Genomic DNA, 55403 nt, shown 5'->3' with positions numbered 1-55403 from the left:
GCGAGCATTGTCGACCGTATCCGCGGCTTTTTTGAACCGTCCAGCATTCTGGTCTCCACGCTGGTGCTGACCCTGCGCCCGACCGGGCTGCTGCCGCTGGTCACCGACAGTCTGCCGGTGCGTCTGCTGCCGACCGAGCTGCTCTCCGGTACGCCGATCCGCAGCCGGGATATCACCCTCGGCGACGATCCAGGGATTAACGGCCAGCTATGGGATCCGCAGCGTATTGATATTACGGCGCAGCAGGGGACCTGGGAGCGCTGGACAGTGCGCGCCGACCGCCCGCAGTCGTTCCATATTGAAGGGGTAATGTTCCAGATCCGTAACGTCAACGGTTCGACCCCTTTCCCGGAAGACCGCGGCTGGAAGGACACCGTGTGGGTCGACGGGCAGGTCGAACTGCTGGTCTACTACGCCCAGCCGTCGTGGCCGCACTTCCCGTTCCAGTATCTGAGCCAGACGCTGGAGCTGGCCGACCGCGGTTCGATTGGCCAGATGCTGGTGAATCCTGCGCCATAATCTCTTCGACCCTGGCCGGCATACGGTCAGGGTTTGAGAAAATCCTCCTTCATTTCCACTATCATTCCGGCTTATAATCCACGCCCTTTTGGTTATTTTTTTATCATTTTCCCCGGAAGCAATATGAGCGCAATATCCCTGATCCAACCGGATCGTGACCTTTTTTCCTGGCCGCAATACTGGGCTGCCTGTTTCGGCCCTGCGCCATTTTTACCGATGTCGCGTGAAGAGATGGATCAACTTGGCTGGGATAGCTGCGACATTATTCTGGTGACCGGCGACGCCTACGTCGACCACCCGAGCTTCGGGATGGCCATCTGCGGCCGTATGCTGGAAGCGCAGGGGTTCCGCGTGGGCATCATCTCCCAGCCGGACTGGAACACCAAAGACGACTTCATGCGTCTGGGCAAACCGAACCTGTTCTTCGGCGTGACCGCCGGCAACATGGACTCGATGATCAACCGCTACACCGCCGACCGTAAGCTGCGTCATGATGACGCTTACACCGCCGGCAACGTGGCGGGCAAGCGTCCGGACCGCGCCACCCTGGTCTACACCCAGCGCTGTAAAGAGGCGTGGAAAGATGTGCCCGTGATCCTCGGCGGCATCGAAGCCAGCCTGCGCCGTACCGCCCACTATGATTACTGGTCCGATACCGTGCGCCGCTCGGTGCTGGTGGACTCCAAGGCCGATATGCTGATGTTCGGCAACGGCGAGCGTCCGCTGGTGGAAGTGGCTCATCGCCTGGCGATGGGCGAAACCATCGATCAGATCCGCGATGTGCGCAATACCGCCATCATGGTGAAAGAGGCCCTCCCGGGCTGGAGCGGCGTTGACTCCACCCGTCTGGATACCCCGGGCAAAATCGACCCCATCCCGCACCCGTATGGTGAAGATCTGCCGTGTGCAGACAACAAACCGGTGGCCCCGAAAAAAGCCGAGGCTAAAGCCGTTGTCGTGCAGCCGCCGCGGCCAAAACCGTGGGAAAAGACCTATGTGCTGCTGCCCTCCTTCGAGAAGGTGAAAGGCGATAAGGTCCTGTACGCTCACGCCTCGCGCATTCTGCACCATGAAACCAACCCCGGCTGCGCCCGGGCGCTGATGCAAAAGCACGGCGAGCGCTACATCTGGATCAACCCGCCGGCAATCCCGCTCTCCACCGAAGAGATGGACAGCGTTTTCGCGCTGCCCTACAAGCGCGTGCCGCATCCTTCCTATGGCGATGCGCGCATCCCGGCGTATGAGATGATCCGCTTCTCTATCAACATCATGCGCGGCTGCTTCGGCGGCTGTTCGTTCTGCTCGATCACCGAGCACGAAGGACGCATTATCCAGAGCCGTTCTGAGGATTCGATCATCAATGAGATCGAAGCCATTCGCGACACGGTGCCGGGCTTTACCGGCGTGATCTCCGATCTCGGCGGACCCACCGCCAACATGTATATGCTGCGCTGCAAATCGCCACGAGCCGAGCAGACCTGTCGCCGTCTCTCCTGCGTCTACCCGGATATCTGCCCGCACATGGATACCAACCATGAGCCGACGATCAACCTTTACCGTCGCGCCCGCGAGCTGAAGGGCATCAAGAAGATCCTTATCGCCTCCGGGGTACGCTATGACATCGCGGTCGAAGATCCGCGCTATATTAAAGAGCTGGCGACCCACCACGTCGGCGGCTATCTGAAGATCGCGCCGGAGCATACCGAAGAGGGCCCGCTGTCGAAGATGATGAAGCCGGGAATGGGCAGCTACGACCGCTTTAAAGAGCTGTTCGACACCTATTCGAAGCAGGCGGGTAAAGAGCAGTATCTGATCCCGTACTTTATCTCCGCCCACCCGGGGACCCGTGATGAAGACATGGTGAACCTGGCGCTGTGGCTGAAGAAGCACCGCTTCCGTCTCGACCAGGTGCAGAACTTCTATCCGTCGCCGCTGGCGAACTCGACCACCATGTATTACACCGGCAAAAACCCGCTGGGCAAGATCGGCTATAAGAGTGAAGAGGTGGTGGTGCCGAAGGGTGATAAACAGCGCCGTCTGCACAAAGCGCTGCTGCGCTACCACGATCCGGCCAACTGGCCGCTGATCCGTCAGGCGCTGGAGACGATGGGCAAGAAACACCTGATTGGCTCTCGTCGCGACTGCCTGGTGCCGGCGCCGACCCTGGATGAGATGCGCGAAGCGCGTCGCCAGAACCGTCATACCCGCCCGGCGCTGACCAAGCACACGCCGATTGCGCATCAGCGTTCTAACGGTGGCGCAACGGCGAAAAAGCCCGTCAAACGGGGTAAAGTCGCCGGGCGTTAAGCCTGACTTTGCGCCCGGCTGCGTTTCGCTGGCCGGGTGGTTTCTCAAGCCGGGCACGCATCAGCGCAGCCCGGCTTTTTTACCTGTTATCCGCCGAACTGATCCGGGTCAGGACCCAGACGCTTGCCCTGATCCAGCTTCGCAATCTCACCCAGCTCCTCTTTATCCAGGCGGAAATCCCAGACGTTAAAGTTTTCAGCGATGCGCGACGGCGTGACGGATTTCGGGATCACCACCAGACCGCTGTCGAGATGCCAGCGGATGACAATCTGCGCCGGCGTTTTACCATATTTATCAGCCAGCTGATGGATGACTTTCTGATCGAAGACGCCCTTACCGCCCTGGGCCAGCGGGCTCCAGGATTCGGTCTGGATCTTGTGGGTGGCGTTCCAGGCGTGCAGCTGCCGCTGCTGAAGCAGCGGATGCAGCTCTATCTGGTTGATCACCGGCGCGACGCCGGTTTCATCAATCAGCTTCTGCAGATGCGGCACCTGGAAATTACACACGCCGATGCTCTTCGCCAGCCCCTGCTGCTGCAGCTCAATCAGCGCCTGCCAGGCCTCGACGTAATGGCCGATAGCCGGCACCGGCCAGTGGATTAAATAGAGATCCACATAGTCCAGTTTCAGCTTGCTGAGACTCTCTTTCAGCGCCTCGTGCGGCCGTTTTTGATCGTCGTTCCATAGCTTGGTGGTGATGAACAGCTCATCGCGATTGACGCCAGCGCTTTGCAGCGCGTTGCCGACGCCAGCCTCATTTTGGTACGCGGCGGCGGTGTCAAAAGAGCGATAACCGACTTCCAGCGCCTTATGAATGGCGGAGACGACTTCCTCGTTGCCAGCTTTCCACACGCCGAGACCCAGCTGCGGCATCAGGTTGCCGTCGTGTAGTTTTATAACGGTTGGATGTGTCATGCCTTCCTCCTGTTAATGAACTCGGCGAAGCAGGATCCGCCGAGGGGTAGCATTAAGTCTGGACGAAATAGCTAAAAACGGTAGTAAAAACACCCCTCCCCGACGTTTGTTTAACGTAAGGAGAGGTGAATCAGGCGGGGTAACTTAGCGGGCAGCCTCGTAGATACGGCGGCTGACCTCCAGGGTGATATCCTGATGCTCGCCCAGTTTGGTCATGCCGTGCTCTTCCAGTTTCGCCAGCAGCGCCGGGATGGAGCTCCCGTCGAGACCGTAATCGGAAAGGCGGGTCGGCACGCCCATCTGCTCGAAGAACTGGCGCGTCGCGGCGATGGCGGCATCGATACGCTGGTCGTCGGAGCCCTCGGTGATATGCCACACGCGCTCAGCATATTGCAGCAGCTTGTCGCGCTTGGTATCGCGCTTCTCATTCCACAGCGCCGGCAGAACGATAGCCAGCGTCTGGGCGTGATCGAGACCATGCATCGCCGTCAGTTCGTGGCCAAGCATATGCGTTGCCCAGTCCTGCGGCACGCCAGCGCCGATCAGGCCGTTCAGCGCCTGGGTCGCGGCCCACATAATGTTGGCGCGCACGTTATAATTTTCCGGCTCCTGCAGCGCTTTCGGGCCATCCTCGATCAGGGTCAGGAGAATGCCTTCGGCGAAGCGGTCCTGAATTTTGCCGTCAACCGGGTAGGTGACGTACTGTTCGACGGTATGGACGAAAGCGTCAACCACGCCGTTGGCGACCTGGCGCGGCGGCAGGGTATAGGTGTAGACCGGGTCGAGGATCGCGAACTGCGGCTGAACGTGCGAAGACATAAACGCGCGTTTGTCGCCGGTAGTTTTCCGCGAAATCACCGCCCCTTTGTTTGATTCAGAACCGGTCGCCGGCAGAGTGAGAACCGAGCCCATTGGAATGGCGCTGGCGATCTTACTGCCATAGGTTTCCAGAATTTCCCACGGATCAATGTTGGCGTCATAGTGGGCTGCTGCCGCGATAAATTTAGTGCCATCCAGCACCGAACCGCCGCCGACCGCCAGCAGGAAAGTGACCTTCTCTTCGCGGGCGAGCTTCACCGCATTCATCAGGGTTTCGTAAGACGGGTTCGGCTCGATGCCGCCAAATTCAAGGACGTCCAGGCCATTCAGGGCGGTCAGTACCTGATCCAGGACGCCCGTTTTTTTCACGCTGCCGCCGCCGTAGGTGATCAGTACGCGAGCTTCCGCCGGGATCTGTTCACGCAGCTTTTCAATCGCGCCTTTGCCAAACAGAATGCGGGTTGGGGTATGCAGGTCAAAATTATTCATTGCTTGGGTCCTCCAAAGAGTAAAACTACCGACAGGGACGATACCGCTGCCCGATGACGGTTATTGTGGTCCTCGCGCCGTTGCCCCTCAATGCACATTTCTGCCTATGTCTTGCCTATTTCTCCATATGGCTGGAGAATCCGCGGCGACCTGCGCACAATATATAGGTGAAGAAACATCGGGAGAGACGGTGGCAATGCAACACGCAGAGATATGTCGGACACTGACAGAGAAGGTTAACCAGCTGAAAGATAAGCAAGAAATGTTAAGTTCGCTGCTACCTGACGTTCGGCTGCTGTACGGGACGCAGCCGGGACCGCGGATGCCGGTGATGTACCAGCCGGGGATCGTTTTTCTCTTTTCTGGCCATAAAATTGGTTATATCAATGAGCGGACGTTTCGCTACGATACAAACGAATATCTACTGCTGACCGTACCGCTGCCCTTCGAGTGCGAAACCTTTGCCACCCCGGAGGTGCCCCTGGCCGGGATGCGCCTGAACGTCGATATCCTGCAGCTGCAGGAGCTGCTGATGGACATTGGCGAGGATCCGCTGTTTCAGCCCGCCGTTGCCTCCAGCGGGATAAACTCCGCAGTGCTTTCGGAGGACATCTTGTGCGCTGCTGAACGGCTGCTCGACGTGATGGAGCGGCCGTTGGACGCGCGGATCCTTGGCAAGCAGATCGTCCGTGAAATCCTCTACTATGTGCTGACGGGACCCTGCGGCGGCGCGCTGCTGGCGCTGGTCAGCCGGCAGACCCACTTCAGCCTGATTAGCCGCGTGCTCAAGCATATCGAGAGTCAGTACACCGAAAACCTCAGCGTCGATCGGCTGGCGGCCGAAGCGAATATGAGCGTGTCGGCGTTTCACCATAATTTTAAAGCGGTGACCAGCACTTCGCCGCTGCAGTATCTGAAAACCTACCGTTTGCACAAGGCGCGCATGCTGATGATCCATGACGGCATGAAGGCCAGTGCGGCGGCGATACAGGTGGGCTATGAAAGTCCTTCCCAGTTCAGCCGCGAGTTTAAGCGCTACTTCGGGATGACGCCCGGGGAAGACGCCGCGCGTATTCGTATGATGCAGGGGATGTAAGACCGGGGGAGGGAGCAGGCCGGGCGGGCGCAGCCCCCCCGGCAGTCAACGTCAGGCGCTGCAGTATTTCTTTTTGATCACCACGAACAGCGTGCCGAGCAGGCCAGCCAGCAGTAGGGCAATTGGCAGGATCATCAGGCAGGTCATCACCTGATCTTCATGACGTTTCACGAACGGGATCATGCTCAGCGCATAGCCGAGGCCTGTGACCACGCCGACCCACAGCAGGGCGCTCAGCCAGTTGAAGAACTGGAAGCGGCGGTTCGGCAGACCGGAAATCCCCGCCATGGTTGGCAGCAGGGTACGGACAAAGGCCAGAAAGCGGCCCGCGAGCAGCGCCAGCAGACCGTGGCGGTCAAACATGCAGGTGGCGCGCTGATGGTACTTATGCGGCAGGTGCGCCAGCCAGCCTTTCACCGTTTGCGTATTGCCCAGCCAGCGCCCCTGTACATAGCTCAGCCAGCAGCCGAGGCTGGCGGCGGCGGTCAGAATGGCGATAGTGGGCACAAAGTCCATGACGCCTTTAGCAATCAGCGCGCCGGCGAGCAGCAGCAGGCTGTCTCCAGGTAAAAAGGAGGCAGGCAGCAGCCCGTTTTCCAGAAACAGGGTCGCGAACATAACCAGATATACAACGCCCACAACATGAGGGTTCGCCAGTGCGGCAAAATCATGTTGCCACAGCGCGGCGACAATCTCTTGAATGACAACCATGGACTTTCCTAAGTGGTACCGTATTGTTGACTAGTGTACTCCTGAAGAGACCCGAGCACCTTGATCCCGGGCGCAACAAAAGCGGCCGCTCCGATAAAAAGCGTCCGCTATTGTTGCCACTGACTGTCACTTTACACGATACGCGCGAAGCCCGCTGCTAAATCCGCCTGCAGATCGTCAACATTTTCGAGACCAATGTGCAAACGGATCAGCGTGCCGCTGAAGTCGACTTCCGCATCCGGTCGGATGTGAGCGATTTGCTCCGGCTGATTGGCCAGAATCAGCGATTCAAAGCCGCCCCACGAGTAGGCCATGCTGAACAGGCTGAAGTTGTCGAGATACTCTGCCAGCTCAGCGTCGTTGAGACGCTTGTTGAGCACAAACGAGAACAGCCCGCTGCTGCCGGTAAAATCGCGTTTCCAGAACTCATGGCCTTTACTGCCGGGCAGGGCGGGGTGGTTGACCCGCGCCACCTGCGGATGCTGCGCCAGCCACTCGGCGATGCGCAGGCTGCTTTCATGATGCTGACGCAGGCGGACGCCCAGCGTGCGCAGGCCGCGGCTGGTCATATAGGCGGTATCGGCGTCCAGCATTTGCCCCATCAGATAGGCATTCTCACGCAGCTGCGGCCAGCAGCGCGCGTTCGCCACCGCGGTGCCGACCATGGCGTCGGAGTGGCCGATCAGGTATTTGGTGCCTGCCTGGATGGAAATATCAATGCCAAAATCCAGCGCTTTGAACAGGATCCCCGCCGCCCAGGTGTTATCGATCATGATAATCGCTTCCGGCGCGACCTGACGCACGGCGGCGACAATCGCTGGCACATCATGCACTTCCATGGTGATGGATCCGGGCGATTCCAGGAACACCACGCGGGTCTCCGGCCGAATAAGTTGGGCAATATCAGCGCCGATTAAGGGATCGAACCAGCTGGTGGTGACGCCGAGTTTAGCGAGAATTTTGGTACAAAAGTCCTGGCTTGGCTCATAGGCGGTATTGGTCATCAGCACATGGTCGCCCTGCTCGACAAACGCCAGGATAGTGTTGGCTACCGCGGCGGCGCCGCAGGGGAAGAGGGCGCAGCCGGCGCCGCCTTCCAGCTCGCACATCGCTTCCTGCAGCGAGAAGTGGGTCAGGGTGCCGCGACGCCCGTAAAACAGCTCGCCGTTGGCCCGATTGCGAGTGGCGTGCTTTTTGGCCTCTACGGTGTCGAAAACCAGCGATGACGCGCGCTGGATCACGCTGTTCACTGAGCCCTGGGTGTACTTTTTGCTCCGCCCGGCGTTGACCAGCGCGGTATCAAGATGTTTATCAGCCATGTTGATGAACCTGTTTTTATACGTCTGGACGTCTAAACTAGCATGATTCTTCTTTTCTGTACCAGCGCGCTGCCGATACAGGCGAAAATTTTACCAGGCCCGCGGTTAGCCACTTTTTTACTGCGTAAGCGCAAGGAAAATAAACGTGATTTGCTGCACAGTGTAAATACTAATGAGAACCACTATCAATTCGATGTCGTTTTGATATTATTGAGGGCAGATTTTGTGATTATCGTCGTGGAGATAGAGCGTGGGTAATAATTTGATGCAGGCGGATCTCTCCGTTTGGGGTATGTATCATCATGCTGATATTGTCGTTAAGGTGGTGATGATTGGCCTGATTCTGGCGTCAGTCGTCACCTGGGCCATCTTCTTCGGCAAAGGGGCGGAAATCCTCGCCAGTAAGCGTCGCCTCAAACGCGAACAGCAGCAGCTGGCGGAAGCCCGCTCTCTCGATCAGGCCAGCGATATCGCCAGCGCCTTTGAGGCGAAAAGCCTCACCACCCAGCTTATCAATGAAGCGCAGAACGAACTCGAACTCTCCGCCGGCGCCGAAGACAATGAAGGCATCAAGGAACGAACCGGTTTCCGCCTTGAGCGCCGCGTCGCGGCCGTCGGTCGCCATATGGGGCGCGGCAACGGCTACCTGGCCACCATCGGCGCCATTTCGCCGTTCGTTGGCCTGTTCGGGACCGTCTGGGGCATCATGAACAGCTTTATCGGCATCGCTCAGACCCAGACCACCAACCTTGCGGTGGTGGCGCCGGGCATCGCGGAAGCGCTGCTGGCGACGGCCATCGGCCTGTTCGCCGCCATCCCGGCGGTGGTCATCTATAACATCTTCGCCCGCATGATCGGCAGCTATAAGGCCTCACTCGGTGACGTCGCCGCTCAGGTACTCCTGCTGCAAAGCCGCGACCTGGACCTCAGCGCCAGCGGCGTGAAGCCGGTGCGCAGCGCGCAGAAATTACGGGTAGGTTGATCGGCTATGGCGATGCGTCTTAATGAAAATCTGGACGATAACGGCGAAATGCATGAGATCAACGTGACGCCGTTTATCGACGTCATGCTGGTTCTGCTGATTATCTTTATGGTGGCCGCGCCGCTGGCGACGGTCGACGTGAAGGTGAATCTGCCGGCCTCCTCCAGCCAGCCGCAACCGCGACCGGAAAAACCTATCTACCTGTCGGTGAAGGCGGATAAGAGCATGTTCCTCGGCAACGACCCGGTGACCGAAGCGAATATGATTAACGCCCTGGATAGCCTGACCGCCGGCAAAAAAGATACCACCGTCTTCTTCCGCGCGGATAAAACCGTCGATTACGAGACGATGATGAAAGTGATGGATACCCTGCATCAGGCGGGATATCTCAAGATCGGGCTGGTGGGCGAAGAGACCGTCAAAGCCAAATAACCCGATGCTTTTCCTGAAAAGGCTGGCCGCGCGCCGGCCTTTTTTATTGTCGTCTGCCAGCGAAGTGTTGGCCTGGCGTTGCCATCACGTTATCTGTCTGGGATATAATGTCGCTTCTTTTTGTTAACTGACAGGATCTTATGGAACGCTTTCTGGAAAATGCTATGTACGCCTCGCGCTGGCTGCTGGCGCCGGTTTATTTTGGCCTCTCGCTCGGTCTGATTGCGCTGACCATCAAATTTTTTCAGGAGATCTTCCACATACTGCCGCATATTTTTAGCGTCAGTGAGTCGGATATGATTCTGACCCTGCTGTCGCTGGTGGATATGACCCTGGTGGGCGGTTTGCTGGTGATGGTGATGTTCTCTGGATATGAAAATTTTGTCTCGCAGCTGGATATTAACGAAGGTAAAGAAAAACTCAGTTGGCTGGGCAAAATGGACGCGACTTCGCTGAAAAATAAGGTTGCCGCCTCCATCGTGGCGATCTCCTCTATTCACCTGCTGCGGGTGTTTATGGATGCGAAAAACGTCCCGGACAATAAGCTGATGTGGTACGTGATTATCCACCTGACCTTCGTGCTGTCGGCCTTTGTGATGGGCTACCTCGATCGTCTGACCAAAGTGAAACACTAATCCCTTCTCTCCCGGCGGTGGCAGCTGCCGGGCTTTTTTCTCCCCGTTTCTGCTTTACTGCGCTGGCGTATGTCCGGGCTTCTGCTTTGCTTAAAAGGCGATAAACAATGGAGGCAGGGTGATGACGCGATTAACGGCCAAAGATTTCCCGCAGCAGCTGCTCGAGTATTATGACTACTATGCCCACGGTAAAATCAGCAAACGCGAGTTTCTCCAGCTGGCGGGGAAATATGCCGTCGGCGGGATGACCGCGCTGGCGCTGTTTAATCTGCTGAAGCCCGACTATGCCCTGGCAGAGCAGGTACCGTTCACCGACCCGGATATCCGCCCGGAGTATATTCATTATCCCTCTCCTGACGGCCACGGCGAAGTGCGGGCTTACCTGGTGACGCCGACGAAAATAGCCGATAAAGCGCCCGCCGTTGTGGTGGTACATGAGAACCGCGGCCTGAATCCCTATATTGAAGACGTCGCCCGGCGGGTAGCGAAAGCGGGGTATATCGCGCTGGCGCCGGATGGCCTGAGCTCCGTCGGCGGCTATCCGGGGAATGATGATGAAGGCCGCGCGCTCCAGCAGAAAGTCGATCCCGTGAAGCTGATGAATGATTTTTTTGCGGCGGTCGCGTTTATGGCGAAGCATCCGCAGGCGACGGGGAAGGTCGGTATCACCGGTTTTTGTTACGGCGGTGGCGTCAGCAACGCGGCGGCGGTCGCCATTCCGGAGCTGGCCTGCGCGGTGCCATTTTACGGCCGCCAGCCGCCGCTGAAGGAGGTCGATAAAATTAAAGCGCCGCTGCTGTTGCACTATGCCGGCCTCGATAGCGGCATTAATGAAGGCTGGCCTGCCTATGAACAGGCGTTGAAGGAACACCATAAAGTCTACGAGGCCTATATCTATCAGGGCGTGAATCACGGCTTTCATAATGATTCTACGCCGCGCTACGATCGGGCTGCGGCGGATCTGGCCTGGCAACGCACGCTGGCATGGTTTGATAAGTATTTACGCTAACGCAAACGTCATAAATAGCACTACCGCTCGCTCAAAAAAACGCTATATAATTTATTATATAACGATTGGGAGAGCTTGATGGAAAATCATTTTGGCAAAGGCTTAATGGCGGGGCTACAGGCATCCTATGCTGATACCGCCGCGCATGCGGCGAATTTTTGCGCCGACTATAAACGCGGGTTTGTGCTTGGTTACTCGCATCGCATGTTTGAAAAAACCGGCGACCGCCAGCTCAGCGCGTGGGAGGCGGGGATCCTGACCCGTCGCTACGGCCTTGACAGAAATATGGTGATGGACTTCTTCAAAGAGAGTGGTTCCTCGACCGCGATGCGCTACTTTATGGCGGGCTATCGGCTGGAAAGCTAACAACCGGAGGCGGTTGCCTCCGGTGGGTCAGAGCGTTACGCCTGGCGCTTATCTTCCGTTTGGGTGTCAAAGTCGCGGGCGTCGTGGCGCTCATGCAGCTGCTCATTGAGCGGGCCGTTGGTGCGGTTCACGATGCGTCCCCGCTTGACCGCCGGGCGGTTGCCCACATCCTGCGCCCAGCGCAGCACGTTTTTATAGCTCCCGGCGTCGAGAAACTCCGCTGCGTTATAGACATTGCCCAGCACGACGTTGCCGTACCACGGCCAGACAGCCATATCGGCGATGGTGTACTCCTCGCCGGCTACATAGCGACCGCGGGCGAGCTGTTTGTCCAGCACGTCGAGCTGGCGTTTGGCTTCCATCGTAAAGCGGTCGATCGCGTACTCGATCTTCACTGGCGCATAGTTATAGAAGTGGCCGAAGCCGCCGCCGAGGAACGGCGCCGCGCCCTGCAGCCAGAACAGCCAGTTAAGGGTTTCAGTGCGACCGGCAGGATCTTTCGGCAGGAAGAAACCAAATTTTTCCGCCAGATAGAGAAGAATGTTGCCGGACTCAAATACCCGGGTCGGCGGCGTGGTGGAATGGTCGCTGAGGGCCGGGATCTTCGAGTTCGGGTTGATCTCGACAAAGCCGCTGGAAAACTGATCCCCTTCGCCAATGCGTATCAGCCAGGCGTCGTACTCCGCGCCGCTGACGCCTAACGCCAGCAGCTCCTCCAGCATGATCGTCACCTTCTGGCCGTTGGGCGTGCCGAGTGAGTATAGCTGGAGCGGATGGGTTCCCACCGGCAGGACGCGTTCATGAGTCGCGCCGGAAACGGGACGGTTGATGTTGGCGAACGCGCCGCCGCTGTTTTGCTTCCATTCCCACACTTTTGGTGGCTGGTAGTTTTGCTCTGACATGCTGGTTTGCCTTTTTCGTGGATGTACAAAAAGTGTAGCAGGTGACCTCAGGCCATAATCCGCGCGGCCCACACGCTGACATCATCGCCGCTGCCCAGATCCGGCTGCACCAGGCCATTGACCATAAAGGTCGGCGAGACATGGATGCCGTTCTGGCGGGCATATTTACTGTGCCATTTGATCACGTCCTGCAGCTCCGGGCGGGCAAAGGCGGCCCCCAGCAGCACGTGACTGTAGCGCTCAATGCGTTCAATGATTTGCTGCGGGGTGGCGTTCATGTTCGGCCCGCTGCAGTGATCGGTAAACTCAAACTCTTCCCGATGGTCTGCCACGGCCTGCATCACCTTATGCGCCTGCTCTCTGCCATGCGGCAGGGTGGACGCGGCGAGGATGCAGCGGACAATCACCCCGGAGAACAGATGCCACGGCTGCGATTGCAGCCGTATCTTGATGGTGACGTTATCGGCGCCGACCTCATCGAGCAGATCGTCGAGTTTATTAAACGCGCGGACAGAGTAGGGGCAGGTGGGCTCAAGGAACACCTCAAACGTCCGCGGGCCGTGTCCCCAGACCAGCGGTTGGGCATTCAGATGCGAGGGTGTGCTCATTGTCGACTCCTGATGTTGCGTTGTTTTTTGTTATATCACCGATAACGATATCACTTCTGCTTCCGGCTGCAGGGTTATTTTCCTTAACGGCACGATTAGCGAAACGAATGAGTGGTATCATCGTTACACCTCTGTCTGGTAAGTGCCTGCGGCAGGATAAGAAGAGGGAGTTTTGTTTCGCCAACTGCCCGGGCTGCATTAATTTGAGGTCAGGCTAAATGAGCAAAGGATCGACAAGCAGTGACGCCCCGTTTGGGACATTGTTAGGCTACGCGCCCGGCGGCGTAGCGATTTATTCATCGAATTACAGTAGCTTAAATCCACAGGATTATCCGGATGACGCGACGTTTCGCAGCTACATCGGCAATGAGTATATGGGGCATAAATGGCAGTGCGTGGAGTTTGCGCGCCGCTTTCTGTTCCTGACCTACGGGTTTGTCTTTACCGATGTGGGGATGGCCTATGAAATCTTCTCCCTGCGCTTTCTGCGCGAAGTGGTCAATGACAACATTCTCCCGCTTCAGGCCTTCGCCAACGGCTCCCGTCGTCCGCCGATCGCTGGTTCGCTGCTGATCTGGCAGAAGGGCGGCGAGTTCAAGCACACCGGCCATGTCGCGGTGATCACCCAGCTTGTCGGCAATAAGGTGCGTATCGCCGAGCAGAACGTCATTCACTCGCCGCTGCCGCAGGGCCAGCAGTGGACCCGCGAGCTGACCCTCGAGGTCAACGCCGGCCGGTACACCATCAAAGATACCTTTGCCGATACCGAAATTTTAGGCTGGATGATCCAGACCGCCGATACCGAACACAGCTTGCCGCAGCCGGTACTGCCGGGTGAGGCGATGGCGATCAAGGGCGCGCGGCTGCCGAACAACGGCCAGTTCCGCGGCAAATGGCTGAACGAGAAAGATCCGCTGCAGAAAGCCTACGTGGCGGCCAACGGCCATTTTATCAATCAGGATCCTTATCAGTATTTCACTATCAGCGAAAGCGCCGAACAGGAGCTGATTAAAGCCACCAACGAGCTGCACCTGATGTATCTGCACGCCACCGATAAGGTGATGAAGGATGATAACCTGCTGGCGCTGTTCGATATCCCGAAAATCCTCTGGCCGCGTTTGCGTCTCTCCTGGCAGCGCCGGCGTCATCATATGATCACCGGGCGCATGGATTTTTGCATGGACGAGCGCGGGCTGAAGGTATACGAGTACAATGCCGACTCCGCCTCCTGCCATACCGAAGGCGGGCTGATCCTCGAGCAGTGGTTGAAGCAGGGCTACTATGGCACTGGTCACAATCCGGCGGAAGGTCTGCTCGATGAGCTGGCGGGAGCGTGGAAACACAGCCGGGCGCGGCCTTTCGTGCACATCATGCAGGACAAGGATCTGGAAGAGAATTACCACGCGAAGTTTATCCAGCGTTCGCTGACCCAGGCCGGTTTCGAGAGCAAAATTCTCTTTGGCCTCGATGAACTGCGCTGGGATGCGGCCGGCCAGCTGATCGACGCCGACGGGCGGCTGGTCAACTGCGTCTGGAAAACCTGGGCATGGGAAACCGCCATTGAGCAGGTGCGCGAAGTCAGCGCCGAGGAGTACGCGGCGGTACCGATTCGTACCGGGCATCCACAGAATGAGGTGCGACTGATTGACGTCCTGCTGCGTCCTGAAGTATTGGTATTCGAACCCCTGTGGACGGTGATCCCGGGCAACAAAGCGATCCTGCCGGTGCTGTGGTCGCTGTTCCCGCATCATCGCTATCTGCTGGATACCGATTTTGTGGTTAACGACGAGCTGGCGAAAACCGGCTATGCCGTGAAGCCCATTTCCGGGCGCTGCGGGAACAATATCGACCTGATCGGCCCTCAGGATGAGGTTCTGGATAAGACCAGCGGCCAGTTTGTCGATCGCAAGAATATCTACCAGCAGCTGTGGTGCCTGCCGAAAGTGGATGGCAAGTATATCCAGGTGTGCACCTTTACCGTCGGCGGTAACTACGGCGGTACCTGCCTGCGCGGCGATTCGTCGCTGGTGGTGAAAAAAGAGAGCGACATAGAGCCGCTGATCGTATTGAAAGACAAAGCGTGACGTGCTGACCCCGGATAGCGGCTCCTGCCCTGTCCGGGGAGAGCGCAGAGACACGAACAAGGATAGCCCGGACTGGTAAGCGCCGCCGGGGAACACCTGCAACAAAGCCAAGATAATTAACACAACAACAAGACAGAAAAGGAAAATAGTATGCACGATCGGCGTCTCGCCGCCCGCGCGGGTGAACTCAAGCCCTCCGCCGTCCGCGAACTTCTCAAGCACAGTAAACTGCCGGGCGTGATCTCGCTTGGCGGCGGCATTCCGGCCCCGGAACTGTTTGATACCGAAGGCCTGGAGCTGGCGGTGCAGAAGGTGATGAGCGAGCGTTTTCATGACGCATTTCAGTACGGTCTGACGGAAGGCTACCCGCCGCTGCGTCAGGCGGTGAGTGAAATCTGCCACTCCCGTGGCGTGACCTGTTCAGCCGCTCAGGTCTATATCACCTCCGGCTCCCAGCAATCGCTGGATATCGTTGCCCGCACGCTGCTCGATCCAGGCGATACTATCGTCGTTGAGCGACCCACCTATCTGGCGGCGCTGCAGGTGTTTCAGCTGGCGCAGGCCAATATTCTCAGCGTCGATACCGATGATGACGGGATGCTGGTGGAGCAGCTGGCTGACCTGCTGGAGACCACCCGCGTCAAAGCTGTTTACCTGGTGCCGACGTTCGGCAACCCCGGCGGTAAAACGCTGAGCGAGGCGCGTCGTCGCCGGCTGGTCGAGCTGGCGAAAAAATATGACTTCGTCATTCTGGAAGACGATCCCTACGGTGAAATTAGCTTTACAGACGCCGTGCGACGCCCGCTCTATCAGCACGCTGTTGAGCTGGGCTGTGAAGATCAAGTGGTTTACACCTCGACGTTTTCAAAGATCCTCGCGCCGGGGATGCGTATCGGCTGGATCGTCATGCCGGACTGGCTGGCGCAGCAGACGGTGATCGTGAAGCAGGCGGCGGATCTGCATACCAATATGCTGTCGCAGGTGATCACCGCGGAATACCTCAGCCTGAACCGGCTGGATAACCAGATTGCGTTGATTCGCGAAGACTATCGCAAGAAGTGCGTGGCGCTGGCCGATGCGCTGGAAAGCCGCCTTGGCGAGCACCTGGAATTCAGCCGCCCGCAGGGGGGGATGTTCCTGTGGGCGCGTTTCCGCTATCCGTTCGATACCATGGAATGGATGAAGAAAACGCTGGAAAACGGCGTGGTATACGTTCCGGGGGAAGCGTTTTATCACGATAATCCGGATACCCGTACCCTGCGTCTTTCCTACTCAACGGTGTCGGAAGCCGGGCTGCTGACCGCCGTTGAGCGGCTGGCGGCCTCCCTGTAACGGTCCTGCTGTGCGCCGCTTAGCGGCGGCGCATCCTCTTCGCTTCAATAGCGAGAGGGAGTGACGCTAGCGTTCAGCGCTGGGGTCACTCCGTATCGACGATGCGATCATCCAGCCAGACCAACATCAGCGCTGCGAGAAAAGCCACCGCAAAGGTACCAATAAACAACCACATAGATGTCCCTTACGGGTTAATTATTTTGCTGATTTTACCGGAGAACGATCGTTTCGGTCGGAGATGGAGATTTTTGTCCCAGCCGAATGGCTGGCGAGAGAGAAAAAGTCATCGGCATCAATATCGAAGTTAAGAATAATTTCCCTGTATTCCCCACCGTTAATTAACGCTTTGGCTTCTTTAACACTACTGGCAATAATGACAGGCATCAGTTTTATCTCATTTTGAAAACTGAGAAGCAAAATAAGAGTTAGTTCGTACCAGATCAACTACTTTTTATCGTATACGACTGCAGAAAAAAACGTCCTCCTGTGGCTCGGTGATAGAGGAGGATTTTGTGACAGCGATCGGCTCGTCAACAGCGGGATCTTATCGGGCGCTGTGACGGGCTGCGGTTTCGCCAGCCCGCCGGGATTATTTACCCTGCTGTTTTGCTCGTAATATCTCGCCACAGCGCTGCTGGTCCTGACGCAGCGCCTGCTGTTCCTGCGGGCTGAGCTGATGCCAGGTGTCCAGCATCCGCTGCCCCAGCGCCGGCAGGTAATGTGCTTTATGCAGCGCGTAGTCAGAATTCCCCCCCTCGACGATATTCTGCATATCGTGGAGGAACTGGCGGCTGTCGTCATGATCGATCACGCAAAATACCGCCCGGTAGTAAGCTTCGTCTTCCTCGGTGTAATGCGGAGTGAACCACCAGACCAGCAGCACGGTAAGCGCCAGCAGCGGGATAATAAAGAGTAATTTTTTCAACATCAGTTTTTCGGCCGGAGACAATCAGCCGTCAGTGTACCTGCAACAACGTCAGGATGTAAGCGCCGGCCCCGGCGGGCCGGCACTGGCTAGTAGCCGACCGGGTAGATGCGGCCGGTTTGCACCCCTTCAATGCTGCGGCGATAGGCCTGTGCTACGGCGGCGGCGGGAACGCTGGCAAAGCCCGGGAAAAAGTCGCCGTAGGCCGCCAGCGACTCGCTGAGCACGGTGGGGCTGATGAGATTGATGCGGATCCCGCGCGGTAGTTCGCAGGCGGCGGCGCGGACAAAGCCTTCCAGACCGGCGTTGACCGTCGTGGCATTGACCCCCTGAGCAATGGGTTCCTGCGCGACAATACCGCTGACCAGAGTAATCGACCCCCCGTCGCCCAGGAAATGCTGGCCGACCAGCGCCAGGCGAATTTGCCCCAGCAGTTTGTCCTGCAGACCGAGGTTGAACTGGCTGTCGGTCATGGTGCTTAACGGCCCAAAGTGTAGATTACCGGTGGTGGAGACGATGGCGTCTACTTCGCCGGTCTGCGCAAACAGCGCCTCGACGCTCTCCTGCGAGGTGATATCCACCTGATAATCCCCCCGGGTGCGGCCGACGCGGATAACGTCATGTCTCTGGCTCAGTTCTTCGCTGACCGCGCGACCAATGGTGCCGCTGGCACCGATAACGATAATTTTCATGGCAGACTCCTGATGAGGTGAGAGGCTATTCTTTAATAAAACGGATATCGGATAAACTGGCTAAAAGTTAGAACATTACTAACCAGAGGTTAGCAATATGGATAAGCTGCGAGGGATGGAGACGTTTATTGCCGTGGTGGAGTGCGGCAGCTTTACCGGGGCGGCGTCGCGCCTGGGGCTGTCGGCGGTGATGGTCGGGAAATATATCGCCCAGCTGGAAACCCAGCTGGCGACGCGCCTGCTGGAGCGTAACACCCGACGCCAGAGCCTCACCGACGCCGGGCGGGTCTATTTTGACGAAGCGAAACGGGTGATGGAGCAGGTCTCCATCGCCGAAAGCGCCGTTGAGCGGCTGCGGCTGGCGCCGGCCGGCACCCTGCGGGTGAGCGCGCCCACCTCGTTCGGCGCCAGCGTGATCGCGCCCCTGACCGCCACCTTTCTGCAGGCCTGGCCAGCGGTCCGGGTGGAACTGGATCTGACCAACCGGATGGTCGATCTGGTGGATGAGGGGTTCGACCTGGCGATCCGCATTGGCGAGATCCATCAGGAGGATCTGGTGGCTCGCTACCTGGCGCCGTATCGGATGGTGATCTGCGCCGCGCCGGCTTATCTGGCGCGTTACGGAACGCCCGGGAGGCCGGAAGATCTCGCCGATCATCTCTGCCTGTCCCATACGGTCTGGACCGCCCGCAACGAGTGGCGGCTGCCGGGCATGGAAGGGGAAGTGCGCTGGAAGCGCGATGCGGTTTTGCGCTGTAACGATGGCTATGCGCTGCGCCAGGCGGCGATCGCCGGGGCTGGGCTGCTGATGCAGCCGGAGGTGCTGCTGGCCGATGCGCTGGCCAGCGGCAGCCTGGTGCGGGTGCTGGAGGCGTGGACCCCACAGCCGAGGCCCGTGCATCTGCTCTGGCGCCAGGATCGCCGGCCCCTGCCGAAGTTGACGCAGTTTATCGCCCACCTTCAGCAGGGAATGCCTGACGCGCTGGCGACGACCCGCGCGTCGGAATAATCACTCCTCCCGAAGCGCCTGCTGCCAGTCGGCAATCAGATCGTGAGGATCTTCGATCCCGACCGACAGGCGGATCAGCTGCGGCGTGATGCCGTTCGCCAGGCGCTTCTCCAGCGGGATCGAGGCATGGGTCATGCTGAAGGGCTGGCTCACCAGGCTCTCGACGCCGCCCAGACTCTCCGCAAGGGTGAACCAGCGCAGCTTGCTGATGATGCGTTCGGCGTAACCGTCATCGCCTTTCACCACTACCGAAATCATGCCGCCGGGCAGGGCCATTTGCCGGCGCGCCAGCTGATGGTGCGGGTGCGAGGCCAGCCAGGGGAACCAGACTCGCTCTACCTCCGGCTGCTGTTCCAGCCATTCGGCGAGCTGCAGCGCGTTCGCGCTGTGGCGCTCCATCCGCAGCGCCAGGGTGCGGATGCCGCGTAGCGTCAGGAAGCTGCTGAACGGGTCGAGTACGCCGCCTACCGCATTCTGCAGGTAGCCAAGCTTCTCCGCGAGCGCGGCGTTATCGCCGACCACCGCCAGGCCGGCGACGACATCGGAATGGCCATTGAGGTACTTAGTCGCGGAGTGGACCACAATATCAAACCCGTGCTCCAGCGGGCGATGGATCGCCGGCGAGGCGAAAGTGTTATCGGCGACGCTGATCAGGTTATGGCGGCGCGCGATAGCGGCGATAGCGCTGAGATCCGCCAGCTTCAGCAGCGGGTTGGTGGGCGTTTCCACCCAGATCATGCGCGTATCGGGGCGGATCGCCGCTTCAATTCCCGCCAGGTCGTCGGGTTTCACCCAGCTCACCTGCAGACCAGCGCTACGGCGGCGTACGTTTTCCAGCAGGCGGTAAGTGCCGCCATACACATCATCGACCGCCACCAGGTGACTGTCCTTATCCAGCAGCTCCAGCACGGTGGCGATGGCGGCCAGCCCGGAGGCGAACGCGTAGCCGCGCGTACCGTTTTCCAGGTCGGCGATCGCCGTCTCCAGCGCATGGCGGGTAGGATTCCCGCTGCGGGAATATTCATAGCCGGTATGCTGCCCCGGCGCCGGCTGAGCGAAAGTGGAGGTGGCATAAATAGGCGGCATCACTGCGCCGTGGCTGTCGGTGAAGGTTCCGCTATGTACGCTCAGGGTGTGGATAGATGACATAAAAAATTCCTTATTGTGCTACTCGGTTACGCCAGGCGGTCAGTACATCGCTGCGGGTGACCAGGCCAAGAAAACGCGCGTTGTCAGCGATCACCGCCACCAGACCGCGATCGAGAATGGCCTGCAGTTCGCTCTCTGGCGCACGCTTATCGAGAGTTTCAACATGGCGGCTCATCGCTTCGCTGACCGGCAGGGAGAAGCGTTGGCGATCGCCCTGTACGTGGCGGATCAAATCCCACTCATCGACGATGCCGACCACGCGGCCATCCTCCAGAACCGGCAGCTGGGAGATGTCATACAGCCGCATGCGGGTAAAGACCGCGGCCAGGGTGTCGTCCGGCGCGGCCGTGACGGTAGCGCCTTCGTCATGGCGCAGGGCGATAAAATCACTGAGATCGCCCTGTTCGGGGCGGGCGATCAGCCCTTGCTGGCGCATCCAGTCGTCGTTGAACATTTTTGACAGGTATTTATTGCCGCTGTCGCAGGCGAAGGTCACCACCCGCTTCGGACGGCTTTGCGCCCGGCAGTAGCGCAGTGCGGCGCTGAGCAGGGTGCCGGTGGAGGATCCGGCCAGCACACCCTCGACCTGCAGCAGCTGGCGCGCGGTGTGGAACGCTTCGCGGTCGCTGACGCGATAGGCGGTATGCACCCCCTCCAGCCTGGCCAGCGGCGGGATGAAATCTTCTCCAATCCCTTCGACCAGCCAGGATCCCGTTTCGCCGTAGCGTCCGGTATCAACCTGATCGGCAAGGATCGAGCCCGCCGGATCGGCGAGGATAAATTCCGTTTTCGGCGAGTGTTCTGCAAACCAGGCCTGAAGCCCGCCCAGCGTGCCGCCAGAGCCAACGCCGACGACGATGGCGTCGATGTCGCCCTCCAGCTGCTGGAAAAGTTCCGGCGCGGTGGAGGTCGCGTGCGCCAGCGGATTAGCGTCGTTGTTAAACTGGTCGATATAAAAAGCCCCCGGCGTTTCATCGGCAAGGCGGCGGGCATAATCCTGGTAATAGGCCGGATGACCTTTATTGACGTCGGAACGGGTGAGCAGCACCGTCGCGCCCAGCGCCCGCAGGTGAAAGATTTTCTCGCGGCTCATTTTGTCCGGCACCACCAGGATCAGGCGGTAATTTTTCTGCGCCGCGATCAGCGCCAGGCCGAGGCCGGTATTGCCGGCAGTGGCTTCGATAATTGTCCCGCCGGGCGCCAGTTTACCCTGACGCTCGGCTTCGTTAATCATCGACAGCGCAACCCGATCTTTAATTGATCCGCCCGGGTTCTGATTTTCCAGTTTTAAAAACAGACTGCAGGGCCCGGTATCCAGTTTGTGCAACTGGAGCAGGGGAGTATGACCGATCAGGTCGCTCACGGAATGAAACAGTGACATAACCATTTACCCACTCGTTTAAGAAATTTTTGCATGGTAGGTCTGTGAAATCGGTAATTTAAAGAACATTTCTCTGTCATTTAGCGCAAAATGGAATATAAGATGCTGTTCAGCCATCCGGAGGGAAAGCAGGGTAGCCGCCTGGGCGGATCGATTGCCAGAAAAGGGCGTTTTTAGCCGCTTTTAACGACAGAATGGCGATTTGAATCAGCGGGTTATCTGATATTTGAAAATGTATTTGCGAAAAGATTCTATGGGGAGAGGCGGTCTGCGCTGGCCGTTAAGTGGCAGCTGGCTCACCAGGAGAAAAGTGCAGCAGAGAATCACGGGTTAGCGATGTTCGATGAAGAGTCCGGCTACAGAAAAGCAAAAACCCGCCTTGTGGGCGGGTTCTTTAAATAGTGGTGCCCGGACTCGGAATCGAACCAAGGACACGGGGATTTTCAATCCCCTGCTCTACCGACTGAGCTATCCGGGCAACGGGGCGCATTAAACCGTAATCGCCGCGCCTCGTCAACGAAATTTATCTGTTTTGCAGCAGACTGAACAATCTATCACCACATTGCGCTAAAAGCACGCGTCTTCAGGCAAAAAACAGCGTCCAGACCGCTGAGATCGGCATCGCCAGCACCAGCGCAGGCAGCATATTCACCACGGCAAACATTTTTATTCCGCAGATGCGCAGCCCGGTGGCCACCAGCAGCATACCGCCGACGGCGCTGAAATCCGCCAGCATCATCGGCGTGGTGAGCGGCATAATGATCGCCGCGCAGGCCGCGAGAGTCAGCTGGATAAGTAGCATAGGTACGCTGATGGCGGCGACGGCAATGCCCAGGGTACAAGCGAAAATGGTGGCGGTGAAAAAATCGAGAAACGCTTTGGCAATCAGAATGCTGGCGTCGCCGGTCATCCCTTCGCGCATGGCGCCGAAGACGCCGGTGCCGCTGGCGCAGAACAGGACGATAATCGCCACATAGCTCTGAATATAGGAGTCATGAGCCGAGGCTTTTTTCTTACCCTTCGGCGTCAGCAACTGCTGGAGCTGACTGACCAGCGTATTAATCCCTTTTTCCATATTACAAATTTCGCCGAGCAGCGTTCCCACCAGGGTCGACAGCACCATCACCGGCAGATTGGCGCATTTGATCACCAGTAAAATGCCGATGCCTAATGACGCCAGACCAAAAATTGAGGTCATGGATGTGCGGATCCGTTCCGGCAACCGCTGGCTGAGTAAGGCGCCTAACACGCCGCCGACCAGCACCGCGCTGGCATTAATAAAAGGTCCTGTAACCACGCTGACTCCTGTTAAATATCCCTGATAACCGAATGATTATGACGTTAACCCGCCGTGAAAGCTTGTGTATCCGTGATATAAGTGCATACGGTTTTCATCTTGCGCCTGTCGGGGAAAGGTGCCATGATTGCGCGAATTTTCTCCTCCCTGATATGAGGCCGCCGATGACGACACTGCCATTACCTCGCCAGCGACGCCGCGCACAGATGCGTGGGCTGCCTCATCTTGCTACGCTTACCCCTCTGTTCACCATGCGGTGAAGGACACGTATGCTCACTGTAGGGCAACAGTAAGATCGGACGCGTCTGCTTTTACTGATGTCCGGCGGTCGGAGCTGAATCCGTCAGACCCGGACACATCGTTGGGCAAGGTTTCCCTTGCCTGAGATTTTTACACTCCCGATACGGGCATTTGCGCTTATGAAATCCATGCACATTGCCGCCAGCTGCGAGCTGGTCACCCGCTTGTCCACCCACCGTCGCGTTGTGGCGCTGGACAGTACCGATTTTACCGATGTGGCGGCAGTCGTCATCACCGCGGCGGACAGTCGCAGCGGCATCCTCGCCCTCCTCAGGCGTAGCGGATTTAACCTGCCGGTCTACCTGCTGAGCGAGACGGCGGTCGATAAGCCGGAGGGGGTACAGGCGGTGATCGCCGGTAAAGATCAGGAGTGGCTGGAGCTGGAAGCGGCGGCCTGCGATTATGAAGCGCGTCTGCTGCCACCGTTTTTCAATACGCTGACCCAGTACGTCGAAATGGATAACAGCACCTTTGCCTGTCCGGGACACCAGCACGGGGCCTTTTTCAAAAAGCATCCCGCAGGCCGCCAGTTCTATGACTTTTTTGGCGAAAACGTCTTTCGCGCCGATATGTGTAACGCCGACGTAAAATTAGGCGATCTGCTGATCCACGAAGGGTCGGCCAAGCACGCGCAGAAGTTCGCCGCGAAGGTCTTTAATGCGGATAAAACCTACTTCGTCCTTAACGGCACCTCGGCGGCCAACAAAGTCGTGACCAACGCGCTGTTGACCCGCGGCGATCTGGTGCTGTTCGATCGCAACAACCACAAGTCAAACCATCACGGGGCGCTGATTCAGGCTGGAGCGACGCCTGTCTATCTTGAAGCCGCGCGCAATCCGTTCGGCTTTATCGGCGGTATTGACGAGCGCTGCTTTGATGAGCGCTACCTGCGGGATCTCATCCGTGAAGCGGCGCCAGAGAAAGCCACGGCCTCTCGCCCGTTTCGTCTGGCGGTGATCCAGCTCGGAACCTATGACGGCACGGTCTATAACGCCCGCCAGGTGGTCGATAAAATCGGCCACCTCTGCGATTACATCCTGTTCGACTCGGCGTGGGTGGGCTATGAGCAGTTTATCCCGATGATGGCCGACTGTTCGCCGCTGCTGCTGGAGCTGACCCCGGACGATCCGGGCATTTTTGTCACCCAGTCCGTTCACAAGCAGCAGGCCGGTTTCTCGCAGACGTCGCAGATCCATAAAAAGGATAACCATCTGCGCGGCCAGGCGCGCTTCTGTCCGCACAAGCGGCTGAATAACGCCTTTATGCTGCATGCCTCTACCAGCCCGTTTTATCCGCTGTTCGCCGCACTGGACGTCAACGCCAAAATCCACGAAGGCGAGAGCGGCCGCCGCCTGTGGGCCGAATGCGTGGCGCTGGGCATCGAGGCGCGCAAAGCGATCATCGCCAATTGCAAGATGATCCAGCCTTTTATTCCGCCGATAGTGGCGGGGCGCCCGTGGCAGGATCACCCGACTGAGGCGATCGCCCGGGAGCGCCGTTTCTTCAGCTTCGAACCGGGCGCGCGCTGGCATGGCTTCGAGGGCTATGCCGACGACCAGTATTTTGTCGACCCGTGCAAGCTGTTGTTGACCACCCCGGGCATCGACGCGGAGAGTGGGGAGTACAGTGAGTTCGGCATCCCGGCGACCATTCTGGCGCATTACCTGCGGGAAAACGGCATCGTGCCGGAGAAGTGCGATCTCAACTCGATTCTGTTCCTGCTGACGCCGGCGGAAAGCGCCGAAAAAATGGCGCAGCTGGTGGCGATGCTGGGGCAGTTTGAACAGCATATTGAAGCGGATACGCCGCTGGCCGATGTGTTGCCGACCATCTATAACAAATACCCGGTGCGTTATCGCGACTATACCCTGCGCGAACTGTGCCAGGAGATGCACGATCTGTACGTCAGCTTTGACGTGAAGAGCCTGCAAAAAGAGATGTTCCGTAAACGGAGCTTCCCGCGGGTGGTGATGAATCCCCAGGATGCCAACCGCGAATTTATCCGCGGCGACGTGGAGCTGGTGCGTCTGAGCGAGGCGGAGGGCCGCGTCGCGGCGGAAGGGGCGCTGCCGTATCCGCCGGGGGTATTATGCGTGGTGCCCGGTGAGGTCTGGGGTGGCGCTGTACTGCGCTATTTCCTTGCGCTGGAAGAGGGGGTTAATATGCTGCCGGGTTTCTCGCCGGAGCTGCAGGGGGTATATAGTGAGACGGATTCGGACGGCATTAAGCGGCTGTATGGCTACGTGCTGAAGGGATAAAAAACGCCCCGCTGAACCGGCGGGGCGTTTTGCTTTTGACGATCACGCGCTCTGCTGCGCGGCGGTCGGTTGTCTGACGTGTTTGTATTTGAACAGCGCCACGAAGGCAAAAGCCAGCACTAGCGAATAGCCGGCGAAAATCAGCCACACGCTCTGCCAGTTAGTGATCCCTTCGACGGTAAAGTGCTCCACCACTTTGCCGCTCACCATGCCACCGAGAATACAGCCGAAGCCGTTGGTCATCATCAGGAACATGCCCTGGGCGCTGGCGCGGATTTCCGGACGCACCTCTTTCTCCACGAACACTGAACCAGAGATGTTGAAGAAGTCGAAAGCGCAGCCGTAGACGATCATCGATAGCACCAGCAGCACGGTGCCGAACGGTGTCGGATCGCCGAAGGCGAACAGGCCGAAGCGCAGCATCCACGCCACGATACTGATAAGCATCACGTTCTTAATGCCGTAGCGGCTGAGGAAGAACGGAATGGTCAGGATAAACAGCGTCTCGGAGATCTGCGAGATCGACATCAGCACCGAGGCGTGTTCGACGATAAAGCTGCCGGCAAACAGCGGATCTTTATCGAAGCTGTGCAGGAAGGTATTACCGAACATGTTGGTGATTTGCAGCTCGGCGCCTAGCATCATCGAGAAGATAAAGAAGATTGCCATGCGCTTGTTTTTAAACAGCGCAAAAGCGTTAAGCCCCAGCATCTCCGTCCAGCTTTGATTACGCTGGGCGTTAGCCACCGGGATCGTCGGCAGCGTCAGGGTGAACAGCGTCAGCAGGACCGACAGCGTCGCGCCAATGTACAGCTGCATATGGCTCAGTTCGAAGCCGGAGAAGCTGACGCCCCACATGGCGAAGATAAAGCCGATGGTGCCCCAGATCCGGATCGGCGGGAAATCGGTGACGATATCCAGCCCCGCCGACTGCAGGCGGTAGTAAGAGATGGTGTTAATCAGCCCCAGCGTCGGCATATAGGCCAGCGAGTTGAGGAGGATCACAAGGAACATCTCGCCCGGCGTGGTGACCTGCGCCGCCAGATACAGCGTCAGCGCGCCCACCAGGTGGCAAGTGGCATACACCCATTTGGCGCTGATCCACTTATCGGCGACGATGCCGAGCAGCGTCGGCATCAACACCGCGGCGATACCGAGCGAGCTATATACTGCGCCGATAGCCGCGCCATCAAACTTCAGCGTGACAAACATGTATGAGCCAAGCGTGGTGAGCCAGCTCCCCCAAAGGCAGAACTGCAGGAACGACAGTATTTTGAGCTGCAGCTTAAGATTCATGTAGTTATCCTCACGAATGTGGGCTTGTTATGTTTTTAAAATAACATTAATCCCGTTATTTTGATGCGATTCTATCATTCACCAGCTGAAGGCTTCTGTTAACTGCCGCAGAAAACCGAAAGATATTCCACAGTATGGCGCAGAAAAAAAGCGGCCTCAGCGCGTGGCTGAGGCCGGTGTCAGGAGGGGGTTATTTACGGCGGTAGCTTTTCTGCGCCGTGTTAACTTTATACAGATAGCGGCGCGATTCCGCCGACGGATGACGGGTGGTCAGCGTCTGGTAGACGTCACCTGGCGCCATGCTGTTGATGATATTGGCCGCCTGGACTTTATCGCTGGAGAAGACCCGCAGCACGCTGCCGGCGCCGCCGTTATAGGCGGTGATCACCGCGTAGCGACGCGAGGTAGGGTTATCGATGCCAGCAAGGTAGACATTGTTCAGCATCGCCAGGTAGGCAGTACCGGTGTCAATGTTATTCGCCGGGTCGAACAGATAGCTGCGGCTTGGCAGGCCCGATTTACCCTGGGAACGGAAGACGTCTCTGCCGGCGCTGTGCTGGACTACCTGCATTAGCCCCATGGCGTCGGCATGGCTGACCGCATAAGGGTTAAAGGAGGATTCGGTCTGCATAATCGCGAGGATCAGCGACTCATCCACCCCATACTTACGCGAGGCCTGACGCACCATGCCGAGGTATTTATGCGCACGTTTGTCGAGGTGGTTCGGCACCAGGTTGATGGTGATGCTGTAGACCACGCGCAGGCCGTTGTTGCGGCTCTTCAGGCGGGTTTGCAGCAGATAGTCGGCAAAGCGCGCGGCGCGCCACTCCCAACGAATCGATGCCCCGGTGTTATCCACCACCTGGCCATAGAGGAACGGCTCTTTGGAGATCTGAATGTCATCGACATCGGAATAGAGGTCGATGGAGTTGGGATCATCGCCCATCAGCAGGGTTTTGACGATCGCCTGGCGCAGTCGTCCGCGCGGATCGGTGCCGGCGATGGTCTCGACGGTGATCGTCCCTTCATCAAAGTTGATGTGGCTGCGGGTTTGATACTGGTCGGTGTATTTGACGTAGTCCTTCGGCCCGGCGAGCAGGACTTCGTTGTACCCCCAAATGTTCTCGATGTTGTGGGCAAACTGGCCCATCAGGATATCAAAACCGTTGGTATCCTTGACCCAGGCCTCGTTGTATTCGGCGCCTTTTTTATTGGAGCTGGAACACGAAACGAGCAACGGCGCAATCAGCGCGAGCGCTAAGTATTTTTTCATCATTCCGGGCGTGCGTGTTGTGTTTGTTTTTAAAAGGCCGCAGGGCCCTTACTGTTTTTCCGGCGGCGTATAGCCTTCGATGTGCACATCTTTCCCTTCAAACAGGAACTGCACCATTTCCTGCTCCAGCAGCTTGCGGTGCTCCGGGTTCATCATGCTGAGCTTTTTCTCGTTGATCAGCATGGTCTGCTTGTGCTGCCACTGCGCCCAGGCTTCTTTGGAGATTTCGTTGTAAATGCGCTTCCCGAGTTCGCCCGGATACAGCTGAAAATCCTGGCCGTCCGCTTCACGCTGCAGGAAGGTACAAAAAATGGTTCTGCTCATAATCAATCCTCTTTGATAGCCGAAAATTTATACCGGCGTTCCGGCTTTTAACTGTTGCAACAAGCGCTCCACGGGAGCCGCCAGACCGACCGACGGCGGCTGCGCTAAGTTATACCAGAGTGCGTTGCCTTCATCCATGCATGCGCCAGATGAGTGCACTGTAAGCCACATCGGCACAATATCCAGGTGGAAATGGCTGAAAGTGTGGCGAAAAGCGGTGAGCTGCGTCAGATTATCGGCCTTAATCTGGCGCTGTGCCAGCCACTCGCGCAGGCCCGCTTCGTCGGCAAACTGCGGAAAACAGAACAATCCGCCCCACAGACCCACCGGCGGACGTTGGGCGAGAAACACCTCGTCACCGTGCTGCATCAGAAGAAAATAGCCGGTGCGTTCCGGAATGGTCTGCTTCGGTTTTTTGCCCGGATATTCTGCCCATGAATGATTGGCGTAGGCCACGCAGCCGTTGCTCAGCGGGCACAGTTCGCACTTCGGCTTCGAGCGGGTGCAAACCATCGCCCCGAGATCCATCATCGCCTGGTTAAAACGCTCCACGCCCTTCGCCGGCGTGACCGCTTCGCTAATCTCCCACAGCCGTTTTTCCACCTCTTTTTTCCCCGGCCAGCCGCTGACAGCATAGCAGCGGGCGAGCACGCGCTTCACGTTGCCGTCGAGAATCGGATAATGCTGACCGAGCGAAAGCGATAAAATGGCCCCCGCCGTTGAGCGCCCGACGCCGGGAAGCGCCGCCACTTCGTCAAAGGTCTGCGGGAATTCGCCGCCGTGCTGCGTCGCCACCTGCTGCGCCGCTTTGTGTAAGTTGCGCGCCCGCGCGTAATAACCCAGTCCGGTCCACAGATGCAGCACTTCATCCAGCGGCGCGTTGGCGAGATCGACCACCGTAGGGAAACGCGCCATAAAGCGTTCAAAATAGGGGATAACCGTGGTCACCTGGGTTTGTTGCAACATCACTTCGGAGAGCCATACTTTGTAGGGCGTCTTGGCGATTTGCCAGGGCAGGGTTTTACGCCCGTATTTGTCGTACCAGTCCAGGACCTGGGCTGAAAATTGCGTGGCGAGAAAAGTCAAAGCTACGGCTCCGGGATCGCGATTACAGGGGGGCAGATTGCAGCATAAGGGCGAGTGGCTGTAAACCCTTGCATCCGCCGGGTAACTTTGGATAATGCCCGTTTTCCGAACACATTCACAAGCAGACCAAACTTTTATGAAAAACGACGTCATTTCTCCGGAATTCGATGAAAACGGTCGCCCGCTGCGCCGTATTCGTAGCTTCGTCCGTCGCCAGGGCCGCCTGACGAAAGGGCAGCAGCATGCGCTGGATAACATTTGGCCGGTGATGGGCGTTGAATTCAACGATGCGCCGCTCGATTTCGCCGCCCTGTTTGGCCGCGAAGCGCCGGTCACCCTCGAAATTGGCTTCGGGATGGGCGCATCGCTGGTGGCGATGGCAAAAGCCAAACCGGAACAGAATTTCCTCGGCATCGAAGTGCACTCCCCGGGCGTTGGCGCCTGTCTGGCCTCGGCCGAAGAAGAAGGTGTGCAAAACCTGCGCGTGATGTGTCACGATGCGGTGGAAGTGCTGCACACTATGATTCCGGATAACTCGCTGAATATGGTGCAGCTGTTTTTCCCTGACCCGTGGCATAAAGCGCGCCATAATAAACGTCGTATCGTACAGCCGCCTTTCGCCGAGCTGGTGAAAAGTAAACTGAAGCTCGGCGGCGTCTTCCATATGGCGACCGACTGGGAAGCCTATGCCGTCCATATGCTGGAAGTGATGTCCTCGCTGGAAGGGTATCGTAACCAGTCGGCAAGCAACGATTACGTACCGCGCCCGGAATCGCGCCCGGTAACCAAATTTGAACAGCGTGGCCATCGTCTCGGCCACGGCGTATGGGACTTAATGTTCGAGAGGGTGAAATAATGGCCAAGAATCGTAGCCGTCGTCTGCGTAAAAAAATGCATATCGACGAGTTTCAGGAGTTAGGCTTCTCGGTCGCCTGGCGTTTCCCGGAAGGGACCAGTGAAGAGCAGATCGACCAGACGGTCAACGATCTGATCGAAGAGGTGATTGAGCCGAACAAGCTGGCCTTTGACGGCAGCGGCTATCTCTCCTGGGAGGGGCTGATCTGCATGCAGGAGATCGGTAAATGCACCGAAGAGCATCAGGCCATCGTGCGCAAATGGCTGGAAGCGCGTAAGTTAGAGGATGTGCGCACCAGCGAACTTTTTGACGTCTGGTGGGACTAAGTTTGACAAGGGTCGGCAACTGCCGGCCCGTTTTGTCTTAAGGGAGTTTTATGATGCGTAAAACGCTGCTGGCGGTGGCGCTCTCCGTAACCGCTTTGTCTGCCCATGCGGACTACCAGTGTAGCGTCACGCCGCGTGACGATGTGATCCTCACCCCTCAGCAGGTACAGGTGAAAGGGGAAAACGGCAATCTGGTGATCAAACCGGACGGCAACCTGACCTTTAACGGCAAGGCTTATGCGCTCAGCGCCGCCCAGCGCGAACAGGCGCAGGATTACCAGGCCAGTCTGCGTAGCAGCCTGCCGTGGATTGACGAAGGCGCGCGTTCGCGAGTCGAAAAAGGCCGCAAGGCGCTGGATAAAATCATTACCGAACAGGTCGGCGCCAATAGCAGTATGCACGGTCGTCTGACCAAGCTGGACGCGCAGCTGAAAGAACAGATGAACCGCATCATTGAGCGCCGCAGCGATGGCCTGACCTTCCACTATAAAGCCATCGACCAGGTGCGCGCCGACGGCCAGCAGCTGGTAAATCAGGCGATGGGCGGCATTTTGCAGGACAGCATTAACGAGATGGGGGCGAAAGCGGTGCTCAAAGGCGGCGGCAACCCGCTGCAGGGCATTCTCGGCAGCCTCGGCGGTCTGCAAACCGCTATCCAGGATGAGTGGAAAAACCAGGAGGCCGATTTCCAGCAGTTTGGTAAAGACGTCTGCAGCCGGGTGGTCTCCCTTGAGGACAGCCGCAAAGCGCTGGTTGGCTCGTTAAAATAGCTTGATTTCGCTACCTGCGCCCGCAGGTAGCGACGACGCTCAGGCGATCACATCAGCCCCAGCAGCTGTGGAATAAACAGCGAGATCGGCGGGATATAAACAATCATCATCAGCGCGATCAGCAGGGCGGCGTAGAACGGCAGCAACGGTTTGATGAGCTGCTGAATTTTCACCCCTGAAATGGAGCAGCCGACAAACAGCGCGCTGCCAACCGGCGGGGTCAGCAGGCCGATGCACAGGTTAGCGACCATCATGATGCCGAAATGAACCGGGTTCATGCCCAAATCCTCAGCAATGGGCAGAAATATCGGCGTGAAAATCAGCACCGCTGGGGTCATATCCATAAAAATGCCGACGATTAGCAGCACAATGTTAATCAGCAGCAGGATCACCACTGGGTTTTCCGACACCCCCATTAGCGCATCGCTTATCATGTAGGGAATATCGGCATTGGTCATCGCCCACGACATGCCGACCGAAAAGCCAATCAGCAGCAGAACGATAGAGGTCGTCACCACCGACTCCAGAATCAGCTGCGGCAGATCGCGCCATTTGACTTCACGATAGATCAGCACCGAGAGAATAAAGGTGTAGACCACGGCGATGGCGGACGCCTCAGTGGCGGTGAAAATACCGCCGAGGATCCCGCCCATCACAATAATGACCAGCAGCAGGCTGGGTAGGGCGTCGGAAAAAGCCTTTGCCGCCTGGGCACAGGTCGGCCGTTCGGAAACCGGATAGCCGCGGCGTTTAGCGATGCAACCGCAGACCAGCATGATGGACAGACCCATCAGAATGCCCGGCAGATAACCGGCCATAAACAGCGAGGCGACCGAGACGCCGCCGGCTGTCAGGGAAAAGACGATCAGCACGTTTGACGGCGGAATAAGCAGACCCGTGATGCAGGATGAGACGTTTACCGCTGTGGAAAAGGTCGGATCGTAGCCTTTTTGCCTCTGAATGGGATTCAGCGTCCCGCCTACCGCCGCGGCGGCCGCGACGGCTGAACCGGAAATCGAGCCGAACATCATATTGGCCAGCACGTTAACGTGCCCCAGCGATCCGGGCACTCGCCCAACCATCACCTGCGCCAGATTGATTAAGCGTATTGCAATCCCGCCGCTGTTCATCAGGGTTCCGGCAAAGATAAAAAAGGGGATGGCCAGCAGCGCGAAGTTATCAAGCCCGTTCGCCAGGCGTTGAGACACGGTTATCACCGCGATATCCCAGGGAAACATCAGCATCATCGAGCCAACGGTAGCGATACCGATGGCGAAGGAGATGGGAACGCCGATAAAAACCAGAATAAAGAAAACGCCAAACAGCGTCAGTGCAATAGCGCTATCCATGAGTTGCTCCTTCTTCTGCATGTTTCATGTTTTTCAGGCCGTTATTGATAAAACACAATGCGTAAAACATCATCATGATGCCGGTGAGCGGCAGGATCAGATACACGTAGCCCATGGGGATCTGCATCGCGGCTGAGACCTGGGCGGTCGACAGCGTTTTTGCAATCAGTTTTACGCCGCCGGTCACAATCACTGCGCCGGCAAACAGCAGGATCAGCAGGTTAATAATGACGCTGAACAGCGCCTGCCTGCGGGGAGAGAGCGTCATGGTGAGTAAATCAATCGCCAGGTGACGCTGGGCGCCGACGGTGTAGGCCGCGCCCAGTAACCCGACCCAGATCATTAAGAAGCGCGCCAGCTCATCGGTCAGGGTGCTTGGCTGGTTAAGCACGTAGCGGCTGAATACCTGCCAGACGACGCAGACAACCAGCGCAATCATAACAGCGACAGAGAAGGCGGCGATGGTGCGGTCCACCGCCAGCTTGATGCGGTTAAGTATCATCGTTGATTTCCTGGTGAAGACGGGCCAGCGGCTGGCCCGTTAATGGTTATTCCGCGGCAGCTTCAAATTTGGCCAGCAGGGCGGCCTGTACAGGATCTTTTTTAAAGTCATCGAATAGCGGCTGCACGGCGGCGCGGAACGGCGCTTTATCCACTTTGATAATTTCGCCCCCCATAGCTTTGGCCTGCGCGCGGGTATCGGCGTCGATTTTCCGCCACAGCTGTTGCTGATAAACCTCTGACGCTTTCGCCGCTTTGATCAGGATTTGTTGCTGATCCGGCGTCAGCTTGTCCCAGGTTTTACTGGAGATAACGAGGAAATCAGGGATGGAGGCATGCTCATCTTCAGAGAATACTTTCGCGATTTCGATATGGCGCGTCTGCACCCAGGAGGGAACGTTATTCTCCGCGCCGTCCACCACCCCCTGCTGCATGGCGGTATAAACTTCACCAAAGGAGATGGGGGTTGGGGAACCGCCCATTAATTCGACCATTTTTAACGTTGTCGGACTGGCCTGAACGCGGATCTTCAGTCCTTTTAAATCTTCCGGCCTGGTGATGGGCTTTTTTGCATAAAAACTTCGCGTCCCGGCGACATAAGCGGAAAGGGCAAAAAATCCTTTCTCTTTCGTCGAGTTCATTATTTCTTTACCCACCTCGCCGAAGACCACGTTATTGAAGTGGTTCTGGTCGTTAAACAAGAATGGTAAATTATATATGGCGTAAATATTATCGAAAGATTCCAGATCGCTGGCGGAACCTTTGGTCATATCCAGCGCGCCATTTTGTAATAACTCCATGGTCTCGCGAGCGCTGCCCATCTGACTACTGGGGTAAATGCGAATCTTCATCTTACCGTCAGAAAGCTGGTTTACCTCTTTGGACATCTCCTCAAACGCCTGATGCACCACATGGCTGCGCTCAAGGTTATGCGCCAGTTTTAATGTTATTTTTTCAGCCGCGACGGCACCTGCAGAGAGTAGGGCCAGTAAAGCTATACCTACCAGAGAACGAGAAAAAGGATATTTTTTCATGAGTTGGCTCCATGCACTTGGGGGTAATGGGTCAATATCTTAAGCATCATGCTTTATTTCTGTATGACATATTATCTTTGTTGTCGTACATCTTTAAGCTGCCTGACTCACACTTTCTGGCAATGAGGTAATGAAATAACCGATCTTATTGAAGGATTGATATTTGGTTTGTATTAATTAATGCAAATTAATTTGAGAGTGGAATATTTAATAACAATGGAACGGATGTAATGAGGTATATATGGCGGAGGAATCGAGTGATTCCCATTCCCGAAATATTGCTGCTGGGAATGGGATGACGATATTTATTCGCTGAGGAATAGTTCGAGAAGAGAATTTAAAAACAGCTTTCCATGCTCGGTAATCTGCCAGTTCTGCTCGTCTTCCTGCAGATAGCCGTGGGCTATCGCCGCGTCCAGCTGCGGACGGATCGCCGCTTCATCAAGACCGGTATAACGGCGGAATTCCGCGCGCGGCGCGGCCTCCAGCAGGCGAAAACGGTTCATAAAGAACTCAAACGGTTTATCCGCCTCTTCCACATCATGCTGGCGTTCGAGGTAGCGGCCTTCCATATAGCCGCGCGGGTGGCGGGTTTTGGCGGTACGCAGGATGCGCCCGTTCGGGAAGGTTATCTTGCCGTGCGCGCCGCAGCCGATGCCGAGATAGTCGCCAAAGCGCCAGTAGTTGAGATTGTGCTGACACTGATAGCCCGGTTTGGCGTAAGCGGAAGTCTCGTACTGCTGGTAGCCGGCGGCGCTCAGCAGCTGATGTCCCTGCTCAAAAATATCCCATAGCGCGTCGTCATCCGGCAGCACCGGCGGCCGGGAACCGAACAAGGTGTTCGGCTCAATGGTCAGCTGGTACCACGAGAGATGCGGCGGGTTGAGAGCAATGGCCTGACGCAGGTCGTCCAGCGCCTCCTCCAGCGACTGGTCCGGCAAACCGTGCATCAGGTCGAGATTGAAACTGCGCAGGCCCAGGCCGCTGGCGAGGCGTGCCGCGCGTTTGGCCTCTTCCGGGCCGTGGATCCGCCCCAGCCGCTGCAGCTTTGGTTCGCTAAAGCTTTGTACGCCGATAGAGATGCGATTCACCCCGGCGCGCTGGTAATCAACGAAGCGATCGGCCTCCACGGTGCCCGGGTTGGCTTCCATGGTGATTTCCGCCCCGGCGGCCAGCGGCAGGCAGGCGCGGACGCCATCGAGCAGGGTTTGCATGGCCGGGCCTGACAGCAGGCTCGGCGTACCGCCGCCGATAAAAATGGTGCCTATTTCCCGTCCCTGGGCATACTGCACATCGGCCCGCAGATCGTTCAGCAGATGCTGGACGTAGTCATCGTGCGGCACCTCGCCTTTCAGTGCATGCGAATTAAAGTCGCAGTACGGGCATTTCTGCACGCACCAGGGAATATGAATATAGAGACTCAGCGGTGGCAAATTAGCCATTACGTAATGCATCCAGTAACAGTTTAAGCGCCTGCCCGCGATGGGAAATGGCGCTCTTTTCTTCACGGCTCAGTTCGGCCGCGGTTTTTCCCTCTGACGGGACGAAGAAAATCGGATCGTAGCCGAAGCCGCCATGACCTGCGGCTTCCCGGGCGATCACCCCAGGCCAGCTGCCGTGGCACACCAGCGGCGTGGGATCTTCGGCATGGCGTAGATAGACCAGTACGCAGTGGAACTGCGCCTGGCGCTGGTCGTCCGGCACGTCCTGCAGGGCGTCGAGCAGTTTCTCAAGATTCTGCTGGTCGCTGGCGTCGACGCCGGCATAGCGGGCGGAGTAGATGCCTGGCGCGCCGCCAAGGGCATCGACGGCCAGACCGGAATCGTCGGCGATAGCCGGCAGGCCGGTGATCTGCGCCGCATGACGCGCTTTCAGAATCGCGTTTTCAATGAAGGTCAGACCGGTCTCTTCCGCAGACTCGACGCCGAGCTCGGTCTGAGCGACGATATCGAGACCAAAATCTTCCAGCAGCGAGGCCAGTTCGCGCACTTTACCGGCGTTGCCGGTAGCGAGGACGACTTTTTGCATGATGAATCCTGTTTATTCAGTTAGCGCCGCGACCGCAGTCGGGATCTGTTGTGGGGTGATGATTTTAACTTGCTTATGGCGGCCCAGCTCGCCTTTTTCAATCAGTACCTGGCTTTTGGCGACGCGGAACTGTTTGGCGAGAAATTTCACCAGATGGGCATTGGCCTGGCCATCAACGGGCGGGGCGGTAATGGCGACTTTGAGCTCGTCGCCATGTACGCCCACGATGCTGTCACGGCTGGCCTTCGGCTGAATATACAGCCTCAGCACCAGCCCGTCAGCGCAGCGTTCAACGGCACTCATAGCGCCATCCACAGCCCCGGCAGCAGTACGTTACCGGTAGCCTGCAGCACCTCGGCGACCCCCATATTGATCACGTACAGCAGCAGCACCAGCACCATCGGTGAGAAATCGATACCGCCCATCGACGGCAGCAGGTTGCGGATTGGACGCAGCAGCGGGTCCGCCAGCTGCATCAGCACATACTCCACCGGGCTGCGTCCCTGGCTGACCCAGCTCATGATCGCCATCAGCAGCAGCACCCAGAAGATCAGCGAGCCGATGGTTTTCAGCAGAATAAGCAGGGCGGAGATCCAGATGATCGGCTGGAAGGTGATCACCATAAACAGGACGATCGCTTTGATGACGCAGAGGATGAATGCCACCAGCAGCGAGGCGCTGTCAATCGGCCCCATTGCCGGGATGATCCGGCGCAGCGGTCCGACAATCGGCTGCGTGGCCTTTACCACAAACTGCGAAAACGGGTTGTAAAAGTCGCAGCGCGCCCACTGCATCCAGACGCGTAACAACACGACCATTGTGTAAAGCTCAATGACCGTTGAAAGCAGGAAAGTCAACGTCTTCATGGCGTTCCTCAGATTCCTTATTATTTGCTGTAGTCGCGCGCACCAAAAATGGCCGTGCCGATGCGCACCATCGTGCTTCCCGCCGCGATAGCGGCTTCCATATCGTCCGACATTCCCAGAGACAACGTATCGACCGTGGGGTACCGCGTTTTTAACCGCGCAAATGCTACCGCCATTTGCTGGGCGACGGCAAACTGCCTTACATATTCTGACTCAGGCGCGGGGATCGCCATCAGGCCGCGCAGCTCCAGATGAGGTAACTCAGCGATCTCCGCGGCTAAGGCATCGAGCGCTTCCAGCGGGATGCCGGATTTACTCTGCTCATCGCTGATGTTGATTTGAATCAGCACCTTCAGCGGCGGCAAATGCGCCGGGCGCTGCTCGTTCAGGCGGGTGGCGATTTTCAACCGATCGACGGTGTGGCACCAGTCAAAATGTTCGGCCACCAGCCGGCTTTTGTTGGACTGCAAGGGACCAATAAAGTGCCACTGCAGTCCACTGACGCCTGCCTGCTGGAAATGGTTAATCTTCTCCACGCCTTCCTGGACGTAGTTTTCACCAAATGCCCGCTGGCCTGCCGCGATGGCTTCTTCGATCGCGCTCGCAGGTTTCGTTTTACTCACTGCAAGCAATGTCACTTCTTCTGGCGCACGCCCGCAACGGGCGGCGGCACCGGAGATTTTGTCCCGGACCTGTGCCAGGTTATGCGCAATATCGTTCATATTCCGAGGATGAGTTATGAAGCTGGAAGAAATCGTAGCCCTTAGTGTAAAGCATAATGTCTCCGATCTACACCTGTGCAATTCCGCCGCACCGCGCTGGCGGCGGCAGGGTAAGCTGGAGCCCGCGCCCTTTCCCGCACCGGATATTGCGGATTTACTCAACGACTGGCTCGATGCCGCACAGTTACAGCACTGGCAGGAGCACGGCCAGATAGACTTTGCGCTGACTCTGGCCTGTGGTTCACGGTTACGCGCCAGCGCTTTCGCCCATACGCGCGGAATATCGCTGGTGCTGCGCCTGCTGCCCAGCCAGTGTCCGCGCCTGGAGGCGCTGGGCGCGCCGCCTGCGCTAAGCGAGCTGCTGGCGGAAGAGAGTGGTTTGCTGCTGGTCACCGGGGCGACGGGCAGCGGCAAGTCGACCACCCTGGCGGCGATGGTCGGCCATCTCAACCAGCATCTTGATGGCCATATTCTGACGCTGGAGGATCCGGTGGAGTTTATTCATCACAGCGAGCGGTGCCTGATTCAGCAGCGGGAGATTGGCCGGCACTGTCCTTCGTTCTCCGCGGCGCTTCGGGTGGCGCTGCGCCAGGATCCGGATGTGATCCTGCTCGGCGAGCTACGCGACAGCGAAACCATTCGTCTGGCGTTAACTGCGGCGGAGACCGGGCATCTGGTGATGGCGACATTACACACCCGCGGCGCGGCGCCGGCGGTGGAGAGATTGATCGATGTCTTTCCGGCAGAGGAGAAAGATCAGGTTCGTAGCCAGCTGGCCGGAAGCCTGTGCGCGGTGCTGGCGCAAAAATTATTACCCGCACGTCAGGGCGGCAGAGTTGCGCTATACGAGCTTCTGGTTAATACGCCGGCGGTAGGGAATTTGATCCGCGAAGGAAAAGTGCACCAGCTGCCCGGTGTAATGCAGACCGGGATGCAGGCCGGAATGTTGACATTTACCCAGAGTTTTCAGCAACGTGTGGCCGCAGGCGAGCTGTAAGGGGAGTGTGAAGCGAGTTGGGTGGTTGAAATGGTGTGTTAACTAAATGTTTAAAAGCTGTTTCTGGATATTATTTGATAATACAAATAATCCTTGTGAATAAATTCAAATAAGATATTCAGTTGAGATATGTCGGCAGTGAATACGCATTTCCAGGAAAAAAGTTTGATTACCTTTTGACAGCTTTGAGTCATTCGATTTATGCTGTTTACGGGAATAGGATGATTCTCATGGAATAACGTTTCAATTTGTAAATTGCCAATGCTATTTATAAATTCACGGCTGATTGTATATTTTTTTATTCATTTAACCACCATGACGGTGGATAGCTGCTAAGGAGAGTTTTAAGTGATTAATTTAAATGGAAATTCATCATCTTCTCGTCAGGTAACCTTTATTACCCACCCGTCTATTCAAAGCAAAGCCTTTGCCAGCTATCTGAGTGAAACCCTGATGGCACCGGTGGTTTTACAAAATATTAATAAACCGCTGGCGCAGCGTCTGGCAAAAGATTCTGTAATATTATTTGATATTGCAGTGTCAAATAAGAAATTAAACGGGGTATGGCGGGATATTATTCGCTTGCAGGCAGATAACCCTCGTTTGTTGATTATTAATAGCGCACAAAAGTATGAGTTATACGAAATGGCGCAGTGGCCGGCTTTATATGGCGTGTTCCGCCATGACGATGATGAATCGCGCTTAATTGAGGGCGTCAAGGCCGTGCTGAACGGCGAACAGACGGCTGAATTGAGCGTGATGCACCCGGCGATGTACGCTGCGGACCATGCATCGGCGCCGGTTGAGAACTCGCCGCTGACCGAACGAGAATGCGAGATCCTCAACGAACTGCGCTGCGGCGCGACCAACCTCGATATTGCCCGCGCGCTGTTTATCAGTGAGAACACGGTGCGGACGCACCTGTATAACGTGTTCCGTAAGCTGAGCGTTAAGAATCGCACCCAGGCGGTGAGCTGGGCTAACGAACATCTGCGCCACTAGGCGGGGGAGCTGCGCCGTCTGCGGTTCGCCGGCGGCGCAGAAGAGCAGGGCTTAAAAGCTCTGCTCGAAGTAGCTTTCCAGAATGACCACCGCAGAGGCCGAATCGACGCTGCCTTTATTCAGCGCCCGATAGCCGCCATGTTCGAACAGGCCTGCCCGGGCCTCAACCGTACTCAGACGTTCATCGTGGAGAAGGATCGCGACGCCAAAGCGGCCATGAATTTTATTGGCGAAATTACGCGCGCGCGCGGTCAGCGGTTGCTCAGTGCCGTCCATATTCAGCGGCAGGCCGACGATTACCGCCTCAGGCTGCCACTCCTTAAGCAATTTTTCGATGATATTCCAGTCCGGTTTACCGTCCTGCGCCTTCAGCGCCGGCAGTGGCCGGGCGGTTGCGGTGATCCGTTGCCCTACCGCCACACCGATGCTTTTGGTCCCGAAATCAAAGCCGAGAAAGGTACCGCTCATTATGCATGCCCCGCGACGCCTGGCATCGTCACGATGTCGATGCCAATCAGTTTAGCCGCCTCGCGCCAGCGATCGGCGATGGGCGTACGGAAGAGAATATTCTGGTCAGCCGGGGCGGTAAGCCAGGCATTATCTAGAATCTCCTGCTCCAGCTGCCCTTTCTCCCACGAAGAGTAGCCCAGGGCAACCAGCACGTTGCCCGGTTGCCGGTCGGTGCCTAAGGTTTCGAGGACATCCCGCGAGGTGGTGATCACCGTGTTATCCGAGATACGGATGCTTGAGGAAAAGTCAGAGGGCGGGGTATGTAAAATAAAGCCGCGGTCTTCCGCCAGCGGGCCGCCCAGCATCACCGGTTTATCCAGGCGGATCTCCGGATTACGCGGCTCCGGGACAATTTTGAGCTTCTCAAGGATCCCTTCCACCTGCAGATTTTCCAGCGGCTTATTGATAATAATGCCCATGGCACCCTCGTCGTTATACTCGCAGATATAGACCACGGAGCGGCGGAAAATGGGGTCCTGAAGCGCAGGCATGGCAATCAGAAAGTGATGCTGTAAATTCATTGTCAGAGGTTCTGTTCCTGGTTCAAAAAGCAACACCCAGTATGCGGGCAAAGTAGAATGGTGTCGATGCACTTTATCTGGCAGGCGCCCGAGCGGCGCCTGGCTGGAAGGGTTTCGCCAGCGCGGCGATCCGCGCTCGCTGTGCCCTGAGCGGACGTTCGTCCGCCGTAGTGCTTATCGGGCGAGACGTCTTTCGATAGCGTCCATCAGCATGCCGGTGATCGAAATATCCGGGAAGGCGGCCTCGATCTCACGGACGCAGGTGGGGCTGGTGACGTTAATTTCCGTCAGACGGTCGCCAATAATATCCAGGCCAACGAAAATCAGGCCTTTAGCCTTCAGCGTCGGGCCGACGCGGCGGGCGATATCCCAGTCGCTTTCGGTTAGCGGGCGGGCTTCGCCGCGGCCGCCGGCGGCCAGATTGCCACGAGTCTCGCCGCCCTGCGGAATGCGCGCCAGGCAGTAAGGTACCGGCTCGCCATCCACCACCAGCACGCGCTTGTCGCCATCTTTAATGGCCGGCAGATAGTTCTGCGCCATGCAGTAGCGGCTGCCCAGCTCGGTCAGCGTCTCGGCGATCACGCCGAGGTTCGGATCGCCGGCTTTGACGCGGAAAATAGAGGCGCCGCCCATGCCGTCGAGCGGCTTCATGATGATATCGCCGTGTTTTTCCCAGAAGGCTTTAAGCTGGGCTTTATTACGGGTGACCAGCGTTTCCGGGGTCAGTTCGGAGAACCAGGCGGTGAACAGCTTCTCGTTACAGTCGCGCAGGCTCTGCGGCTTGTTGACGATAAGCGTGCCTTTCTCTTCCGCTCGTTCCAGAATATAGGTCGCATAAATAAATTCGGTATCGAACGGTGGATCCTTACGCATCAGAATGACGTCAAGATCCGCCAGCGGCAGATCCTGCTCGCCGGTAAAGTCATACCATTTGTCGTAGTTCTGTTCGACGCTCAGTGTGCGCGTCCGGGCGCGGGCTTCGCCGTTGATCAAATAAAGGTCGTTCATCTCCATGTAATGGAGTTCATAGCCGCGACGCTGCGCCTCCAGCAACATAGCGAAGCTGGTGTCTTTCTTGATGTTGATGGTTGCGATGGGATCCATCACGATGCCGAGCTTGATCATGGTTCTTCTCCGTTAACGCCTCAACCTAAGTCGCCAAAACGCACCTGCAGGGCAGTAATGGCGGTGAGCGCAGTAGTCTCTGTACGCAGAACGCGCGGTCCCAACAGGATATCAGTAAACTGGTATTTCGCGGTCATTGCTATCTCTTCAGCCGACAGCCCGCCTTCCGGGCCAATCAGCAGACGGACGCGTTCAACCGGCAGCGGCAGCGTGTTAATGCTGGCGCTGGCGCGCGGGTGCAGGTTGAGCTTCAGCCCGCTGTCCTGCTCGGCGCACCACTCCTCCAGCTGCATCGCCGGACGAATTTCCGGTACCACGTTACGACCGCTCTGTTCGCAGGCGGCAATAGCGATTTTCTGCCACTGCTGGATCTTTTTCTGCAAACGTTCGGCGTCCAGTTTAACGCCGCAGCGCTCGGAAAACAGTGGCGTTATGAGGCTTACTCCGAGTTCGATCGATTTCTGGATGGTGAATTCCATTTTTTCGCCGCGGGACATCACCTGGCCTAAATGGATATGCAGCGGCGATTCCCGATCGTCGGGTTCGCCACTGAGGACTTCAACCGTGACGTTTTTTTTACCGGCCTCGGTAATGACGGCGTCAAACACCTGGTTACTGCCGTCGAATAGCTGAAGGTGCTGACCGGCGGTCATGCGCAGAACGCGGCCGACGTGGTTGGCCGCGTCATCGCTCAGCGCGATCAGGCTGCCGACAATGAGTGGTTCTGGATGATGGATGCGAGGAATGCGCATGCTTGATATTCCGTTCTTTGCGCAGATGCCAGCTTCCCGCCATTAGGCGGGAAGCACAGGGCTGCAAATTAACAATTGCCGCTAGTGTAGGTTAGCTCTTTTGCGCCTGGCAAGCCTGCTGGACATAAGGATTATGGTTGCCCTGCACTTTCGCGATGCGCTCATCGCGTTCACACTCCCAGGCGGTGACCGGATACTGTTTGTTCCAGGCGGTAAACAGCTGAGTTTGCTGGCGGGAAAGATTTAACTGGTAGCGGTCGCGCATATAGAAGTAGGTGCGGGCGATGGCGCCGCGGGCGCGGGCAGGGGGCTCAGCGATTTTATCTTTAAAATCGACCTTCATGGTGCACTGGCCGTACTGGCCTTCACCGCCGTTCCACTGGCTGTACATAAAGTTGCCGCGATCGCCATTCACTTCTCCCACCGCCGGCTGCAGGTTGTGCATGTCGCTTTCCATCTTGCGGTACTCAGGATCTTTGGCGCAGTTTTTACGACCACCCTCCTGCCAGCACTGGCGCTGATGGCCGAACTGCCACGCCGGCACCACGTGTTCCCATTCAACCCGGCTGGCGCGGTTCTCATTTTTACGCACTTTATAGCCACAAGATTCCAGATCGATAACGCCTTTTTTACCCTGCCAGGCAATTTTACAGCCGCAGTAAAAGTCGCCGGGAACGTCGGCGTTTACTTTGACGCCAGCGGCCTTGGCCTGGGAAAAACTGGTAATTTCTGCGGCCGCAAGCGGGCCACTCACTGCCGTGCTCAATACTGCAACGGCTAAAACATGCATACGGGACATCGTTCACTCCGTGTCAAAACGAGCCCGCAACGTAGCGAATGAGGGTGCCGGATGCAATCAGTCAGATCAGAAAGTTTCTAATTAATTCCAATGGTTATTCTTCAGCCACCAGCAGATCGCCGCAGCGCACGCAGCGGTAAGTGGCTTCGCCGCGCACCACCCGGTTATGGCGACGGACGGTGAGCTGATGCTGCTGGCAGCGGCAGCGGTAGGGGAAGGTATTCTGGCGGACCGAATCGAGTTCAAAGCGATGGGTGCGACGTGCGGGAACGCCCAGCACGCCCTCCATCATCCATTTCCACTCTTTACCGTGCGGGGCTACCCGGCCAAAGTGTTGCCACACCAGCAGGTGCGCCAGCTCATGGGGCACCACTTCATCGATAAACGCCTGCTGATTTTCCAGCAGCAGCACCGGATTTAACCGAATTTCGTTTTTCTCCAGCCAGGCGGTGCCGGCGGAGGTACCGCGCTGCTGGTAGACCAACGTCGGCTCCGCGTAGCGGCGTTCCAGCTTGAGGTTCGCTTTGGCGAGATGCTCCCGCAGGCTGCGCATCACGGCCTGCTGAATAGCGATGGGAATACGGGGTGTTTTCATAGCGCCAGAGGATAGTGCGGCGGAGGGGGGAGAGCAAGCGGAAGCTTCCTCCCGGAAGGGGAGGAAGCTCAGACGGATTAATCGCGGGCGCCGATCTCGCGCAGCGGACGACCCTGCATCAGGTTGCGTTCGATATGTTCCAGCGAGACGTTTTTGGTTTCCGGGATCAGCCACAGCGTCAGCAGAATAAATAGCACGTTCAGACCGCCGTACACCCAGAAGGTGTTGGCGCTGCCCAGCGAATTGAGCATGGTCAGGAAGGTGGCGCCGACAATCATGTTGGCAATCCAGTTGGTCGCCGTTGAGCAGGTGATACCGAAGTCGCGGCCTTTCAGCGGCTGGATTTCAGAACACAGTACCCAAATCAACGGGCCGGCGCTCATGGCGAAACCGACGATAAACATCAGCAGCATCAGGACGGCGATGTACTGGGCGGTTGAGGAGTGAATACCGATGTGCATCATGCTGCCCAGGACGCCCATTCCCGCTGCCATGACGATAAAGCCAAGGATCAGCGTCGGTTTACGGCCCCAGCGGTCGACCAGACCGATGGCGATAAAGGTGGCCAGCACGTTAGTCAGACCGACAATGACCGTCCCCCACATCTGCTCGGTGGTGTTGGCGTAGCCTGCCAGCTCAAAGATCTTCGGCGCGTAGTACATGATGACGTTCATCCCGGTGAACTGCTGCATTACCTGCAGCAGAATGCCGAGGAACACTGCGCGGCGGAAGTTGCTGTTGTCTTTAAACAGCGACCAGCCGGACTGTTTTACCTTCAGGCTTTCGCGGATTTCGTCGAGCTCGCGTTTCGCTTCGGCGCTGGTATCGCGCAGGCGCAGCAGCACGCGCTCGGCATCGACAAAGCGGCGTTTGGCGGCGAACCAGCGCGGGCTGTCCGGCAGGAAGATAACGCCGATCAGCAGCAATACCGCCGGAATAATGATCACGCCGAGCATCCAGCGCCATGCGCCGCTGTAGCTAAAGGCGGTGTCGGAGAGGTAAGCGCCAAGGATCCCGATGGTGATCATCAGCTGGTACATGGAAATCATACTGCCGCGAATTTTCTCCGGAGCGATTTCCGATAGATACAGCGGCGCGGTGTATGAGGCGACGCCTACCGCCAGGCCCAGCAGCACGCGGGAAACCAGCAGGATCTCGACGTTTGGCGCGGCGGCGGAGAACAGAGAGCCGGCGACAAAGAGGATGGCGCCGATCATCAGGCTCTTTTTACGGCCCAGTTTGAAGGAGAGCCAGCCGCTGCCGACCGCACCGACGGCGGCGCCGAACATCATGGAGCTGACCACCCACTCCTGAGTGTGGGCGGAAATCTGGAACTCATTGGCAATAAAGGGTAAGGCACCCGCAATAACACCGATATCAAGGCCAAACAGCAGGCCAGCCAGCGCGGCGAGGAAACAGACGAAGAACGTCATGGTCTTGTTTGAACGCCCTTGTTTTTTGTTGTCAGGCATAACGCCCTCCAGTTGAGTTATTGATTCTGTCGATGGTTAGCGTAGGACACTCGTCGGTAAAAAAACGTGATTATAATCACGGCTGTGTAATCGTTTCCACAAAGGTAAAGAAACGTAATGCATTAAATGCTTTTTAAATCAGCAATATAAACAAGGATAGTCGACAATTTGAAAAACGGTAATCAGAGTTAACCGAAACAATATGTAACATTGTGAAAAACACCCCTATGAGATGACGCACGCAGGCAGCAATCGACCATTACCATAATGTAATCGCTTTCATTGAGATGTTGCGCTACGTTGAAGCAAGGTTCGGCAGGGAAGGTCAGGGAATAAAAAGGCCAGCGCGAGGCTGGCCTTAAAGAGAGGAAGCGGAGAGATTATTTCAGACCGGCCGCTTCGCGCAGCAGGGCCGCTTTGTCGGTTTTTTCCCAAGGGAAATGTTCGCGACCAAAGTGACCGTAGGCAGCGGTTTCTTTGTAGATCGGATGCAGCAGATCCAGCATCTGAATCAGGCCGTACGGACGCAGGTCGAAGAACTCGCGCACCAGCAGGGTCAGCTGTTCAGAAGGCACTTTTTCAGTACCAAAGGTTTCCACCATGATGGACGTCGGCTCTGCAACGCCGATGGCGTAGGAAACCTGAATTTCGCAACGGTCAGCCAGGCCTGCGGCAACGATGTTTTTCGCTACATAGCGAGCCGCATAGGCTGCAGAACGGTCAACTTTAGACGGATCCTTACCGGAGAACGCGCCGCCGCCGTGACGAGCCATGCCGCCGTAGGTATCGACGATGATCTTACGACCGGTCAGACCGCAATCGCCCATCGGGCCGCCGATAACGAAACGGCCGGTCGGGTTGATGAAGAATTTGGTGGACGCGCTCAGCCATTCGGTCGGCAGAATCGGTTTGATGATCTCTTCCATCACCGCTTCCTGCAGCGATTTCTGGTCGATATCTTCGGCGTGCTGCGTGGACAGCACCACCGCGTCGATGCCGACGATTTTGCCGTCGTCATACTGGAAGGTCACCTGGCTTTTCGCATCCGGACGCAGCCACGGCAGGGTGCCGTTTTTACGTACTTCAGCCTGGCGCTGCACCAGACGGTGAGCGTAGGTCACCGGCGCCGGCATCAGCACGTCGGTTTCGTTGGTGGCGTAGCCAAACATCAGCCCCTGGTCGCCTGCGCCCTGTTCCAGCGGATCGGCACGGTCAACGCCCTGGTTGATGTCCGGAGACTGTTTACCAATGGCGCTCAGTACGGCACACGAGTTGGCGTCAAAGCCCATATCGGAATGCACGTAGCCAATTTCGCGGACGGTGTTGCGGGTGATCTCTTCGATGTCAACCCATGCGCTGGTGGTGATTTCGCCGCCTACCAGCACCATGCCAGTTTTGACATAGGTTTCACATGCGACACGCGCTTTCGGATCCTGCTCGAGGATCGCATCCAGCACGGCATCGGAGATTTGGTCAGCAATTTTGTCAGGATGCCCTTCTGATACGGACTCAGACGTAAAAAGGTGTTTTGCCATATTTTATTTCACCTGTGGACGATTCGGATAGCTCATACTGTTGTGTAATGTGGCTTTGGTGGATAATCAGCGCAAAGCCGCGCAGGTAGCGACACGAGCAGTCTGAGTGTTAATCAGTATAGACGGATTAACTTCTGGACGGCCATTTTAGGTCAAATCTTGAGCCTATTTCCAGCCTTTTTTGATGGCGGTCGCATTTATCGAAAAACTCGCCTGGCAAAATTTCCTGACAACCGCGCAAACGGGCACATTTTTATTTTGCTTTTTACCCCGCTTCTCGGTATAAAACGCCGCGCGCGGCTCATTAAAAAAGCGCACGGGGCATGGCCCTGTGGTGCCACTTCCAGCCGGGTTAAGCAGTCTGTATTTACAGAATCTCGCAACGGCATAGCGCTTGTTGCCCGGTATGTATAGCTTTGGCTTGTCGCCGACCCTGTCGCAGGGCGGTGTGGAGGTGATACCAGATAATGAACCAACGTTTTTCGCTTGTTTCGTCGCGTCGTTCTGTCGCGCGTCAGCACTCCGCAACCTGCATCTCTCTCATGCAAACCAGCCGATGTTCACCCCATCTCGGCGCTTCTCAGGATTCCAGGGCCGGTCGGCCGTCAGAAAACTGAACAAGGGCGCTCTTGCCAGGCAAGAGTTTTCTCGTGGTTTCTCCGGACTGTCATACTCTGTTCGGCTACGTGTTTTACGATGATATGAATAAGAAACCGGTCGCGCAGTCGCAAAACCAGCAGATAGTGCTGGGCTTTAGGACTGTTCATGGGTTGTTATCGCATCTTTGGACTGCGATAGTAGTTAACTGTCTTACACTTATTATTAAAAATTGAGGTTCGCTATGTCTGACGACATGTCTATGGTTTCGCCTTCGTCAGCAGGCGAACACGGTGTACTACGTTCCATGCAGGAGGTAGCGATGAGCTCCCAGGAAGCCAGCAAGATGCTGCGTACTTATAATATTGCCTGGTGGGGCAATAACTATTATGACGTCAACGAACTGGGCCACATCAGCGTTTGCCCGGATCCGGACGTCCCGGAAGCGCGCGTTGATCTCGCTGAATTAGTCAAAGCGCGCGAAGCGCAAGGGCAGCGCTTGCCGGCGCTGTTCTGCTTCCCGCAGATCCTGCAGCACCGCCTGCGTTCAATCAACGCCGCGTTCAAGCGCGCGCGCGAATCCTACGGCTATAACGGCGATTACTTCCTAGTCTACCCGATCAAGGTGAACCAGCATCGTCGCGTCATCGAATCGCTGATCCATTCCGGCGAGCCGCTGGGTCTGGAAGCCGGTTCGAAAGCGGAACTGATGGCCGTGCTGGCGCACGCCGGGATGACCCGCAGCGTCATCGTCTGTAACGGTTATAAAGACCGCGAATACATCCGTCTGGCGCTGGTGGGCGAGAAGATGGGCCACAAGGTCTATCTGGTCATCGAGAAGATGTCGGAAATTGCCATCGTGCTGGAAGAAGCCGAGCGCCTGAACGTGGTGCCGCGCCTTGGCGTGCGTGCGCGTCTGGCCTCGCAGGGGTCCGGTAAATGGCAGTCCTCCGGCGGCGAGAAGTCTAAGTTCGGTCTCGCGGCCACCCAGGTTCTGCAGCTGGTGGAGATCCTGCGTGCCGCAGGGCACCTCGACAGCCTGCAACTGCTGCACTTCCACCTCGGCTCGCAGATGGCCAACATTCGCGATATCGCCACCGGCGTGCGTGAATCGGCGCGTTTCTACGTCGAGTTGCATAAGCTGGGCGTTAATATCCAGTGCTTCGACGTCGGCGGTGGCCTGGGTGTGGATTACGAAGGAACCCGTTCGCAATCCGACTGCTCGGTGAACTACGGCCTGAACGAATACGCTAACAATATTATCTGGGCCATCGGCGACGCCTGCGAAGAGAACGGCCTGCCGCACCCGACGGTCATCACCGAGTCCGGCCGCGCGGTGACCGCGCACCACACCGTGCTGGTTTCCAATATCATCGGCGTGGAGCGCAACGAATACACCGAGGCGACCCCGCCGGCGGAAGACGCCGCGCGTCCGCTGCAGAGCATGTGGGAAACCTGGCTGGAGATGCACGAAACCGGCAATCGCCGCTCGCTGCGCGAATGGCTGCACGACAGCCAGATGGACCTGCACGATATCCATATCGGCTACTCCTCCGGCACTTTCAACCTGCAGGAGCGCGCCTGGGCAGAACAGCTGTATCTGAACATGTGTCATGAAGTGCAGAAGCAACTCGACCCGAGCAACCGCGCTCATCGTCCGATTATCGATGAGCTGCAGGAGCGCATGGCGGATAAAATCTACGTCAACTTCTCGCTGTTCCAGTCGATGCCGGATGCGTGGGGGATCGATCAGCTGTTCCCGGTGATGCCGCTGGAAGGGCTGAACAAGTCGCCGGAACGCCGCGCGGTGCTGCTGGACATCACCTGCGACTCTGACGGCGCCATCGATCACTACGTGGACGGCGACGGGATCGCCACCACCATGCCGATGCCGGAATATGACCCGGAGAACCCGCCGATGCTGGGCTTCTTTATGGTCGGCGCCTATCAGGAAATCCTTGGCAACATGCACAACCTGTTCGGGGATACCGAGGCGGTGGACGTGTTTGTCTTCCCTGACGGCAGCGTTGAGGTTGAGCTGTCCGACGAGGGCGATACCGTGGCGGATATGCTGCAGTACGTGCAGCTGGATCCAAACACGCTGCTGACCCAGTTCCGCGATCAGGTGAAAAACACCGGCCTGGACGACGCGCTGCAGCAGCAATTCCTCGAAGAGTTCGAGGCGGGTTTGTACGGGTACACTTATCTGGAAGACGAGTAGCCGCTGATGCCCGGTGGCGCTGCGCTGACCGGGCCTGCGTATGTCGGCCGCATAAGGCGAAACCGTCATCCGGCAGACGGCGATACTCACTTGAACCCGTATGCATTACCGGCGATAATTCACGCCAATAAGCGATTTATCTATCAAACCCTTCCTCGTCGGGCCTAACGACGCGGAGGGGTTTTTTTATACTTATTTTTTACGTTCCACGACTGTGAAAAGAGGTCATATCCATGAGCACTTTAGGTCATCAATACGATAACTCCCTGGTATCCAATGCCTTTGGCTTCCTGCGTTTACCAATGAATTTCATGCCTTACGACAGCGATGCTGACTGGGTCATCACCGGCGTACCGTTCGATATGGCGACCTCTGGGCGCGCGGGCGGCCGTCATGGCCCGGCGGCGATCCGTCAGGTGTCCACCAATCTCGCCTGGGAGCACAACCGTTTTCCGTGGAACTTCGACATGCGCGAACGCCTGAACGTGGTTGACTGCGGGGATCTGGTGTATGCCTTCGGCGACGCGCGCGAAATGAGCGAGAAGCTACAGGCCCACGCCGAGAAGCTGCTGGCGGCCGGCAAGCGCATGCTCTCCTTTGGCGGCGACCACTTTGTTACGCTGCCGCTGCTGCGCGCCCACGCCAAACACTTCGGTAAAATGGCGCTGGTGCACTTCGATGCCCACACCGATACCTACGCCAACGGCTGCGAGTTCGACCACGGCACCATGTTCTACACCGCGCCGAACGAAGGGCTTATCGATCCCAACCACTCCGTACAGATCGGTATTCGTACCGAATTCGATAAAGATAACGGTTTTACCGTACTTGATGCGGGCCAGGTTAACGACCGCAGCGTCGATGATGTGATTGCCCAGGTGAAGCAGATCGTTGGCGATATGCCGGTGTACCTGACCTTTGATATCGACTGCCTGGATCCGGCGTTTGCGCCAGGAACCGGTACCCCGGTGATCGGCGGGCTGACTTCCGACCGCGCGATCAAGCTGGTGCGCGGCCTGAAGGATCTGAACATCGTCGGGATGGACGTGGTGGAAGTCGCCCCGGCCTACGATCAGTCCGAAATCACCGCCCTGGCGGCGGCGACTCTGGCGCTGGAGATGCTGTACATCCAGGCGGCGAAGAAGGGCGAATAGGTTTTAAGTGTTTACTGCTGCTGCTGCTGCTGCGCGACGCATGCGCAGCAGCAGTACGCCGCCGGCGCACAGCGTAATCAGCTGCGATGCCACCAGTACGGAAAAACCTGAACTGACCGATCCCACTGATTTCATTACCACTCCCATCAGCAGCGGAATAAACGCCGCGCAGATGTTGCCAATGCCGTTAATGATCCCATAGGCGCTGCCCACCGCTTCGCGCGGGGCGTGATGCTGAACCACCGCGGGGATCGTTGCCCCCTGTAATCCCCAGAACACGTTCGCCGCCAGCATAAACAGCGCCAGCATCGCCGGCTGTTCGCTGAGGATTAGCGCCAGTACGGAACCGGCGGTGAGTAGACCGCCAATAATAAACAACAGCGGCGCCTGCTCCGGGCGCATTTTGTCGAGGAGCACGCCGCCAAGGAACTTTGAGCCCAGGCTTAACAGAAAGGGGACAGCCGCCAGCAGGCCGGTGGCCTGTAGCGAGAAATGATGCTCATCGCGCAGCCAGGCTGGCAGCCAGGCGCTACTCCCCCACAGATAGCTGAGGGTGGCAATTTCTACCAGCAGGATCCAGCCAAGCAGCGGCGTACGCCAGGCGAGGGCAAAAGTTTGGCTAAAGCCAGGCTTCGCGCGCTGTGCAGTCACTTTTGGCGCGGGGAGAAACCGCCAGATTAACCCTCCGCCGAGCAGGAGATTCATCAGCGCCAGCGCATAGAAGGAGCCGATCCAACCAACGTGCGCCATCAGCCAGGTGACCAGTGGGAAGCCTACCGCTAGCCCCAACGATACGCCAAGGGCGGTTACCGCATTCGGTTTGCCGATTTCATCGGCGGCAAAGTTGTCGTTGATAAAGCGTGTTTTCAGTGAAAACAGCGGTCCCTCCGCCACGCCAAGCACGATGCGCGCGATCAACATTCCCACCAGTGAACCGAGTAATGGGGAAATGGCGCACACCAGCGCCCATATAACAATGCTGATTAACAGCCCCTGACGATAATGCCATCTACTTTCTATAACTGGTGTTAATAATAATGCCGAAAACCCATAACCCAGAAGAAAGCATGTCATTAGCATGCCTTGTAACATTCTGTTTTCATTTAACTGGAAATGGGCAGCGAATTCCGGGTTAAGGATCATCACCGAGATATTTACCCGATCGACGTAGGAAATAATTATTAACAAAAGTAATGCTATTACCCCTTGCCATCTTGCCGCCATTCGTTGTCTCCACGCTTAATTTAATGATTGCCAGTTATTATTTTTTAACGCCAGAAATAGTTACGTGAGTAAAATGGTTCACCTGTGAAACTCATTGTTTTTAAATGATTAAATAAAGAGTTGTTTCATGGGTGAAACACCATGGTTTCCGCTGCTTCCCATTTTTAATGATCGATTTGAAAAGAAGTCAATAGTCGTATGTGAAATTTAAATCGGAATTTTTATTTATAATGGATCACCGCTTTAAATATCATCATTTCATCTGAATGCAGTTTTTCGTGATCAATTGCACACTTAGCTAATTTAAAAGCCATTCATTAACAAGTTCGTCACATTAACGCTTGACGAAACATTCGCCGCTTTTATATTGGTCGTATTAAATAAGAAACACAGTTTCATATATGAAACAACGGCCTGGAGGATTGCGATGAGCTGGATAGGCGTATGTGACGCGGAGCAAGTACAAGAAGATTTTCCATATAGCGGCAATATCGACGGTAAGGAGATCGGCATTTATCTGATTGATGGTGAATATTACGCGCTGGAAGACGTTTGTCCTCACGCCTATGCGCTACTGAGCCAGGGCTTTGTCGAAGATGGCAAAGTGGAATGCCCGTTGCATGAGGCGGTATTCGACGTGAAAACCGGCCAGTGCCTGCATGGCCCCGGCGGTCGCAACCTTAATCGTTACCCGGTGCGGGTATACGACAATCAGATCCAGATTACCTTTATCGAGGAGAACGTGGCATGAGCGAATCCCTGGACTTCAACCCGGCGCTACCGGAAAGCCGCCAGTTTACGCCACCGGCGGAAGGCGGAAACGGCAATATCCATAAGCCCGGCGACTATCCCAATCTGATCTGGCAAACCCGCAGCCGGGTGCCGGAAAACTGGGAACTGCAGCTTATCGCCACCCTGGAAACGTTGTTCGAGCAGGGCGCGGAAAGTCTCGGTGAACTGGTGAACGGCCTCAATGGCGTCAGGATGCATGACCAACAGGGCGAACCATGGAGCGAAAGCAGCTTCCAGGCATTTTTACAGGTTAACGGCTACTGAGGACACAGCGATGACGACAACGGTACAAAACTATCTTGATAAAGGGTTGCGCGGTTTGTGGTATCCGGTGCTGGCGAGCTGGGAAGTGCAGTCTGCGCCGGTAGGCATTACCCGTCTCGGCGAGCAGATCGTGGTCTGGCGGAATAAAGACGGTCAGGTGCAGGCCCTGGAAGACCGCTGCCCGCATCGCGGCGCGCGCCTGTCGATGGGCTGGAACTTAGGCGATCGTATCGCCTGCTGGTACCACGGCGTGGAAGTCGCCGGCAACGGCGAAGTGAAAGACGTCCCGGCGGTGGACCGCTGCCCGCTGGTCGGCCAGCAGTGCGTGCGCAGCTACAACGTGCAGGAAGCGCACGGGGCAATCTTCCTGTGGTTCGGCGTCACCGCCGACCAGCAGCCTGATGAACTGAGCTTCCCGGAGGAGCTGGCCGACCACAAAAAATACAGTCACTTCCTGTGCACCGCGGCGTGGAAATGCAACTACCAGTACGCGCTGGAAAACGTGATGGACCCGATGCACGGTACCTATCTGCACTCGTCATCGCACTCGATGGCGGAAGGCGATCGCAAAGCCGATATGGTGCTGCAGCCGACGAAAACCGGCTTTATCTTCGAGAAAAAAGGGCAGAGCGGCGTCAACTTTGACTGGGTTGAACTGGGCAACAGCGGCGCCTACTGGATGCGCCTGTCTATTCCGTACAAAAAGCGTTTCGGGCCGGGCGGCCACTTCTGGATCGTCGGCATGGTGGTTCCGGAAGATAACGACAACTGCCGCGTCTTCTTCTGGCGCATCCGCGGCGTTCAAGGTTGGCAGCGCGATCTGTGGCGCTTTATGTACCGCAACCGTCTGGAAAAACTGCACTGGGAAGTACTGGAGCAGGATCGCGTGGTGCTGGAAAGCCTGGCGCCGAACGCCCGCGATCATGAATACCTTTATCAACATGACGTCGGTCTGTCCCGCCTGCGCCGCATGATGCAGAAAGCGGCGAAAGAGCAGTTAGCGCTTCGCGAAGCGCAGCAGGGTGCCGCCTGATGAACGGCCTGCTGAACGGTAAACGTATTGTCGTCACCGGCGCGGCGCGCGGCCTCGGTTACCATTTTGCCGAATCCTGCGCCGCGCAGGGCGCGACGGTGGTGATGTGCGACATCCTGCAGGGGGAGCTGGCGGAAAGCGCTCATCGCCTGCAGCAGAAGGGCTATCAGATCGAATCCCACGCCATCGATCTTGCCAGTCAAGCGTCGATCGAGCAGGTCTTCAGCGCCATCGGCGCGCAGGGGCCTGTCGATGGCTTAGTCAATAACGCGGCGATGGCCACCGGCGTCGGCGGTAAAAATATGATCGATTACGATCCGGACCTGTGGGATCGGGTGATGACGGTCAATGTCAAAGGCACCTGGCTGGTGACCCGCGAGGCGGTACCGCTGCTGCGCGAAGGGTCGGCGATCGTCAACGTCGCTTCGGATACCGCGCTGTGGGGCGCGCCGCGGCTGATGGCCTATGTCGCCAGTAAGGGCGCGGTGATTGCGATGACCCGTTCCATGGCCCGCGAGTTGGGTGAAAAGCGGATCCGTATCAACGCCATCGCGCCGGGACTGACCCGCGTTGAGGCCACGGAATACGTTCCCGCCGAGCGTCATCAGCTGTATGAGAACGGCCGCGCGCTCAGCGGCGCGCAGCAGCCGGAAGATGTCACCGGCAGCGTGGTCTGGCTGCTGAGCGATCTTTCGCGCTTTATCACTGGCCAGCTGATCCCGGTCAACGGCGGTTTTGTCTTTAACTAACAAGTGAGGCGGTATGGCGAACGATCAGGAAGTGAAGTACCTGGTACCGGGTCTGGAGCGCGGTTTACAACTGCTGCTGGCGTTTGGCGAACAGC

Annotated in this window: 59 protein-coding genes and 1 tRNA gene (2 of these 60 cut by a window edge); 26 read left to right on the top strand and 34 right to left on the bottom strand. The window is 57.2% G+C overall.

Annotated elements, in window-relative coordinates:
- A protein-coding gene (ftsP, locus tag CE636_RS11390) for a cell division protein FtsP (RefSeq protein WP_004205222.1) crosses the window boundary here: on the top strand, positions 1-519 show its 3' portion. Its footprint begins 894 nt before the window's first position; only the last 519 of its 1413 coding nucleotides appear in the window; its start codon lies beyond the left edge, outside the window; it ends in the stop codon at positions 517-519.
- A 33-nt stretch (positions 520-552) separates the two neighbouring features.
- Entirely contained in the window at positions 553-2826 is a 2274-nt protein-coding gene (locus CE636_RS11385; RefSeq protein WP_072500773.1) for a YgiQ family radical SAM protein, read from the top strand.
- A gap of 86 nt (positions 2827-2912) precedes the next feature.
- Here CE636_RS11385 and dkgA read toward each other — a convergent pair whose 3' ends face one another.
- Both dkgA and yqhD read right to left on the bottom strand, forming a co-directional pair.
- Complete coding sequence (gene dkgA / locus CE636_RS11380; protein ID WP_004205220.1) at positions 2913-3740, bottom strand: 2,5-didehydrogluconate reductase DkgA; 828 nt, start codon at positions 3738-3740, stop codon at positions 2913-2915.
- Positions 3741-3884: 144 nt separating this feature from the next.
- A complete protein-coding gene (gene yqhD / locus CE636_RS11375) occupies positions 3885-5048 on the bottom strand; it encodes an alcohol dehydrogenase (protein ID WP_004205219.1) in 1164 nt (387 codons plus the stop codon).
- Between the two features lie 196 nt (positions 5049-5244).
- Here yqhD and CE636_RS11370 point away from each other — a divergent pair, with 196 nt between their 5' ends.
- A complete protein-coding gene (locus CE636_RS11370; protein WP_017899753.1) occupies positions 5245-6144 on the top strand; it encodes an AraC family transcriptional regulator in 900 nt (299 codons plus the stop codon).
- Positions 6145-6195: 51 nt separating this feature from the next.
- Here the strand turns inward: CE636_RS11370 and yghB are convergent, their stop codons facing one another.
- Positions 6196-6855: a DedA family general envelope maintenance protein YghB gene (yghB, locus tag CE636_RS11365; protein ID WP_004205217.1), complete on the bottom strand. Its 660-nt coding sequence runs from the start codon at positions 6853-6855 to the stop codon at positions 6196-6198.
- Positions 6856-6986: 131 nt separating this feature from the next.
- Complete coding sequence (gene metC, locus CE636_RS11360) at positions 6987-8174, bottom strand: cystathionine beta-lyase (protein WP_004205213.1); 1188 nt, start codon at positions 8172-8174, stop codon at positions 6987-6989.
- 250 nt (positions 8175-8424) lie between these two features.
- Between metC and exbB the strand changes: the two genes are divergently transcribed.
- From exbB to CE636_RS11335, 5 genes are all read left to right on the top strand, one after another.
- Positions 8425-9156 (top strand): tol-pal system-associated acyl-CoA thioesterase, encoded by a 732-nt coding sequence (gene exbB, locus CE636_RS11355; protein ID WP_004174395.1) that lies wholly within the window; start codon positions 8425-8427, stop codon positions 9154-9156.
- A 6-nt stretch (positions 9157-9162) separates the two neighbouring features.
- Entirely contained in the window at positions 9163-9588 is a 426-nt protein-coding gene (gene exbD / locus CE636_RS11350; RefSeq protein WP_002916785.1) for a TonB system transport protein ExbD, read from the top strand.
- Positions 9589-9728: 140 nt separating this feature from the next.
- The gene (locus tag CE636_RS11345; RefSeq protein WP_004105804.1) at positions 9729-10223 is read left to right on the top strand and encodes a TIGR00645 family protein; all 495 of its coding nucleotides are present in this window, start codon (positions 9729-9731) and stop codon (positions 10221-10223) included.
- Positions 10224-10344: 121 nt separating this feature from the next.
- Complete coding sequence (yghX, locus tag CE636_RS11340; RefSeq protein WP_017899755.1) at positions 10345-11232, top strand: YghX family hydrolase; 888 nt, start codon at positions 10345-10347, stop codon at positions 11230-11232.
- Between the two features lie 78 nt (positions 11233-11310).
- Positions 11311-11598, top strand: a complete 288-nt coding sequence (locus tag CE636_RS11335) for a DUF2623 family protein (RefSeq protein WP_017899756.1) — start codon at positions 11311-11313, stop codon at positions 11596-11598.
- 35 nt (positions 11599-11633) lie between these two features.
- Here CE636_RS11335 and yghU read toward each other — a convergent pair whose 3' ends face one another.
- A complete protein-coding gene (gene yghU / locus CE636_RS11330) occupies positions 11634-12500 on the bottom strand; it encodes a glutathione-dependent disulfide-bond oxidoreductase (protein ID WP_002916742.1) in 867 nt (288 codons plus the stop codon).
- A gap of 47 nt (positions 12501-12547) precedes the next feature.
- Positions 12548-13108 (bottom strand): DsbA family protein, encoded by a 561-nt coding sequence (locus tag CE636_RS11325; RefSeq protein ID WP_004150918.1) that lies wholly within the window; start codon positions 13106-13108, stop codon positions 12548-12550.
- Between the two features lie 34 nt (positions 13109-13142).
- Between CE636_RS11325 and CE636_RS28700 the strand changes: the two genes are divergently transcribed.
- From CE636_RS28700 to CE636_RS11315, 3 genes are all read left to right on the top strand, one after another.
- Positions 13143-13250 carry a hypothetical protein gene (locus tag CE636_RS28700; protein ID WP_032426103.1) on the top strand — a complete coding sequence of 36 codons (108 nt, stop codon included), beginning with the start codon at positions 13143-13145 and terminating at the stop codon, positions 13248-13250.
- A 76-nt stretch (positions 13251-13326) separates the two neighbouring features.
- Complete coding sequence (gene gss, locus CE636_RS11320; protein WP_017899757.1) at positions 13327-15192, top strand: bifunctional glutathionylspermidine amidase/synthase; 1866 nt, start codon at positions 13327-13329, stop codon at positions 15190-15192.
- Between the two features lie 150 nt (positions 15193-15342).
- On the top strand, positions 15343-16524 hold the full coding sequence (locus tag CE636_RS11315; RefSeq protein WP_004205205.1) for a PLP-dependent aminotransferase family protein: 1182 nt from the start codon (positions 15343-15345) through the stop codon (positions 16522-16524).
- 195 nt (positions 16525-16719) lie between these two features.
- On the opposite strand, the gene CE636_RS11310 is transcribed toward CE636_RS11315, so the two are convergent.
- The 3 genes from CE636_RS11310 to CE636_RS11300 all read right to left on the bottom strand — a co-directional run bounded on the left by CE636_RS11310 (position 16720) and on the right by CE636_RS11300 (position 18141).
- The gene (locus CE636_RS11310) at positions 16720-16908 is read right to left on the bottom strand and encodes a hypothetical protein (RefSeq protein ID WP_004205204.1); all 189 of its coding nucleotides are present in this window, start codon (positions 16906-16908) and stop codon (positions 16720-16722) included.
- A 205-nt stretch (positions 16909-17113) separates the two neighbouring features.
- On the bottom strand, positions 17114-17452 hold the full coding sequence (locus tag CE636_RS11305) for a hypothetical protein (RefSeq protein ID WP_025999196.1): 339 nt from the start codon (positions 17450-17452) through the stop codon (positions 17114-17116).
- An 86-nt stretch (positions 17453-17538) separates the two neighbouring features.
- Positions 17539-18141 carry a short chain dehydrogenase gene (locus CE636_RS11300; protein WP_004205201.1) on the bottom strand — a complete coding sequence of 201 codons (603 nt, stop codon included), beginning with the start codon at positions 18139-18141 and terminating at the stop codon, positions 17539-17541.
- Between the two features lie 97 nt (positions 18142-18238).
- Between CE636_RS11300 and CE636_RS11295 the strand changes: the two genes are divergently transcribed.
- The gene (locus tag CE636_RS11295) at positions 18239-19150 is read left to right on the top strand and encodes a LysR family transcriptional regulator (RefSeq protein ID WP_004205200.1); all 912 of its coding nucleotides are present in this window, start codon (positions 18239-18241) and stop codon (positions 19148-19150) included.
- Here the strand turns inward: CE636_RS11295 and CE636_RS11290 are convergent, their stop codons facing one another.
- From CE636_RS11290 to CE636_RS11275, 4 genes are all read right to left on the bottom strand, one after another.
- Positions 19151-20299, bottom strand: a complete 1149-nt coding sequence (locus tag CE636_RS11290; protein ID WP_004205199.1) for a trans-sulfuration enzyme family protein — start codon at positions 20297-20299, stop codon at positions 19151-19153.
- 10 nt (positions 20300-20309) lie between these two features.
- Positions 20310-21686, bottom strand: a complete 1377-nt coding sequence (locus CE636_RS11285) for a pyridoxal-phosphate dependent enzyme (protein WP_017899761.1) — start codon at positions 21684-21686, stop codon at positions 20310-20312.
- 396 nt (positions 21687-22082) lie between these two features.
- Positions 22083-22158: transfer RNA gene (locus CE636_RS11280), tRNA-Phe, on the bottom strand.
- 105 nt (positions 22159-22263) lie between these two features.
- Positions 22264-22977, bottom strand: a complete 714-nt coding sequence (locus CE636_RS11275; RefSeq protein WP_017899762.1) for a DUF554 domain-containing protein — start codon at positions 22975-22977, stop codon at positions 22264-22266.
- Between the two features lie 419 nt (positions 22978-23396).
- On the opposite strand from CE636_RS11275, the gene CE636_RS11265 reads away from it, so the two are divergent.
- A complete protein-coding gene (locus tag CE636_RS11265) occupies positions 23397-25535 on the top strand; it encodes an ornithine decarboxylase (RefSeq protein WP_017899763.1) in 2139 nt (712 codons plus the stop codon).
- 42 nt (positions 25536-25577) lie between these two features.
- On the opposite strand, the gene CE636_RS11260 is transcribed toward CE636_RS11265, so the two are convergent.
- The 4 genes from CE636_RS11260 to mutY all read right to left on the bottom strand — a co-directional run bounded on the left by CE636_RS11260 (position 25578) and on the right by mutY (position 29514).
- A complete protein-coding gene (locus CE636_RS11260; RefSeq protein WP_017899764.1) occupies positions 25578-26831 on the bottom strand; it encodes a nucleoside permease in 1254 nt (417 codons plus the stop codon).
- A 190-nt stretch (positions 26832-27021) separates the two neighbouring features.
- A complete protein-coding gene (gene mltC, locus CE636_RS11255; protein ID WP_002916629.1) occupies positions 27022-28104 on the bottom strand; it encodes a membrane-bound lytic murein transglycosylase MltC in 1083 nt (360 codons plus the stop codon).
- A 48-nt stretch (positions 28105-28152) separates the two neighbouring features.
- The gene (locus CE636_RS11250) at positions 28153-28428 is read right to left on the bottom strand and encodes an oxidative damage protection protein (protein WP_004105744.1); all 276 of its coding nucleotides are present in this window, start codon (positions 28426-28428) and stop codon (positions 28153-28155) included.
- 27 nt (positions 28429-28455) lie between these two features.
- Entirely contained in the window at positions 28456-29514 is a 1059-nt protein-coding gene (gene mutY, locus CE636_RS11245; protein ID WP_017899765.1) for an A/G-specific adenine glycosylase, read from the bottom strand.
- Between the two features lie 136 nt (positions 29515-29650).
- On the opposite strand from mutY, the gene trmB reads away from it, so the two are divergent.
- From trmB to CE636_RS11230, 3 genes are read left to right on the top strand one after another with little or no spacing between them, the layout of a single operon-like run.
- The gene (trmB, locus tag CE636_RS11240; RefSeq protein WP_004205192.1) at positions 29651-30370 is read left to right on the top strand and encodes a tRNA (guanosine(46)-N7)-methyltransferase TrmB; all 720 of its coding nucleotides are present in this window, start codon (positions 29651-29653) and stop codon (positions 30368-30370) included.
- Positions 30370-30696 (top strand): YggL family protein, encoded by a 327-nt coding sequence (locus tag CE636_RS11235; RefSeq protein ID WP_002916620.1) that lies wholly within the window; start codon positions 30370-30372, stop codon positions 30694-30696. Before trmB ends, CE636_RS11235 begins: the two co-directional genes overlap by 1 nt.
- Before the next feature lie 50 nt (positions 30697-30746).
- Positions 30747-31466: a DUF2884 domain-containing protein gene (locus tag CE636_RS11230; RefSeq protein ID WP_004205190.1), complete on the top strand. Its 720-nt coding sequence runs from the start codon at positions 30747-30749 to the stop codon at positions 31464-31466.
- Between the two features lie 47 nt (positions 31467-31513).
- On the opposite strand, the gene CE636_RS11225 is transcribed toward CE636_RS11230, so the two are convergent.
- The 8 genes from CE636_RS11225 to CE636_RS11190 form a co-directional block, all read right to left on the bottom strand.
- On the bottom strand, positions 31514-32815 hold the full coding sequence (locus CE636_RS11225) for a TRAP transporter large permease (RefSeq protein ID WP_017899766.1): 1302 nt from the start codon (positions 32813-32815) through the stop codon (positions 31514-31516).
- On the bottom strand, positions 32808-33317 hold the full coding sequence (locus CE636_RS11220) for a TRAP transporter small permease (protein ID WP_004205188.1): 510 nt from the start codon (positions 33315-33317) through the stop codon (positions 32808-32810). The genes CE636_RS11225 and CE636_RS11220 overlap by 8 nt, the downstream gene beginning before the upstream one ends.
- 46 nt (positions 33318-33363) lie before the next feature.
- Positions 33364-34350: a TRAP transporter substrate-binding protein gene (locus tag CE636_RS11215; RefSeq protein ID WP_004205187.1), complete on the bottom strand. Its 987-nt coding sequence runs from the start codon at positions 34348-34350 to the stop codon at positions 33364-33366.
- Between the two features lie 305 nt (positions 34351-34655).
- Positions 34656-35792, bottom strand: coding sequence for a radical SAM family heme chaperone HemW (gene hemW / locus CE636_RS11210; RefSeq protein ID WP_017899767.1), 1137 nt, complete (start codon positions 35790-35792; stop codon positions 34656-34658).
- Positions 35785-36378, bottom strand: coding sequence for an XTP/dITP diphosphatase (locus CE636_RS11205; protein WP_004205185.1), 594 nt, complete (start codon positions 36376-36378; stop codon positions 35785-35787). Before CE636_RS11205 ends, hemW begins: the two co-directional genes overlap by 8 nt.
- A gap of 12 nt (positions 36379-36390) precedes the next feature.
- Positions 36391-36681 (bottom strand): DUF167 family protein YggU, encoded by a 291-nt coding sequence (gene yggU, locus CE636_RS11200; protein ID WP_017899768.1) that lies wholly within the window; start codon positions 36679-36681, stop codon positions 36391-36393.
- Complete coding sequence (locus tag CE636_RS11195; protein WP_004205182.1) at positions 36678-37244, bottom strand: YggT family protein; 567 nt, start codon at positions 37242-37244, stop codon at positions 36678-36680. Before CE636_RS11195 ends, yggU begins: the two co-directional genes overlap by 4 nt.
- 20 nt (positions 37245-37264) lie before the next feature.
- Entirely contained in the window at positions 37265-37966 is a 702-nt protein-coding gene (locus tag CE636_RS11190) for a YggS family pyridoxal phosphate-dependent enzyme (protein ID WP_004205181.1), read from the bottom strand.
- Positions 37967-37982: 16 nt separating this feature from the next.
- Here CE636_RS11190 and CE636_RS11185 point away from each other — a divergent pair, with 16 nt between their 5' ends.
- Together CE636_RS11185 and CE636_RS11180 are read left to right on the top strand one after the other, a co-directional pair.
- Positions 37983-38963, top strand: coding sequence for a type IV pilus twitching motility protein PilT (locus CE636_RS11185; protein WP_017899769.1), 981 nt, complete (start codon positions 37983-37985; stop codon positions 38961-38963).
- A gap of 348 nt (positions 38964-39311) precedes the next feature.
- The gene (locus CE636_RS11180) at positions 39312-39965 is read left to right on the top strand and encodes a LuxR family transcriptional regulator (RefSeq protein WP_004205179.1); all 654 of its coding nucleotides are present in this window, start codon (positions 39312-39314) and stop codon (positions 39963-39965) included.
- Between the two features lie 51 nt (positions 39966-40016).
- Here CE636_RS11180 and ruvX read toward each other — a convergent pair whose 3' ends face one another.
- The 8 genes from ruvX to metK form a co-directional block, all read right to left on the bottom strand.
- Positions 40017-40433 (bottom strand): Holliday junction resolvase RuvX, encoded by a 417-nt coding sequence (ruvX, locus tag CE636_RS11175; protein ID WP_004205178.1) that lies wholly within the window; start codon positions 40431-40433, stop codon positions 40017-40019.
- Positions 40433-40996 carry a YqgE/AlgH family protein gene (locus CE636_RS11170; RefSeq protein ID WP_002916603.1) on the bottom strand — a complete coding sequence of 188 codons (564 nt, stop codon included), beginning with the start codon at positions 40994-40996 and terminating at the stop codon, positions 40433-40435. Before CE636_RS11170 ends, ruvX begins: the two co-directional genes overlap by 1 nt.
- A 174-nt stretch (positions 40997-41170) precedes the next feature.
- Positions 41171-42121, bottom strand: a complete 951-nt coding sequence (gene gshB / locus CE636_RS11165; RefSeq protein ID WP_004205176.1) for a glutathione synthase — start codon at positions 42119-42121, stop codon at positions 41171-41173.
- A 20-nt stretch (positions 42122-42141) separates the two neighbouring features.
- Complete coding sequence (gene rsmE / locus CE636_RS11160) at positions 42142-42873, bottom strand: 16S rRNA (uracil(1498)-N(3))-methyltransferase (RefSeq protein ID WP_017899770.1); 732 nt, start codon at positions 42871-42873, stop codon at positions 42142-42144.
- A gap of 91 nt (positions 42874-42964) precedes the next feature.
- Positions 42965-43672, bottom strand: coding sequence for a deoxyribonuclease I (gene endA, locus CE636_RS11155; protein WP_004205174.1), 708 nt, complete (start codon positions 43670-43672; stop codon positions 42965-42967).
- A 94-nt stretch (positions 43673-43766) separates the two neighbouring features.
- Positions 43767-44267, bottom strand: coding sequence for a SprT family zinc-dependent metalloprotease (locus CE636_RS11150; protein ID WP_004205173.1), 501 nt, complete (start codon positions 44265-44267; stop codon positions 43767-43769).
- A 77-nt stretch (positions 44268-44344) separates the two neighbouring features.
- Positions 44345-45739, bottom strand: a complete 1395-nt coding sequence (locus CE636_RS11145; protein WP_004205171.1) for a sugar porter family MFS transporter — start codon at positions 45737-45739, stop codon at positions 44345-44347.
- 380 nt (positions 45740-46119) lie between these two features.
- Positions 46120-47274, bottom strand: coding sequence for a methionine adenosyltransferase (metK, locus tag CE636_RS11140; RefSeq protein WP_004205170.1), 1155 nt, complete (start codon positions 47272-47274; stop codon positions 46120-46122).
- A 701-nt stretch (positions 47275-47975) separates the two neighbouring features.
- On the opposite strand from metK, the gene yqgB reads away from it, so the two are divergent.
- The 3 genes from yqgB (at position 47976) to speB (ending at position 51246) form a co-directional block, all read left to right on the top strand.
- On the top strand, positions 47976-48107 hold the full coding sequence (yqgB, locus tag CE636_RS11130; protein WP_002916578.1) for an acid stress response protein YqgB: 132 nt from the start codon (positions 47976-47978) through the stop codon (positions 48105-48107).
- A gap of 8 nt (positions 48108-48115) precedes the next feature.
- Complete coding sequence (gene speA / locus CE636_RS11125) at positions 48116-50092, top strand: biosynthetic arginine decarboxylase (RefSeq protein ID WP_004205167.1); 1977 nt, start codon at positions 48116-48118, stop codon at positions 50090-50092.
- A gap of 233 nt (positions 50093-50325) precedes the next feature.
- Complete coding sequence (gene speB / locus CE636_RS11120; RefSeq protein ID WP_004205166.1) at positions 50326-51246, top strand: agmatinase; 921 nt, start codon at positions 50326-50328, stop codon at positions 51244-51246.
- 3 nt (positions 51247-51249) lie between these two features.
- On the opposite strand, the gene CE636_RS11115 is transcribed toward speB, so the two are convergent.
- On the bottom strand, positions 51250-52470 hold the full coding sequence (locus CE636_RS11115) for an MFS transporter (protein ID WP_025999197.1): 1221 nt from the start codon (positions 52468-52470) through the stop codon (positions 51250-51252).
- Positions 52471-52897: 427 nt separating this feature from the next.
- Between CE636_RS11115 and CE636_RS11105 the strand changes: the two genes are divergently transcribed.
- The 5 genes in view from CE636_RS11105 to CE636_RS11085 are tightly spaced (at most 13 nt apart) and all read left to right on the top strand, a layout consistent with a single transcriptional unit that may run on beyond the window.
- Entirely contained in the window at positions 52898-53221 is a 324-nt protein-coding gene (locus CE636_RS11105) for a Rieske (2Fe-2S) protein (RefSeq protein WP_004151769.1), read from the top strand.
- Positions 53218-53526, top strand: coding sequence for a recombinase-like helix-turn-helix domain-containing protein (locus tag CE636_RS11100; RefSeq protein ID WP_017899772.1), 309 nt, complete (start codon positions 53218-53220; stop codon positions 53524-53526). The genes CE636_RS11105 and CE636_RS11100 overlap by 4 nt, the downstream gene beginning before the upstream one ends.
- A gap of 10 nt (positions 53527-53536) precedes the next feature.
- Positions 53537-54559: an aromatic ring-hydroxylating oxygenase subunit alpha gene (locus tag CE636_RS11095; RefSeq protein ID WP_004205160.1), complete on the top strand. Its 1023-nt coding sequence runs from the start codon at positions 53537-53539 to the stop codon at positions 54557-54559.
- Complete coding sequence (locus CE636_RS11090; RefSeq protein ID WP_004205159.1) at positions 54559-55308, top strand: SDR family oxidoreductase; 750 nt, start codon at positions 54559-54561, stop codon at positions 55306-55308. Before CE636_RS11095 ends, CE636_RS11090 begins: the two co-directional genes overlap by 1 nt.
- A gap of 13 nt (positions 55309-55321) precedes the next feature.
- Positions 55322-55403, top strand: partial view of an IclR family transcriptional regulator gene (locus CE636_RS11085; RefSeq protein ID WP_004205158.1) — the 5' end (the start) only. It continues 707 nt past the right edge of the window; the window shows 82 of its 789 coding nt (coding positions 1-82); the start codon lies at positions 55322-55324; its stop codon lies off the right edge, out of view.

This window comes from Klebsiella sp. LY (assembly GCF_004010915.1).
GTDB lineage: Bacteria > Pseudomonadota > Gammaproteobacteria > Enterobacterales > Enterobacteriaceae > Klebsiella > Klebsiella quasipneumoniae.
The sequence above is the reverse complement of the archived record's forward strand: the minus strand, read 5'-3'. Positions and strand labels throughout refer to the sequence as shown.

What these genes read in the sequence shown, in the direction of transcription:
- endA (WP_004205174.1), bottom strand. Translation starts at nt 43,672, where the DNA reads ATGTCCCGTATGCATGTTTTAGCCGTTGCAGTATTGAGCACGGCAGTG.
- CE636_RS11315 (WP_004205205.1), top strand. Translation starts at nt 15,343, where the DNA reads ATGCACGATCGGCGTCTCGCCGCCCGCGCGGGTGAACTCAAGCCCTCC.
- metK (WP_004205170.1), bottom strand. Translation starts at nt 47,274, where the DNA reads ATGGCAAAACACCTTTTTACGTCTGAGTCCGTATCAGAAGGGCATCCT.
- CE636_RS11370 (WP_017899753.1), top strand. Translation starts at nt 5,245, where the DNA reads ATGCAACACGCAGAGATATGTCGGACACTGACAGAGAAGGTTAACCAG.
- yghX (WP_017899755.1), top strand. Translation starts at nt 10,345, where the DNA reads ATGACGCGATTAACGGCCAAAGATTTCCCGCAGCAGCTGCTCGAGTAT.
- exbD (WP_002916785.1), top strand. Translation starts at nt 9,163, where the DNA reads ATGGCGATGCGTCTTAATGAAAATCTGGACGATAACGGCGAAATGCAT.
- metC (WP_004205213.1), bottom strand. Translation starts at nt 8,174, where the DNA reads ATGGCTGATAAACATCTTGATACCGCGCTGGTCAACGCCGGGCGGAGC.
- mltC (WP_002916629.1), bottom strand. Translation starts at nt 28,104, where the DNA reads ATGAAAAAATACTTAGCGCTCGCGCTGATTGCGCCGTTGCTCGTTTCG.
- yqhD (WP_004205219.1), bottom strand. Translation starts at nt 5,048, where the DNA reads ATGAATAATTTTGACCTGCATACCCCAACCCGCATTCTGTTTGGCAAA.
- CE636_RS11345 (WP_004105804.1), top strand. Translation starts at nt 9,729, where the DNA reads ATGGAACGCTTTCTGGAAAATGCTATGTACGCCTCGCGCTGGCTGCTG.
- CE636_RS11285 (WP_017899761.1), bottom strand. Translation starts at nt 21,686, where the DNA reads ATGGTTATGTCACTGTTTCATTCCGTGAGCGACCTGATCGGTCATACT.
- CE636_RS11095 (WP_004205160.1), top strand. Translation starts at nt 53,537, where the DNA reads ATGACGACAACGGTACAAAACTATCTTGATAAAGGGTTGCGCGGTTTG.
- ruvX (WP_004205178.1), bottom strand. Translation starts at nt 40,433, where the DNA reads ATGAGCGGTACCTTTCTCGGCTTTGATTTCGGGACCAAAAGCATCGGT.
- yghB (WP_004205217.1), bottom strand. Translation starts at nt 6,855, where the DNA reads ATGGTTGTCATTCAAGAGATTGTCGCCGCGCTGTGGCAACATGATTTT.
- speA (WP_004205167.1), top strand. Translation starts at nt 48,116, where the DNA reads ATGTCTGACGACATGTCTATGGTTTCGCCTTCGTCAGCAGGCGAACAC.
- CE636_RS11105 (WP_004151769.1), top strand. Translation starts at nt 52,898, where the DNA reads ATGAGCTGGATAGGCGTATGTGACGCGGAGCAAGTACAAGAAGATTTT.
- yghU (WP_002916742.1), bottom strand. Translation starts at nt 12,500, where the DNA reads ATGTCAGAGCAAAACTACCAGCCACCAAAAGTGTGGGAATGGAAGCAA.
- dkgA (WP_004205220.1), bottom strand. Translation starts at nt 3,740, where the DNA reads ATGACACATCCAACCGTTATAAAACTACACGACGGCAACCTGATGCCG.
- CE636_RS11260 (WP_017899764.1), bottom strand. Translation starts at nt 26,831, where the DNA reads ATGAATCTTAAGCTGCAGCTCAAAATACTGTCGTTCCTGCAGTTCTGC.
- CE636_RS11205 (WP_004205185.1), bottom strand. Translation starts at nt 36,378, where the DNA reads ATGCAAAAAGTCGTCCTCGCTACCGGCAACGCCGGTAAAGTGCGCGAA.
- yqgB (WP_002916578.1), top strand. Translation starts at nt 47,976, where the DNA reads ATGAATAAGAAACCGGTCGCGCAGTCGCAAAACCAGCAGATAGTGCTG.
- CE636_RS11190 (WP_004205181.1), bottom strand. Translation starts at nt 37,966, where the DNA reads ATGAACGATATTGCGCATAACCTGGCACAGGTCCGGGACAAAATCTCC.
- CE636_RS11310 (WP_004205204.1), bottom strand. Translation starts at nt 16,908, where the DNA reads ATGCCTGTCATTATTGCCAGTAGTGTTAAAGAAGCCAAAGCGTTAATT.
- CE636_RS11250 (WP_004105744.1), bottom strand. Translation starts at nt 28,428, where the DNA reads ATGAGCAGAACCATTTTTTGTACCTTCCTGCAGCGTGAAGCGGACGGC.
- gss (WP_017899757.1), top strand. Translation starts at nt 13,327, where the DNA reads ATGAGCAAAGGATCGACAAGCAGTGACGCCCCGTTTGGGACATTGTTA.
- CE636_RS11295 (WP_004205200.1), top strand. Translation starts at nt 18,239, where the DNA reads ATGGATAAGCTGCGAGGGATGGAGACGTTTATTGCCGTGGTGGAGTGC.
- CE636_RS11145 (WP_004205171.1), bottom strand. Translation starts at nt 45,739, where the DNA reads ATGCCTGACAACAAAAAACAAGGGCGTTCAAACAAGACCATGACGTTC.
- CE636_RS11150 (WP_004205173.1), bottom strand. Translation starts at nt 44,267, where the DNA reads ATGAAAACACCCCGTATTCCCATCGCTATTCAGCAGGCCGTGATGCGC.
- CE636_RS11195 (WP_004205182.1), bottom strand. Translation starts at nt 37,244, where the DNA reads ATGAAGACGTTGACTTTCCTGCTTTCAACGGTCATTGAGCTTTACACA.
- CE636_RS11220 (WP_004205188.1), bottom strand. Translation starts at nt 33,317, where the DNA reads ATGATACTTAACCGCATCAAGCTGGCGGTGGACCGCACCATCGCCGCC.
- CE636_RS11305 (WP_025999196.1), bottom strand. Translation starts at nt 17,452, where the DNA reads ATGTTGAAAAAATTACTCTTTATTATCCCGCTGCTGGCGCTTACCGTG.
- CE636_RS11225 (WP_017899766.1), bottom strand. Translation starts at nt 32,815, where the DNA reads ATGGATAGCGCTATTGCACTGACGCTGTTTGGCGTTTTCTTTATTCTG.
- gshB (WP_004205176.1), bottom strand. Translation starts at nt 42,121, where the DNA reads ATGATCAAGCTCGGCATCGTGATGGATCCCATCGCAACCATCAACATC.
- CE636_RS11235 (WP_002916620.1), top strand. Translation starts at nt 30,370, where the DNA reads ATGGCCAAGAATCGTAGCCGTCGTCTGCGTAAAAAAATGCATATCGAC.
- CE636_RS11170 (WP_002916603.1), bottom strand. Translation starts at nt 40,996, where the DNA reads ATGAATTTACAGCATCACTTTCTGATTGCCATGCCTGCGCTTCAGGAC.
- speB (WP_004205166.1), top strand. Translation starts at nt 50,326, where the DNA reads ATGAGCACTTTAGGTCATCAATACGATAACTCCCTGGTATCCAATGCC.
- CE636_RS11185 (WP_017899769.1), top strand. Translation starts at nt 37,983, where the DNA reads ATGAAGCTGGAAGAAATCGTAGCCCTTAGTGTAAAGCATAATGTCTCC.
- CE636_RS11290 (WP_004205199.1), bottom strand. Translation starts at nt 20,299, where the DNA reads ATGTCATCTATCCACACCCTGAGCGTACATAGCGGAACCTTCACCGAC.
- rsmE (WP_017899770.1), bottom strand. Translation starts at nt 42,873, where the DNA reads ATGCGCATTCCTCGCATCCATCATCCAGAACCACTCATTGTCGGCAGC.
- CE636_RS11230 (WP_004205190.1), top strand. Translation starts at nt 30,747, where the DNA reads ATGATGCGTAAAACGCTGCTGGCGGTGGCGCTCTCCGTAACCGCTTTG.
- yggU (WP_017899768.1), bottom strand. Translation starts at nt 36,681, where the DNA reads ATGAGTGCCGTTGAACGCTGCGCTGACGGGCTGGTGCTGAGGCTGTAT.
- CE636_RS11265 (WP_017899763.1), top strand. Translation starts at nt 23,397, where the DNA reads ATGAAATCCATGCACATTGCCGCCAGCTGCGAGCTGGTCACCCGCTTG.
- CE636_RS11325 (WP_004150918.1), bottom strand. Translation starts at nt 13,108, where the DNA reads ATGAGCACACCCTCGCATCTGAATGCCCAACCGCTGGTCTGGGGACAC.
- CE636_RS11100 (WP_017899772.1), top strand. Translation starts at nt 53,218, where the DNA reads ATGAGCGAATCCCTGGACTTCAACCCGGCGCTACCGGAAAGCCGCCAG.
- CE636_RS11215 (WP_004205187.1), bottom strand. Translation starts at nt 34,350, where the DNA reads ATGAAAAAATATCCTTTTTCTCGTTCTCTGGTAGGTATAGCTTTACTG.
- CE636_RS11335 (WP_017899756.1), top strand. Translation starts at nt 11,311, where the DNA reads ATGGAAAATCATTTTGGCAAAGGCTTAATGGCGGGGCTACAGGCATCC.
- hemW (WP_017899767.1), bottom strand. Translation starts at nt 35,792, where the DNA reads ATGGCTAATTTGCCACCGCTGAGTCTCTATATTCATATTCCCTGGTGC.
- trmB (WP_004205192.1), top strand. Translation starts at nt 29,651, where the DNA reads ATGAAAAACGACGTCATTTCTCCGGAATTCGATGAAAACGGTCGCCCG.
- CE636_RS11300 (WP_004205201.1), bottom strand. Translation starts at nt 18,141, where the DNA reads ATGAAAATTATCGTTATCGGTGCCAGCGGCACCATTGGTCGCGCGGTC.
- CE636_RS11090 (WP_004205159.1), top strand. Translation starts at nt 54,559, where the DNA reads ATGAACGGCCTGCTGAACGGTAAACGTATTGTCGTCACCGGCGCGGCG.
- CE636_RS11115 (WP_025999197.1), bottom strand. Translation starts at nt 52,470, where the DNA reads ATGGCGGCAAGATGGCAAGGGGTAATAGCATTACTTTTGTTAATAATT.